At 60.6% G+C, this 57,671-nt stretch carries 45 protein-coding genes and 2 rRNA genes (2 of these 47 cut by a window edge); 20 read left to right on the top strand and 27 right to left on the bottom strand.

The window, feature by feature from the left end; all coding sequences use genetic code 11:
- Positions 1-628, top strand: partial view of an ROK family protein gene (locus HZC36_06200; GenBank protein MBI5706563.1) — the 3' portion only. The gene continues 263 nt to the left of window position 1, outside the view; 628 of the gene's 891 nt are visible here — the last part of the coding sequence; its start codon lies off the left edge, out of view; the stop codon is at positions 626-628.
- Positions 629-724: 96 nt separating this feature from the next.
- Here HZC36_06200 and HZC36_06195 read toward each other — a convergent pair whose 3' ends face one another.
- From HZC36_06195 to HZC36_06180, 4 genes are all read right to left on the bottom strand, one after another.
- Positions 725-937, bottom strand: a complete 213-nt coding sequence (locus HZC36_06195) for a hypothetical protein (protein ID MBI5706562.1) — start codon at positions 935-937, stop codon at positions 725-727.
- Positions 938-999: 62 nt separating this feature from the next.
- The gene (locus HZC36_06190) at positions 1,000-1,755 is read right to left on the bottom strand and encodes a PEP-CTERM sorting domain-containing protein (GenBank protein MBI5706561.1); all 756 of its coding nucleotides are present in this window, start codon (positions 1,753-1,755) and stop codon (positions 1,000-1,002) included.
- 254 nt (positions 1,756-2,009) lie between these two features.
- Positions 2,010-2,126, bottom strand: a 5S ribosomal RNA gene (gene rrf, locus HZC36_06185).
- Positions 2,127-2,302: 176 nt separating this feature from the next.
- Positions 2,303-5,254: ribosomal RNA gene (locus HZC36_06180) — 23S ribosomal RNA — on the bottom strand.
- A gap of 245 nt (positions 5,255-5,499) precedes the next feature.
- Here HZC36_06180 and HZC36_06175 point away from each other — a divergent pair.
- The 5 genes from HZC36_06175 to HZC36_06155 all read left to right on the top strand — a co-directional run bounded on the left by HZC36_06175 (position 5,500) and on the right by HZC36_06155 (position 10,358).
- On the top strand, positions 5,500-6,330 hold the full coding sequence (locus HZC36_06175; GenBank protein MBI5706560.1) for a hypothetical protein: 831 nt from the start codon (positions 5,500-5,502) through the stop codon (positions 6,328-6,330).
- 156 nt (positions 6,331-6,486) lie between these two features.
- Positions 6,487-6,861: an RNA-binding protein gene (locus HZC36_06170; protein MBI5706559.1), complete on the top strand. Its 375-nt coding sequence runs from the start codon at positions 6,487-6,489 to the stop codon at positions 6,859-6,861.
- Positions 6,862-7,034: 173 nt separating this feature from the next.
- Positions 7,035-8,096 (top strand): hypothetical protein, encoded by a 1,062-nt coding sequence (locus HZC36_06165; protein ID MBI5706558.1) that lies wholly within the window; start codon positions 7,035-7,037, stop codon positions 8,094-8,096.
- A gap of 201 nt (positions 8,097-8,297) precedes the next feature.
- Positions 8,298-9,299, top strand: a complete 1,002-nt coding sequence (locus tag HZC36_06160) for a hypothetical protein (protein ID MBI5706557.1) — start codon at positions 8,298-8,300, stop codon at positions 9,297-9,299.
- Positions 9,300-9,398: 99 nt separating this feature from the next.
- Positions 9,399-10,358, top strand: coding sequence for a hypothetical protein (locus tag HZC36_06155; GenBank protein ID MBI5706556.1), 960 nt, complete (start codon positions 9,399-9,401; stop codon positions 10,356-10,358).
- A 99-nt stretch (positions 10,359-10,457) separates the two neighbouring features.
- Here HZC36_06155 and fsa read toward each other — a convergent pair whose 3' ends face one another.
- Positions 10,458-11,114, bottom strand: coding sequence for a fructose-6-phosphate aldolase (fsa, locus tag HZC36_06150; GenBank protein MBI5706555.1), 657 nt, complete (start codon positions 11,112-11,114; stop codon positions 10,458-10,460).
- Between the two features lie 101 nt (positions 11,115-11,215).
- Positions 11,216-12,511: an MFS transporter gene (locus HZC36_06145; protein MBI5706554.1), complete on the bottom strand. Its 1,296-nt coding sequence runs from the start codon at positions 12,509-12,511 to the stop codon at positions 11,216-11,218.
- 147 nt (positions 12,512-12,658) lie between these two features.
- Between HZC36_06145 and murA the strand changes: the two genes are divergently transcribed.
- Complete coding sequence (gene murA / locus HZC36_06140; GenBank protein MBI5706553.1) at positions 12,659-13,930, top strand: UDP-N-acetylglucosamine 1-carboxyvinyltransferase; 1,272 nt, start codon at positions 12,659-12,661, stop codon at positions 13,928-13,930.
- Between the two features lie 3 nt (positions 13,931-13,933).
- On the opposite strand, the gene HZC36_06135 is transcribed toward murA, so the two are convergent.
- Complete coding sequence (locus HZC36_06135) at positions 13,934-14,638, bottom strand: hypothetical protein (protein MBI5706552.1); 705 nt, start codon at positions 14,636-14,638, stop codon at positions 13,934-13,936.
- A gap of 156 nt (positions 14,639-14,794) precedes the next feature.
- On the opposite strand from HZC36_06135, the gene HZC36_06130 reads away from it, so the two are divergent.
- Complete coding sequence (locus HZC36_06130; GenBank protein ID MBI5706551.1) at positions 14,795-16,981, top strand: PD40 domain-containing protein; 2,187 nt, start codon at positions 14,795-14,797, stop codon at positions 16,979-16,981.
- 232 nt (positions 16,982-17,213) lie between these two features.
- On the opposite strand, the gene HZC36_06125 is transcribed toward HZC36_06130, so the two are convergent.
- From HZC36_06125 to HZC36_06110, 4 genes are all read right to left on the bottom strand, one after another.
- Entirely contained in the window at positions 17,214-18,458 is a 1,245-nt protein-coding gene (locus HZC36_06125) for an NAD(P)/FAD-dependent oxidoreductase (protein MBI5706550.1), read from the bottom strand.
- A gap of 738 nt (positions 18,459-19,196) precedes the next feature.
- Positions 19,197-21,257 carry a DEAD/DEAH box helicase family protein gene (locus tag HZC36_06120; protein ID MBI5706549.1) on the bottom strand — a complete coding sequence of 687 codons (2,061 nt, stop codon included), beginning with the start codon at positions 21,255-21,257 and terminating at the stop codon, positions 19,197-19,199.
- Positions 21,258-23,396, bottom strand: coding sequence for a site-specific DNA-methyltransferase (locus tag HZC36_06115; protein MBI5706548.1), 2,139 nt, complete (start codon positions 23,394-23,396; stop codon positions 21,258-21,260).
- 700 nt (positions 23,397-24,096) lie between these two features.
- Positions 24,097-26,604, bottom strand: a complete 2,508-nt coding sequence (locus HZC36_06110) for an ATP-dependent Clp protease ATP-binding subunit (protein MBI5706547.1) — start codon at positions 26,602-26,604, stop codon at positions 24,097-24,099.
- A gap of 498 nt (positions 26,605-27,102) precedes the next feature.
- Between HZC36_06110 and HZC36_06105 the strand changes: the two genes are divergently transcribed.
- Complete coding sequence (locus tag HZC36_06105; GenBank protein ID MBI5706546.1) at positions 27,103-29,316, top strand: alpha-galactosidase; 2,214 nt, start codon at positions 27,103-27,105, stop codon at positions 29,314-29,316.
- A 141-nt stretch (positions 29,317-29,457) separates the two neighbouring features.
- Here the strand turns inward: HZC36_06105 and HZC36_06100 are convergent, their stop codons facing one another.
- The gene (locus HZC36_06100) at positions 29,458-31,731 is read right to left on the bottom strand and encodes a family 20 glycosylhydrolase (GenBank protein ID MBI5706545.1); all 2,274 of its coding nucleotides are present in this window, start codon (positions 31,729-31,731) and stop codon (positions 29,458-29,460) included.
- Between the two features lie 93 nt (positions 31,732-31,824).
- Between HZC36_06100 and HZC36_06095 the strand changes: the two genes are divergently transcribed.
- Both HZC36_06095 and HZC36_06090 read left to right on the top strand, forming a co-directional pair.
- Positions 31,825-32,220 (top strand): hypothetical protein, encoded by a 396-nt coding sequence (locus HZC36_06095; GenBank protein MBI5706544.1) that lies wholly within the window; start codon positions 31,825-31,827, stop codon positions 32,218-32,220.
- Between the two features lie 376 nt (positions 32,221-32,596).
- The gene (locus HZC36_06090) at positions 32,597-33,934 is read left to right on the top strand and encodes an extracellular solute-binding protein (GenBank protein MBI5706543.1); all 1,338 of its coding nucleotides are present in this window, start codon (positions 32,597-32,599) and stop codon (positions 33,932-33,934) included.
- A 210-nt stretch (positions 33,935-34,144) separates the two neighbouring features.
- Here the strand turns inward: HZC36_06090 and HZC36_06085 are convergent, their stop codons facing one another.
- Positions 34,145-34,816: a hypothetical protein gene (locus HZC36_06085; GenBank protein MBI5706542.1), complete on the bottom strand. Its 672-nt coding sequence runs from the start codon at positions 34,814-34,816 to the stop codon at positions 34,145-34,147.
- Positions 34,817-34,897: 81 nt separating this feature from the next.
- Here HZC36_06085 and HZC36_06080 point away from each other — a divergent pair, with 81 nt between their 5' ends.
- The 4 genes from HZC36_06080 (at position 34,898) to HZC36_06065 (ending at position 38,709) form a co-directional block, all read left to right on the top strand.
- Positions 34,898-37,231: an endonuclease MutS2 gene (locus HZC36_06080; protein ID MBI5706541.1), complete on the top strand. Its 2,334-nt coding sequence runs from the start codon at positions 34,898-34,900 to the stop codon at positions 37,229-37,231.
- 4 nt (positions 37,232-37,235) lie between these two features.
- Positions 37,236-37,637, top strand: coding sequence for a cytidine deaminase (cdd, locus tag HZC36_06075; GenBank protein MBI5706540.1), 402 nt, complete (start codon positions 37,236-37,238; stop codon positions 37,635-37,637).
- 104 nt (positions 37,638-37,741) lie between these two features.
- The gene (locus HZC36_06070) at positions 37,742-38,374 is read left to right on the top strand and encodes a 50S ribosomal protein L25 (GenBank protein ID MBI5706539.1); all 633 of its coding nucleotides are present in this window, start codon (positions 37,742-37,744) and stop codon (positions 38,372-38,374) included.
- An 8-nt stretch (positions 38,375-38,382) separates the two neighbouring features.
- Entirely contained in the window at positions 38,383-38,709 is a 327-nt protein-coding gene (locus HZC36_06065; GenBank protein MBI5706538.1) for a hypothetical protein, read from the top strand.
- A 346-nt stretch (positions 38,710-39,055) separates the two neighbouring features.
- Here HZC36_06065 and HZC36_06060 read toward each other — a convergent pair whose 3' ends face one another.
- The 4 genes from HZC36_06060 to HZC36_06045 are packed head-to-tail and all read right to left on the bottom strand — an operon-like array spanning position 39,056 to position 42,397.
- The gene (locus HZC36_06060) at positions 39,056-39,817 is read right to left on the bottom strand and encodes a TatD family hydrolase (GenBank protein MBI5706537.1); all 762 of its coding nucleotides are present in this window, start codon (positions 39,815-39,817) and stop codon (positions 39,056-39,058) included.
- Between the two features lie 2 nt (positions 39,818-39,819).
- Positions 39,820-40,569, bottom strand: a complete 750-nt coding sequence (locus tag HZC36_06055; protein MBI5706536.1) for a lysophospholipid acyltransferase family protein — start codon at positions 40,567-40,569, stop codon at positions 39,820-39,822.
- The gene (locus tag HZC36_06050; protein ID MBI5706535.1) at positions 40,566-41,657 is read right to left on the bottom strand and encodes a rhomboid family intramembrane serine protease; all 1,092 of its coding nucleotides are present in this window, start codon (positions 41,655-41,657) and stop codon (positions 40,566-40,568) included. Before HZC36_06050 ends, HZC36_06055 begins: the two co-directional genes overlap by 4 nt.
- Entirely contained in the window at positions 41,654-42,397 is a 744-nt protein-coding gene (locus tag HZC36_06045; protein ID MBI5706534.1) for a YebC/PmpR family DNA-binding transcriptional regulator, read from the bottom strand. The genes HZC36_06050 and HZC36_06045 overlap by 4 nt, the downstream gene beginning before the upstream one ends.
- A 42-nt stretch (positions 42,398-42,439) precedes the next feature.
- Here HZC36_06045 and HZC36_06040 point away from each other — a divergent pair, with 42 nt between their 5' ends.
- From HZC36_06040 to HZC36_06025, 4 genes are all read left to right on the top strand, one after another.
- On the top strand, positions 42,440-43,234 hold the full coding sequence (locus tag HZC36_06040; protein ID MBI5706533.1) for a sugar phosphate isomerase/epimerase: 795 nt from the start codon (positions 42,440-42,442) through the stop codon (positions 43,232-43,234).
- A 261-nt stretch (positions 43,235-43,495) separates the two neighbouring features.
- Complete coding sequence (locus HZC36_06035) at positions 43,496-44,119, top strand: hypothetical protein (GenBank protein MBI5706532.1); 624 nt, start codon at positions 43,496-43,498, stop codon at positions 44,117-44,119.
- A gap of 167 nt (positions 44,120-44,286) precedes the next feature.
- Entirely contained in the window at positions 44,287-45,030 is a 744-nt protein-coding gene (locus HZC36_06030) for a hypothetical protein (GenBank protein ID MBI5706531.1), read from the top strand.
- 58 nt (positions 45,031-45,088) lie between these two features.
- Entirely contained in the window at positions 45,089-45,643 is a 555-nt protein-coding gene (locus tag HZC36_06025) for a hypothetical protein (GenBank protein MBI5706530.1), read from the top strand.
- Between the two features lie 95 nt (positions 45,644-45,738).
- Here HZC36_06025 and HZC36_06020 read toward each other — a convergent pair whose 3' ends face one another.
- Together HZC36_06020 and HZC36_06015 are read right to left on the bottom strand one after the other, a co-directional pair.
- Positions 45,739-46,902 (bottom strand): CofH family radical SAM protein, encoded by a 1,164-nt coding sequence (locus HZC36_06020; protein ID MBI5706529.1) that lies wholly within the window; start codon positions 46,900-46,902, stop codon positions 45,739-45,741.
- Between the two features lie 166 nt (positions 46,903-47,068).
- Complete coding sequence (locus HZC36_06015; protein ID MBI5706528.1) at positions 47,069-48,358, bottom strand: adenylate/guanylate cyclase domain-containing protein; 1,290 nt, start codon at positions 48,356-48,358, stop codon at positions 47,069-47,071.
- Between the two features lie 201 nt (positions 48,359-48,559).
- Between HZC36_06015 and HZC36_06010 the strand changes: the two genes are divergently transcribed.
- The gene (locus HZC36_06010; protein ID MBI5706527.1) at positions 48,560-49,795 is read left to right on the top strand and encodes a c-type cytochrome; all 1,236 of its coding nucleotides are present in this window, start codon (positions 48,560-48,562) and stop codon (positions 49,793-49,795) included.
- Positions 49,796-50,108: 313 nt separating this feature from the next.
- Here the strand turns inward: HZC36_06010 and HZC36_06005 are convergent, their stop codons facing one another.
- The 8 genes from HZC36_06005 to HZC36_05970 form a co-directional block, all read right to left on the bottom strand.
- Entirely contained in the window at positions 50,109-50,807 is a 699-nt protein-coding gene (locus tag HZC36_06005; GenBank protein ID MBI5706526.1) for a hypothetical protein, read from the bottom strand.
- Positions 50,808-50,952: 145 nt separating this feature from the next.
- Positions 50,953-52,170, bottom strand: a complete 1,218-nt coding sequence (gene rocD, locus HZC36_06000) for an ornithine--oxo-acid transaminase (GenBank protein MBI5706525.1) — start codon at positions 52,168-52,170, stop codon at positions 50,953-50,955.
- 93 nt (positions 52,171-52,263) lie between these two features.
- The gene (locus HZC36_05995) at positions 52,264-53,349 is read right to left on the bottom strand and encodes an exo-alpha-sialidase (GenBank protein MBI5706524.1); all 1,086 of its coding nucleotides are present in this window, start codon (positions 53,347-53,349) and stop codon (positions 52,264-52,266) included.
- A 31-nt stretch (positions 53,350-53,380) separates the two neighbouring features.
- Positions 53,381-54,307: a nucleoside triphosphate pyrophosphohydrolase gene (mazG, locus tag HZC36_05990; GenBank protein MBI5706523.1), complete on the bottom strand. Its 927-nt coding sequence runs from the start codon at positions 54,305-54,307 to the stop codon at positions 53,381-53,383.
- The gene (locus HZC36_05985; GenBank protein MBI5706522.1) at positions 54,307-55,278 is read right to left on the bottom strand and encodes a peptidyl-prolyl cis-trans isomerase; all 972 of its coding nucleotides are present in this window, start codon (positions 55,276-55,278) and stop codon (positions 54,307-54,309) included. The genes mazG and HZC36_05985 overlap by 1 nt, the downstream gene beginning before the upstream one ends.
- Before the next feature lie 106 nt (positions 55,279-55,384).
- Positions 55,385-56,272 (bottom strand): electron transfer flavoprotein subunit alpha/FixB family protein, encoded by an 888-nt coding sequence (locus HZC36_05980; protein ID MBI5706521.1) that lies wholly within the window; start codon positions 56,270-56,272, stop codon positions 55,385-55,387.
- Positions 56,272-57,009, bottom strand: coding sequence for an electron transfer flavoprotein subunit beta/FixA family protein (locus HZC36_05975; protein MBI5706520.1), 738 nt, complete (start codon positions 57,007-57,009; stop codon positions 56,272-56,274). The genes HZC36_05980 and HZC36_05975 overlap by 1 nt, the downstream gene beginning before the upstream one ends.
- 134 nt (positions 57,010-57,143) lie before the next feature.
- Positions 57,144-57,671 carry the 3' portion of a glycoside hydrolase family 130 protein gene (locus HZC36_05970; protein ID MBI5706519.1) on the bottom strand. Its footprint extends 483 nt past the window's final position, so the window shows 528 of its 1,011 coding nt (coding positions 484-1,011); its start codon lies beyond the right edge, outside the window; its stop codon occupies positions 57,144-57,146.

Genomic DNA, 57,671 nt, shown 5'->3' with positions numbered 1-57,671 from the left:
CAACGGGCGCACCCTCTGGGAAGATGTACAGCGCGCACTCGGCGCTCGGGTGGTGATGGCCAACGACGCCAACTGCTTTGCGCTCGCGGAGGCAAGGCTCGGGTGTGCGCAGGGCTTCGGAAGCGTGTTCGGGGTGATCATGGGCACGGGCGTCGGGGCGGGAATCGTGATCGACGGGAAGGTGCTCATGGGACGGCACAGCATCGCCGGCGAATGGGGCCACAACGTGCTCGAAGAAGGCGGAGTCCCCTGCTATTGCGGCAGGCGGGGGTGCGTCGAGACGGTGCTGTCTGGCCCGAGTTTGGAGCGCTACTATGAGTCCATTTCCGCGCGCAATCTGCCGCTTCCCGACATCGCCGCCCTCGAGGAAGAAGGAGATTTGAGTGCGGTGCAGACCATCGACCGCTTGTGCAACCTGTTTGGCATGGCAATCGGCCCCGTGATCAACGTCTTGGACCCCGACGTGGTGGTTCTGGGAGGCGGGGTCGGCAACGTGGAGCGGCTGTGCGCCAGGGCGCGCGAGTGCGCGGCGCCGTGGGTGATCACCCCGGCACTTCATACCGAGTTCCGGCGACCAACCCTGGGGGACAGCGCAGGCGTATTTGGCGCCGCTATGCTCGTGCTATAGGGTCAGCCGCAACAGAGGCGCGGGCCGGCATCCAGCGTGGTGCGATCGTGCCGTCAGAGATGCTGTTCGCTTTGTGATCTTGTGGCTCTTGGCGGACTATCCGAGTCCGCCCGTGGCTACCTTGTAGACCACAAAGGCGATTGCCGCCAGACCCACGATGATGACGATGTACTGCCAAAGCTTGCCATCCTGCATTTCAACGAACTCCGGTTTTGAGAGTTTAAGGGCAGGCTCCCGGACTTGCGCGGCCGACTGGCTCCAAAGCGCACCCTTGAAACCTGAAAGCGTACGCCTACTATTTTGAGGCATACGCTTTCGATTCCTGCAAGCCCATGGCACTTTCTGGCCCTGGGGCGATGGCGGAGCGCCGATCAGCCGTTGCGTCGAGGCGACCTTCGCAGGCCGATGAAGCCAAGGCCGGTGGCGAGGAAGGCCAGGCTTGCCGGCTCGGGCACCGCTGTGATCGACCAATCGAAGTCGGCGTTCATGAGGCCCTGGGAGTACCCTTGGCCCGCCGCAGAAAAGATGTTGCCGTAGTTGAAAAGTCCGACAGTATATGTCGTGCCGTTCACTAGGGCGCGAGTGAATGTACCGGTTGCATCGGGGGTGTAGGGATCGCTGGCATCGAAGCCTCCGCCTGCGCCCGTCCAGCTGATTCGTAGACCCTGAAGGCCAAACACGGAACCCGAACTCCACACGCGATAGTTCAGCTTGAACTGCCCATTCGAGGTGGCCTGGAAGGTGTAGGTAAAGGTATCGAGGCCGGTGTTGAAGTTGTTCAGCTTGGCCTCGTGGTTCTTGAGGGAGTCACGGGTCCAACCCATGTCGCGCCAATGGACCAGGCCTGAAGCAGCACTGAAGAAGCTGGCCGAGGCGCTAGACTGGCTCGTCACGTAGCCTCCGCCCGCTTCCGTATTCGTCACAGACACCGAACCCGCAAGAGGATTGAGCGTTCCTCCTTGTGAGTCGCTGCTGGCTGCGTATGAATACGAACCGTTGAACTGGTCGGCGTCGGCCTCCGCGGAGACGTTGAGGGTCGATCCGAGCGCGGTCTGGGCGAGGGCGCCTGCAGGCAGGAGCAAAAGGGGCGATAAGGCGGCAAGGGGCCGCATGGCTTTACGTATCATTTCATCCATCCTCACGTTCCGCCAGCTCAGCTTTCGGCCTTGCCGGACGGCGGCGTCAGGTGCACTTATTGGGGTGCACATCTGGAGCGCACGATAGATAGAGTAATCCGGATTTTCGCTTGATACGATTCTTGACAGATTTACCAAGTTGAGAGTTGATGGTTTGCAAGCGAAGTTGCACTTCTGCTGAAAAAAAGTAGAAGGCCCAAAAGCAAAAAAGCCCCACCAAAGGTGAGGCTTTTCAAAAGTTACTATCCGGGCAGCGTCCATATCTCCCGGGCTGTCGCCAACCAAGTACTTCCGGCGCTGAGGGGCTTAACTGCCGTGTTCGGGATGGGAACGGGTGTTTCCCCCTCGCCATGGCCACCCGAATAGAAATCGGGGGTCGGATTGGTTCTCAGGTACTAGGTTCTCAGGCACCCGGTATCAACCGAACACCTGGCCACCTGAACTCCTGGCCACCATTCCGACTGCTCTCAGCATAAGAGAGCTTTGATAGTTGCATAGGAACCGCAATAGACTACATCCATCGAACATTGGAGAAAGCTTTGCTTGAAGCCCTCGGCCAATTAGTACCGCTCAGCTGAACATGTTGCCATGCTTACACCTGCGGCCTATCACCCGGTGTTCTCCCGGGGGCCTTACTCCATAGGATGGGAAATCTAATCTTGGGGTGGGCTTGGCGCTTAGATGCTTTCAGCGCTTATCCCTTCCCGACGTGGCTACCCTGCGTCTGCGCCTGGCGGCACAACAGGTACACCAGAGGTCAGTTCGCTCCGGTCCTCTCGTACTAAGAGCGACTCCCCTCAAATTTCCTACGCGCGCAGTGGATAGGGACCGAACTGGCTTACGCCGTTCTGAACCCAGCTCGCGTGCCGTTTTAATCCGTGAACTCCGGAACCCTTGGGACCTTGTACAGCCCCAGGATACGACGAGCCGACATCGAGGTGCCAAACCATGCCGTCGCTGTGAGCGCTCGGGCAAGATCAGCCTGTTATCCCCGGGGTAGCTTTTATCCGATGAACCCTGGCGTGCCCACGCACAACCAGAGGGTCACTTAGTCCGACTTTCGTCCCTGCTCGACCTGTCTGTCTCGCAGTCAACCGCACTATATACCTATACGCTCAACGCCTGATTTCCAACCAGGCTGAGTGCAGCTTTGAGCGCCTCCGTTACTCTTTCGGAGGCGACCGCCCCAGTCAAACTACCCGCCTAAGACTGTCTCCAATCCCGATCAGGGACCAGGTTAGTGAACCAGATATACAAGGGTGGTGTTCCATTGGTGCCGAAGCTCCCACCTACGCTCTACATGCATAACCAATTCACAATCTTAAGGTGTAGTAAAGCTCCACGGGGTCTTTCCGTCCTACTGCGCGGAACCCGCATCTTCACGGGTGCTACATTTTCACCGAGCTTCTCGTTGAGACAGTGCCCAAGTCGTTACGCCTTTCATGCGGGTCGGTATTTAGCCGACAAGGAATTTCGCTACCTTAGGATCGTTAGAGTTACGACCGCCATTCACCCGGGCTTCGATTCGATGCTTCAGGTTGCCCCTGACATCTCCTGTTAACCTACGGGCATTGGGCAGGCGTCAGCCCCTATACTTCGGTTTTCACCTTAGCAGAGACCTGTGTTTTTGGTAAACAGTCGCCTGGGCTGCTTCGCTGCGGCCCCTTGCGGGGCGCCCCTTATTGCTAACTTACGGGGCTCGTTTGCCTAGTTCCTTAACGAGAGTTCTCTCGAACGCCTTAGTCTCCTCGACTCACCTACCTGTGTCGGTTTGCAGTACGGTCAGATACGCGGTATAGCTGTGGAGCTTTTCTCGGCCCCCCTCAATCCCAGTTCAGTCCCTCCGAAGAGTTTCCTTTCCCGCTATTAGTCATTCCGCCAATATTTCTACTGGCCAAACCTTTAGCTAGCCCACAACAACCAACGGTGTGGGATGGGATATCGAGAAGCGTCCCTCCATTGCCCGCGCACTGGGTCTGGAATATCAACCAGATGTCCATCGGCTACGCCTTCTGGCCTCACCTTAGGAACCGCCTAACCTCCGTCTGACGAACATGGCCGGAGAAACCTTAGGTTTTCGGCGTTGAGGATTCTCACCTCAATACTCGCTACTCATGCCTGCATTCTCACTCGTACACACTCCACCGCTGCTTACGCTACGGCTTCGCTGCGTGCACGACGCTCCCCTACCGATCATCTTACGATGATCCCTAAGCTTCGGAAGTGAGTTTAAGCCCCCTTACATTATCCGCGCAAAATCACATTCGGCCAGTAAGCTGTTACGCACTTTTTAAAGGATGGCTGCTTCCAAGCCAACCTCCTGGCTGTTAACGCGATCTCACATCGTTTCACACTTAACTCACGTTTAGGGCCCTTAGCTGTAGATCTGGGCTATTGCCCTTTTGACGACGGATCTTATTACTCGCCGTCTCACTGCCAGATTGATCATATGGTATTCGGAGTTTGGTTGGTTTCGGTAAGCTGGTAGGCCCCCTAGACCATTCAGTGCTCTACCCCCATATGACACCATCTAACGCTGCACCTAAATGCATTTCGGGGAGAACCAGCTATTTCTGCGTTCGATTGGCATTTCACCGAACTAACCACAACTCATCCGGTAACTTTTCAACGTTAATCGGTTCGGCCCTCCATGGTGTGTTACCACCACTTCAGCCTGGCCATGGCTAGATCACGCAGTTTCGGGTCTGCTAATACCGACTTGACGCCCTATTCGGACTCGGTTTCCCTCCGGCTTCGCGTCTGAGACGCTTAACCTTGCCGGCATCAACAACTCGCAGGCTCATTCTGCAAAAGGTACGCCGTTACGCCTGGCCGGATCGCTCCGGTCATAGCGCTTCGACTGTTTGTGGGTGGCGCGGTTTCAGGGTCTGTTTCACTCCCCTCCCGGGGTACTTTTCACCATTCCCTCACGGTACTGGATTCACTATCGGTGACAAGTCGTATTTAGCCTTACCCGGTGGTCCGGGCGGATTCACGCCGAATTCCTCGTGTTCGGCGCTACTCGGGTACCACCTGAATTCGATCTGAGTTTTTGAAATACGGGGCTCTCACCCTCTATGGCGGAATGTTCCAATTCGCTTCTTCTAACTCAATTTCGTAAACTTTTATAAGCCTCCAAACCTATAAGTCCTATAAGACCTATAGATTTAGAGACCTATCGGTAGCCCCACGACCCCGAAAGGCAAGCCCTTCGGTTTAGGCTGTTCCGCGTTCGCTCGCCGCTACTTACGGAATCTCTTCGATTTCTCTTCCACGGGTTACTTAGATGTTTCAGTTCACCCGGTTCCCTCCTCACGCCCTATGTGTTCAGGCGTGGGTCATCAGGCATGACCCTGATGGGGTTACCCCATTCGGATATCTCCGGATCATCGCTACTGTGCAGCTCCCCGGAGCGTTTCGCCGCTTTACGCGTCCTTCTTCGGCAACTTGTCCCTAGGCATTCACCACGCACCCTCTAAGCTTCAGCAAAGCTTGAATTCTCCAAGTGCTCGATGCATGCACCCTATTACGGGTTCACTATGCAACTGTCAAAGATCTCGTCGCTGGCTGCTGGAACCGACACGCGTGAGCGCTCGGGGGTCCAGCGGCAAGAGGAGATGATACCAGCCCAGCCAGCGCATGTCAAGGGTCCGGGCCCGAATCTCGCAACTTTTGCCATCGATCCATGAAAACTACAAAAAGTTGGCGGATTCTTGAAAACTGCTATCATGGGCTATGGTCAAACAGACTCCTCTTCCCTTTGCCTATTCACAACGAGAGGAGTTCCTGTCGCTCCCCCTTGAGAAACGATCCCCACATCTCTGGGAGGCCTATGCCTTCTGCACGGGCCAAGTCGGACTCGGCCGAATACCCGATCCCGAACTCGCGCGAAACATCGGCGTGCTTCAAACGATGATGCTCGAGGTCGCACGATTCATCGCCGCAAGGCTTCGCCAAGACGGAACCTATGCCAACTGTGCGGATGAACGCTGGCCGAGAAACCACACCGGGTCCGACCTGGCCCACTACTACGACTCGGGAGCGTATCCCCCGCAACTGATGACCCTCCCCAACGACCCCACCGTCCGCAAACAGGTTCTTGGTGAGGCGCCAGAGCAGCTCTTCGACGAGATGATCGCTTGGTCAGAAACACCGGCAGGCAAAGCGGGACTAGGCGATGCAGAACTGCGGAAGCTGCTCTCCGAGCGAGACTCTCATGTCCCCGAAGACCGACGAACGGAAGACCTGCCGCCGGCAGCGGCGGAAGCCGATCGCAAAATGAAAGAGGCGAAGGATCAAGAGACAGGGGTGAACTGGCTCAAAGACATGGGGGCCAATGGCCGACTGATGGGCTGGGCGGAAAGCCTGGGCCTCGAAGCCATTGTCAGCCTCCACTCGGGAGCGCCCTTTGCGAGAATGCCGATGGACAGGCTCCTTCCGAAGCTCATGGCGATTGAGGCCAGCGGTGACTGGGATCGCTTGGAAACCTTCCTAAGGGTGGAATTGCCTGCTGACGCCGCGAATCTGGCCAAGCTGAGAGGAGCGCTTCCCAAGAGCAGAAAGTAGCACGTGAACCGGACATGTGGAGCCTGGCTCAATAACCCGGCCGAAATCGCCGAGGTATTATTGCAGTGTAACGTCTCACGTTAATGAGTTTTTGAATCAGCCCGGCCTTCTGCCTGCTCCTGAATTCAGCTTACTTAGACACTTGATTCGGGACAGATGAAAACGGGGGCAGCTCCCCCGAAAAGGAGGCCACACTTGGCCAATAAGACACTCTATGTGGGCAATCTGCCCTATTCCACCAGCGAAGGTTCTCTGACCAGCGCATTCTCAACTTTCGGCGCAACCAACGCCCGCATCATCGAGGGGCGTGGCTTCGGCTTCGTCGACGTGGATGCCGATCAGCTTGATGCTGCCATCCAGGCCATGAACGGCAAGGAAATGGACGGCCGCACCCTCACCGTGAACGAAGCCCGCCCGAAGGGTGAAGGCGGCGGCGGTGGCGGCGGCGGACGAAGCGGCGGCTACGGCGGCGGCGGCGGTGGTGGCGGCAACTATGGCGGCGGTGGCGGCGGACGTCGGCGCAGCTGGTAAGCGCACAGCCTAATACGTTGGGTCCTGAGATCTCCTGACCTCAGAACTCCACAATCGCGGGCGCAAGGACCTATCCTTGCGCCCGCTTTGTTGGTTCAGCCCCCAAGCGAGCCGTGAGAAGATTCCAATAGACTTGGGTGGGCCCCGCCGACGGCCCAGAGCCAGGTGCCGAATTGACCACCCACGAGCGCATGACGCGCATGTATTCCCACCGAGAAGCCGACCGCGTGCCCATCACCGACGGTCCCTGGGCCGCCACCATCGAGCGCTGGCACAGCGAAGGCATGCCGAAGGACGTGCCCTACGACCGCTATTTCGACCTCGACCGCTTCGTTTACGTTGGCGCCGACAACAGCCCGCGCTATGAATCCAAAGTGCTCGAGGAAACCGAAGACTATCTGATCCATACCACAAGTTGGGGCGCCACGCTCAAGGACTGGAAGCATGCTGGCGGCGTCCCGGAATTCCTGGACTTCACCGTCAAGGACAGCGAGAGCTGGGAACGCGCGAGGGCCCGGATGACGCCAGACCCCGACCGGATCAACTGGGAGCACCTCAAGAAGCACTACAAAAGCTGGCGCGAGGAAGGCGCGTGGATCAGCGCGGGCTTTTGGTTCGGGTTCGACGTGACGCACTCGTGGACCGTCGGCACCGAGCGGCTCCTGATGGCGATGATCGAAGAGCCGGAGTGGGCCGCCGACATGTTCCATCACTTCCTGGACGTGCACCTGGCGCTGTTCCAGCAGGTCTGGGACGCGGGATACACCTTCGACGAGATCACCTGGCCCGACGACATGGGCTACAAGCAGAACCAGTTCTTCTCGCTCAATACCTATCGAGAGATCCTGAAGCCGGCGCACAAGAAGGCTTGCGACTGGGCGCGCGAGAAGGGCGTCAAAGTGCGGCTGCACTCCTGCGGCGACATCCGGCCCTTCATCCCCGACCTATTGGAGATAGGAGTCGAGTTCCTCAACCCGATCGAGGTGAAGGCGGGCATGGACCCGATCTGGCTCAAAGAGACCTACGGCGAACGGCTCGGCTTTCATGGCGGGCTAAACGCTGTCCACTTCACCGAGCCCGAGACGCTCTGGGCCGAGATGCGCAGAGTCATCCCCCAGATGAAGAAGGACGGCGGGTACCTCATCTCATCCGACCATTCGGTGCCCCAGTCCGTGAGCCTCGAGGAGTTCCGTGAGTTCGTCCGGCTCGGAAAGGAGCTGGGCAGCTACGAGTAGACCACCTGTTGCCACCTCGCCCCACTGGGGAGAGGCGGCGAGCAATGCGAATCGCAGATCCCGCGCCTCACGGGACCGGGTGGGGAGGCTTCAGCTTATCTACTGAACCTGCATCCTATACATCTTTGTCAGCAACTAATGGTCCCAAGGGCCCAACTCGGAGGGCCGGAGGCGGGTAGTCCTTTCCACCAGGAGACCACCATGCCGCTTCTTCCTTTCATCAGCCTCGTGCTCGCCACCGTCGCTCCCTTCAGCACCCGCATCGGGCTGGCCCTCAGCGTTCCCGATGGCGCGGGTGAAGAGGAGTTCATGGCCGCCATCCGCCAACAGATTCGTCTCGGGCTCGATGGCGCAGCCCCTAGCCTGAAGTGGGACGAAAACGAAGAGCAGAACGGCAAACCTCTGAACGACAGCCTCGGCGTGCTGAAGCTCATGGGGCAAGAGGGGCTCCTTACAATCAACACCCTCGATACCATCAAGCGCCGTCTCCCGAAGGACCTGATGGACAAGAGCTGGGACGATCCGGTTCTCACCGAACGATGGGAGAAGTTCCTGGCCGAGATTACGCCCAAGCTGGGCAAGAGGGTCCTCTGGGTGAGCCTGGGAAACGAAGTGGACGGCTACCTGAACTCCCGGCCCGGCGAAGTGGCAGGCTACAAGAGGTTTCTCGCGCGAGGGCGCGCGATCATCAGGAAAATCCGACCCGACATCGGCGTGGGCGTGACGGTGATGTGTTTGGAATCCCAGAAGTCGCCCAACTTGGCGAGTCTGCTTCAGGAAAACACCGACGTCTGCATCTTTACCTACTACCCTTCCGGCGCGGGACCCACCGCAAACAACCCATCTATCTGGGCCTCTCAGTTCGATTTCATGCTCGGGATCGCTGGCAACCGGCCGCTGCTGCTCCAAGAGATCGGCTACCCAGCGTCCGAAAAAGCAGGCAGTTCGCCAGAAAAGCAGGCCGAGTTTATCGGCGAGGTCTTCAGGCAACTGGACAGGCACACGGCGAGGATCCCTCTGGCCGCGTTCTTTATGCAGTCGGACTTCCCCGCTTCCCTGATGCACGTCCTGGAAAGCTATTACGGCATCAGCGACCCCGGGTTCCTGGCGTTCCTGGGCTCACTTGGGCTCAAGGACGCCAAGGGCCAGCCCCGCCCGGCGTGGAAGGTGTTTGAGGAGGCCGTGCGGAAGAGGAAGGGGTGAAGGGCTGAGGGGCTGAACATGCCGTGCAAGAGCTGCGTAGGCAAATCCTTACGAAAATTCATATGATGATTCTGTTGCCCCCTTATCTATGATAGGCCTATGGCAATCGGAGCTCGTTCAGGAGGGGGCCTTGCTCCCCTAGCGGCTGGGGTCATCGCTTCCACGTTGCTGTTGGCAGGATGCTGGGGCTCGCGTCAGTCACAAGTGCCCGAACCCCTCCACTTTCTGCTTTTGACCGGGTTCCCCGGGGGCAATCGCTTCATTGATGTGGATGCTGATGGGGTTCGACGCAGGGTCCTGGATTTCTCGGAAGAGTATGTAGAGGACTACGCCATCGGCCCCGATGGCCAGACGGTGGCGATAGTAGGCTCTCCAACAACCAGCAACGGATTCATGGATCTCTTTGCATTCGACCAAAGGTCCGGAAAGCCTCCTGCCAAGGTAGCCCAGATACCCTATGGCTCGGGATCATCGATTTGCTTTTCAGCGGACGGAGCATCCGTCTATGTAGTTGGGGGATCGGCGGATGGCACTGACGTCTACGAATGTCCGTTCTTAGGTGGCGCGCCACGCCGCCTAACCAGTCTGGGTGACGTCAAGCCGACTGCTGGCATCACCTCCACAAGTAGGGGTGACATCGTCTTTGTAAGGTGGGGGACCGGACAGGATCTGCTGTATTACATTGACGGCCCTGCGGACTCCGATCCCAAGCCTCTGTTTGGACAGACGGGCAGGCAACCGGCTCGGCTCGTTCAGGGGACAGACGCGGTTGTGATTTTCGCCTCGTTCGACACTTCAGACCCGTGGTGGTGTCGGATCAAGTCGGCGAACCTGGACACCGGGGAAGTCACGACGGTCACCCACTTAACATGGGGCAAAGGAACTGAACCGTGGCTCGCAAGCCTCCTGCCAGGCTATCTATTTGGTGCGATTGACGACGTAGATAGGGCAGGAAACACGGCATCCCAGTTGTTCCGATACTACGCGGCCGGGGGACCGGGTGAGCAGCTCTTCACGCCGGAGATGGTCTTCGGGTTGGCCGCCCCAGGTTCACCATAGTTTCCCGACTCTTTCGGCCATGGCATGCGGCAGCAGTCGGCCATCGCCGAAACATAGCGGGTTCAATGAGGATCGAAGGAAGCGAAAAGGGGTGAAGGGCTAGAAGATGCTCAATCCCGCCGCGGCCCAGTCATCGTTGAACCGCTTCAAGCCAATGTCGGTCAGCGGGTGCTGAAAGAGCTGCTGCATCACCTTGAGCGGCATCGTCGAGATGTGCGCCCCCACCCGCGCCGCTTGGACCACGTGAAGCGGATGCCGAATACTCGCCACCAGCACCTCGCTCTCAAACCCATAGGTCCGCACCATATCCACGGTCTCGGCCACGGCGTCCATCCCCTCGCCGCTGATATCGTCCACCCGCCCAACGAAGTTCGAGATAAACGTCGCGCCGGCTTTCGCCGCCATCAGGGCCTGAGACACCGAAAACACCAAGGTTACGTTGGTGCGGATGCCTTTTTCGGTGAGTTTGGAAACGGTCTTGATGCCCGCTTCGGTGAGGGGGACCTTGATCACGATCTGCTCGTGCCAGCTCGCGATTTCGAGCGCCTCTTTCATCATGCCTGCGTGGTCTGGCGCCACAACTTCGGCGCTGATCGCCCCACCCGGAACCAGCTCGCAGATTTTAAGGACGGTCTCTTTGAATCCCTTGCCCGACTTGGCGATCAGTGTCGGGTTGGTGGTCACACCGTCCAAAATCCCCCAATCGGCGGCCTTGCGCACCTCTTCCACGTCGCCGGTATCCACAAAAAGCTTCATGGGGGAGAGTGTACTTAGCCCCCTCCTTGTTTTTCGCGCAGCGGAAAGTGAGGAGGCTTCTGAGTCCCGACGTGTCGGGAGGGTTGGGGGTGGAGACGTCCCTAGCTCGACCCCTTCACCCGGCTGACCAGGCTCGTTCCCACGATGAACCAGACCGCCGCAATCAGAAAGATCCCCCGATAGCCGTAACCCGGCCCCAACTCGTTGCCCACCTTGATGAGTCGCCCGGCCAGGCCAGCCGCGAATTGGGCGAGCGGCAGGCTCATCACCCAAACCCCCATGTCCTTGCCGATCGAATCGGGATCGGGCAGCACATCAGCCACTAGGGCCCAATCGGCAGAGACATAGATGCCATAGCCAAACCCGAACACAACGGCCAAACACCAGAGCGTCGTGTACTGGGAGGTGAGCGCAAACGGCACCAGGACGGCGAGCATGATCACGCCCGAGGTTCGGATGATTCGTTTCCGGCCTAGACGATCGAGATAGCGAGAGGCCGTCATGGCCCCAAGTGCGCCAAAGAGGGCGATTGTCAACCCCAATGCCGCTACCGGCGCTAACGTATTTGCGGGGTCCTTCGACAGGGTCAAGCCGAAGAGGGTGTAGGTCTTCACTACGTCGCGAAGGAAGTTGGAGAGATACGGCTCGATCAGATAGAAGCCCGTGGCAACCATGAACCGGGTCAGCCACACCCACGTGAAATCTCTGGAGCGCCATGGGGTGAGCCACCCCTTGAAATAGTCGGCAAAGCCTGGTTTGGCAACTGGTTCGGTGGGGACAGCGCTCACTCGATCCGCGCCATTCGTCCCCAAAAGGGTGATCGAAGCGCAGACCACGTTGAGAATGGCGATCACCGCATAGATGGCGAGTGCGCTCGAACCCAGGGCAAGTCCCGTAAGCCCTGCGAACAACTGGCCGGTGTTCTGGAGGATGCCCATGATCCCGCTGGCTCGGCCCCGACGGTCCTGTGGAACCAATTCAGGGATGAACGCCGCATATGGCCCCGTCCCGACGTCGTCTGAAATCTGCAGCAACAAGTAGCCTAAGGCGAGGACCCATAGGCGGTCGGCTTGCGAGAGCAGTGCCAGTGCCAACACGGTCATGCCGGCGCCGATGGCAAGGAACTTGCGCCTCGAACCCGATCCACACCCCATCCGGTCGGTCAGATAGCCGAAAATCGATGGCCCGAACATCGCCCATATCGCACCAATGGCGAACACCGTTCCCCATTGGGCGTTGTAGTCGGCCTTGGCCGCGGCATTGGGGCCGCTCTCAACGATCGAGCGCACCTGTGCCGGCAAAATGGCAAGCAGCAGAATGAACCACTTGAAGCTCGTAGCAAACCAATAGGCCGAGAGCCCGAGGTACCAGGAAGTTCGATCTCGATAGGGTGCCATATGAGAACCAGTTCTGTAACGCCTCTGTCAATCCTGCGTCTGCATCATCAAAGGAGTGTCGAAGGGCCTATTTGACGTGGGTACAATTCAATCCCGTGGGTTCCCACAGTGTCAAACCGCTGACCCAGCCAAGGATGGAGGGAAGAAGTGAGTGAATTTCGCATTGAAGGGGGAAGGCCGCTCCAGGGCACGATTGAGGTGCCGGGAAGCAAGAACGCCTGCCTTGCCCTGTTATCGTCGGTCGTCCTCGCCAAAGGAGTGACCGTTCTTCACAATGTGCCCAAGGTCTCAGATGTGCGCATCAAGGCGCACATCCTCGAGTCCTTCGGGGCGAAGGTCGAGTGGCGCGAAGGGTCCCTTTTCATCGACTGTACGGACCTCTTTCAAGGCGATCCCGACCCCGAAGCGATGCGCGCGATCCGCACCAGCTTCTACTTGCTCGGCCCCTTGCTCGGCAGGCTTGGGCAGGTGCGCATCCCCATGCCCGGCGGCTGCAAGATCGGCGCGAGACCTGTGGACTTCCACCTGAAAGGGCTGCAACTGCTCGGCGCGGACATTCAGACCGAGGACGGCGCGTATTCCGGCAAGGTGAACCGCCTCAAGGGCGCAGAAATCTACCTCGACTTTCCCAGCGCCGGCGCGACCCAGCACCTGATGGCGACGGCCACGCTCGCCAAGGGCATCACCACCATCCAGAATGCCGCCGTGGAGCCCGAAGTGGTCGAGCTCGCGGGCTTCATGAACCGCATGGGTGCGCGAATCGAGGGCGCGGGCAGCAGCACGATCACGATCATGGGCGTGGAGGAAATGTGCGGCTGCGAGTTCCGTGTCCCCAGCGACCGCCTCCAGGCCGGAACCTACCTGCTGGCCGGCGCGATCACAAAGGGTGATGTCACGGTCAACGAAATCAACCCCGAAACGCAGACCGCCCTAGTGAACAAGCTTCGAGAGGCAGGCGCCGAAGCCGACGAGGAAGTGAATTCTGTTCGCGTGGCCTCGATGGGCCGAATGAGCGGCATCAAGATCAAGACCATGCCCTATCCGGGCTTCCCAACCGACATGCAGCAGCCGATGGCCGCCGCGCTGACCCTTGCCGAAGGTACCAGCGTGGTCGAGGAGACCATCTACGAGAGCCGCATCGGCCACATCCCCGAACTCAACCGCATGGGCGCGAAGATCCGGCTTGAGGGCCGCTCAGCAATCATCAGCGGCGTGAACAAGCTCAAGGGGACGACGGTGGAGGCCAGCGACCTCCGCGCCGGGGCGTCACTGGTCCTTGCCGGGCTTGCGGCTGAAGGCGAGACCCGTGTGCGCAACATCCACTTCATCGATCGAGGCTACGAGAACTTGGAGGAAAACCTTAGAGCCCTCGGCGCCAACATCGTGCGAGTTCCCGGCGAACACGCCGAAGTGGCGTAGGGGCTAGGCCTTCTTCCTCTCGACCACAACCTGCACCGAATCCACAGGAAACGGCCCCGACGTTAGCCCCGATAGCGTGCCCTCGGTCTTGTTCAATCGCCCTGTGGCCACGTCATAGAAGCTCGTAAAGGTCACCTTCGCGGGCTTGTCCTTTCCTTCTGTCGTGACCTCCATGCTTGCGGTGAACTTGGCCACACCTCCTTCAGAGCTCACCAGCGTCCCCGTCCCCTTTCCCGTGACCTCGGGCGGTCCCTTCTCCCTGAACTGGATCGGAAGGGCCTCACCCACCTTCCAGACTCTACCGTCCGCCAAGTTCAGAAACTTCAGGAAGTCAAGCGGATTACCTCCCTGTGCACCAGCTTTCTCACCGACCTTCTTACCAAAGCGGTCGACCTTCTGCGTGCTCTTTTGTTCCCCCTGCTGGCCTGCCTCGACCTGGACGCCATTCACCAGCACCTTGACGTTGCTCACGACGCTCTCGACGTCCGCGTCGCCGTTCTCATAGACCTTCAGCGCCGTCTCAGTGCGATCCAAGGAAATATCGATCGAACCAAGTTGGGGCGCTTCCATCGAGAGCTTCAAGACAAAAGTGGCCTTCTCTCCCACCGTCCATCGCGGTGAGAACTGGAAGGTGTCCTGATTCTCGGCGAGCGTCGCTCCAGTCAAGGTCAAAACAAGCGAGAGGGCAGGTCCAAACTTGCGCATCATCGCCCAATGTACGCCTTTGGTAACTCCGATAGCAACCAATAATCTACAATCGTAGAGTTGAAACCACCCGGCGAACTTGCCGGGGCTTCCTTGGCGTTCTAGCTAAAAATCAGCCGAACCGCAAGGGCACGCATCGGAGTCCAACCTAACAGAAACATGGCCACTATTCGCAATCGACACCACGGGCTGCTCGCCCTACTCCTTTTGGCGCTGCTCGGCTTTGCTCTTCCTGGCTGTGGAGGCGGAGGCGGGGGCGGAGGCGGAGGAGCACAAACCGGCACCGTTGAGATACAGGTCGATTGGCCCTCCCGCGCCCAGAACGTGCCCAAATATGCCAACAGCGTCAAGGCGACGATCACCGATGGCTCGAACCAGGTTTCGGTGGTGTTGAACCGTTCCGGCGACACCGGATATACGGGCACCGTGTCGTTCCCCCAGGCCATCACCGTCGGCACCCACAACATGGCGATCGCCGCTTACACCAACACCAACGGAAACGGCGATATCGTGGCCACCGGCAATCGAGCCGTAACCGTGACAGCAGGCCAAAAGACCACGGCGCTGCTCTCCGCAGACTTCAACTCGACCGTTCACCACGTGGTCATCGACGGCGAACCGATCTTGGTCACCACCGGCAACTCTGCCCAACTCCTCGGGCACGCCGAAAACGCCTCCAACGCCACCCTTCTGCTGCCCAGTTCGGCGTTCACCTGGACGGTGACGGCCGGTGGCAGCTTTGGCTCGGTGACTTCTTCCGGGCTCTTTACGGGCATTGCCGATGGGACCGTCACCGTCCAAATGACGGAGGCATATTCCGGGATGTCGGACACGGCCGCGGTCACCGTCACACCAGCGAGCGGGCAGGGCAATGTCAACGTGAAGGTGGATTGGCCCTCGCGGGGACGCTACGTGCCGCCTTACGCCGAGAGTGTGAAGGCGACGATCACCTTCAACAGCACCCCCTATACGGTAACCATCAATCGCTCGGGAGACACGGGCTCTCAGGGGTCGGCCCAGTTCGCCCAGCAGTTCGACATCGGTACCTATCCGATGGTTGTCGACGCCTACACGCAAACGAATGGTGGAGGCACCAGGGTCGCGACGGCGACCGTCAATGTGAGCGTGTTCGCCGGGCAGACCGCCCAGGTCAACGTCTCTGGCAATTTGCAGTCCTTGATCGACCATTTGGTTATCGAGAACCAGCCGCTTTCGCTCGCTGCGGGGCAGCAACTCCAGTTGGTGGGGCATGCCGAAAACGCCGCCAACGCCACCTTGCTTCTCCCATCTGGAGCGCTCACCTGGTCTGTGACAAGCGGCGCCAGTTCGGGTTCGGTGACTCTTGCGGGGCTGTTCACCGCGGGCAATCCTGGCACGGCGACGGTGCAGCTCGCCGAAGTCGGCGCGGGCAAGAGTCAGACGGCCAACGTAACCGTGCTTGGGGCCCTACCCCCGAACAAGATCTTCTATAGCCTGTTCAATTCGGGCAACCTGACCACGGACCTTGCCTACATGGACCCCAACGGGGCCAACCGCACCCCCATCTTCTCGCTTCCGCTCAACATCACGGTCGCGACGCTGAGCCCGGATGGGCAGCATTGGGCGTTCTTCTATTCGCCAGATCCCCTGAGCGCGAACGCAGTCTACGACGTGTACATCAACACGACGCCAAGCTTTGCCGGGGCGACCCGGATCACCAGCGCTAACTACACCTACGACGGCACGATCCAGTACACATCCGACGGCACGCAGTTGGTCTACACGGCCTCGCCCACGCTCGGCGATTCGGGTCTGTACAAAGTCAACGCCTCAGGCGGTTCGCCAACGCGCCTGGGTGGAACGGCAAACATCGAGGCAGCCCACTTGAGCTACGCGACGAACAAGATCGTCTGCACGCGGGTTGTGTCGGGTTTGGGTGAGATTGCCACCATTAACCTGGATGGAACTGGCCTCACCAACATCACCAGCAACACGTCAGACGACATCATGCCGCAGTGGAACAAGGCCGGAACCAGGGTGGCCTTCAGCACCGACCGTAACGGCGACTTCGACATCTACACGATGACCTCGACGGGCACCGGTGTGACCAGGGTCACCAACGTGAACCTGGACGAATACGGGCCGACCTATGACGATGGCGGCACGAACCTCGCCTTCGCCGTCATCGGCGGCGACCTTGCGGATTACGGCGTGTACACGTGCACCTCGACCGGTGCGAGCCGCACCCAGATCCTTTCCGACCAATCCATAGGCGCAGGACTCTACTGGTCGTCGCTGACGGGGCGCGCGTCGGGCGGAATCGAAAGCTACCTGTTCGGCCGAACCCGCCGCGGCCACCGGCGGTAGAGCATCCCGAGAAGCAAAGCCCCTCACTTGGTCTTGCGCAGCAAAACTGCTTCCGAGCCCCTCCCTCGTTCTGGTTCGTAAATGCTTCTGAGTCCAGGCTTGTCGGGAAGGGAGGGGTTGGGGTGGGAGACTCCGGGAGGGACAAGGGACATCTGAACACCTTCCGTCTCACCGGCTCTCCGTCTCACCGTTTCTCCGACTCACCCACTGACCCACTCATCGGCTCATCCACTCACCTCAACAGCCCTTCCAACCTCTCCAGAGCAAACCCCTCCCGGAACTCAGCCTCCAGCGGCCCGGCGACAGCCCGGGCCTTGATCAGCTTCTCAAACAGCTCGCAATAGGGGTCCTGAGCCTTATAGTCCTTACGGAAGTCGGCAAACCCCGCGATGCGCCCGTCGTCGAACAGGAAGATCTCGGTGATCACCGGCTCCTCTGTGCTCGAAACCACATACGTCTTGGCCGCCTTCTCGGGGTAGCCGCGCTGCTGGAACGAGAGGTCCCCGATGTCTGAAAACACGTACGGCACGGCGTCGAAGTTGCCGATCTGCCCTGCCATGCCCGCGCCGGCGCGATCGGCCGTCGCCTTGGCGTGGAGGTGGTGCTCCACCCGGTAGTTCCCGCCAAGGTGGGGATCCGGATACTCCACGACGTCGCCCGCCAGCCAGATGCAGGGATCCGTCACCGACTGTAGGTTCTCCTTCGCCAAGACGCCCTGCGCGCCCACCTGCAGTCCCGATTCCTTCGCCAGCGCCGTGCGGGGCCGTGCCCCGATCCCAAACACCACGAAGTCGCCTTCGAATGTGCCCTGATCGGTCTCGACCGACTTGCCGCCGCGCACCGCTTTCGCCGAGGCGCCCGTGACGACCCTCACGCCCTTACCTTCCAGTTCCCTTTGCGCAGCGCTCGCGGTGGTCGGGCTCCCCACGCGGCCCAGCAGCTTGGGGCCGTGCTCGATCAGCGTGACCTCGCAGCCGCGCCCCGCAAGAGAGCTGGCCAGTTCGCATCCGATGAATCCGCCCCCGACGATGACCGCCTTCGCGCCCTTGGTCGCGGCGTCGCGGATGCGGGCGCTGTCGGCGCACGAGCGCAGCACCCAAGTCGAATCTGCGCCCTCGATCGCAGGTCTCACGGGCTCGCTGCCCAGGGCGTAGAGCAGATTGCTGTAGTGGATCTCTTCCCCGCTCTCGGTGCGCACGCTTCGGCCGCGAATGTCGATGCTGGCGGCGCGGGTGCCGGGAATCAGCTCGATGTTGTTCTCGGGGTAGAAGCTCTCGTCCTTGCTGTGAAAGTCGCTGATGGACTTGGCGTCGTTCCAGAGGAAGTACTTGGTGAACGGCGGGCGGTCGTATGGGTGCTCGTTTTCCTCGCCGAGGATGGCGACAGACTGGCTCTTCTCAAACTTTCTCAGGCTGACGGCGGCATAGGCGCAGGCGGTCCCCCCGCCCAGGAGCAAATGGTCGAAGTATCGAGGCATTTGGGAATGATAGCCGGTCGGATGGATGTTGGAGGCTGAATGTGGGATGTGGCCCGGAGCGGCATTCGACATTCGTAATTCGACATCCGTCATCCGACATCCGCCTCCCGTCCCTGAAATCCTCCAAATACTCATTCACTTCCGGTTTTTCGGTACTTTGGAACTGTGTTATCGATAGTAGCGCTAGAGGCTCGAAGGAATCTGTTCTGCGAACACGTCTCCGACCGCTGCTTGGGCCCGGAAGCGCGGTGGCGAATGTGGAAAATCCAGAATGACTGGGTTGGGCGGCTGGCAATTCTCGACAATATTCGGTCGGCTTTTGTCTACCTTCTCTCGACCATTCCCGATGATTCTCCACTGGTGAGATGCGCCTAAGGAGATGCTGAATCGACTAGGGGCCTTTACTACTTCAAGAGCTCGGATCGCCGTTTCCAGCCCCGAGTAATCATCTTGTACTTCCATCCCAATCGAAGGCAATACGCTTCGGCACTCTCTCGCTTGAGCTTTGTAGTCAGCCAAAACATCAGCGGAAGGCCCTTGGTCTCGTGCAATTCCCGCGAACCATCATTGAAGGTCACTAGGAAGTCCGGGAGATAGCGCCGGGGAAGACCAAAGCATCGGTAAGGGATCGCAATGCCATGGCGCTTTGTCCATTCCTTGACAGCGGGATCTTGATCCAATTCCAGCATATAGTCCCTCTCCAAAAGCGAATCATACGATTCGGTCGAATGAGTTGACCTACGCAGGTTCGAAAGCGTGCCCCGGACGCTCTCCATTGGATTCCTCCCGCGGCGGCTTTGCCAGAATGCTCGCGACAAGGCGCGCATCGTAGAAGTTCGATTTGACTTGGTCGAAAACGTGCCACGTCTGTGCCAGCAGCTTCAGGTCCTCGACCTCCCGCAACCGCTGCCCAAACGTGAACCGTCTTGCGATGTGCTCGTGAATGACCCTAAGTAGAACCTCCTGCCTGGTGTCGGCTTGGCCGTCATAGTTTAGAAGGGCTGTTCGTGCTAGGTCGCGTACTCTCTTGATGAGGCGGCTTCGAAGCTCTGCCAGTTCAGCAGGAACCTCCGACTTGAGGAGGCTGGCGTCTATCTGAGGCATGTCGCTACGATCCAGCGTGTCCATTCCGGAATCAAGATTGCGGGAGAGAATCTGGGCAATTCTCTGATCGATCATCATGCCACGCATGTCGTACTCGAAATCGTCCAGAAACTTCCGCCAATCGGTAATCGGCTCAAAGACCTCTGGCTCGGGAATAGGCGGCAGGCTTGACCAGTCAAATTCCTCAATCTTCTTTGCTTCCTCGGCGTCTAGGTCCAATTCGGTTTGAGGTTTCGGCTTAGGCATGTTTCGTTCGTCGATGACATCCCCAGGATTCAGCGGAGCCTGGTACCGGTCAGCGGCAAGCATGTCCCAAAGCCAGTCGTGCTTGAAGATTGGGTGGTCGATGACGTGGCACTGTTCCCGAATGTCGCGCCGCTTGTTTGCTCGTCGCAGACCACGCCCGATCACCTGCGGGCCATACACCGAATACTTCTGGTTCCCGACTTCCTTATACGAGAACTTGCGGAAAAGCAAAATTGCCGAGATGTTCTTCACGTCCCAGCCTTCGCGCAACATCATGACCGACACGATGGCGTCGTACTTGCAGTTGCGCATGTCCTTGTTGATGGACATAGCCTCTTCCTTGGCTTCATCCTCGGACTCGCTGTGAATCAGTAGCACCTTGATCGGATCACCATTCAGGCTCTGCTCTTCCAGGGCCTTTGTGACGTTTTTGGCGTCTTCGATGTTTAGAGCCACAACAAACAGCAGGGGCTTCCACAGTGGCTTCCCATCTTCACCGTGAGGAACGGTTCGCCGCTGGTGCTTCAGGCATTCCAATGCGATCCCGATTTGTTGACCCATCGGCCCTGGATTCATCGTGTATCGGACAGCAGGAATCTTCCGGGCTTCGATCTCGGCCCAGGGCACTTCGTCGGCGGTGATCTCCTTTTGGGTCTCCCAGTCGTAATAGGTGAAGGTGACCTTCTCGATCTCGGGCTCAAAGACGACGATGCGCTTGATGATGTTGTCGTGCATCGCTTGACGGATGCCGTACTCACAGATCATTTCGCTGTCGGGATGAAGGCCGTCCAGGCGGTCCGGCGTTGCCGTCGTATCAAGTCGGAAAAAGCGCTTCGGCTTGAGCTTGTTGATGAGGTCGTTGTACTGGTCTGCGCGCGTATTATGCGCTTCGTCGTTGTAGATGCAGAGCTGGTCGCAGTTTTCGGCCACCACCCGCCAGTTGTCCTTTCCTTCGTAAAGCTGGTGGATGTTGCCTACAATGATGTTCGCGCTTCGGATGCCAGCTGAATACTCACCGACCTTCATGACGTGAACGGCCAACCTCTTGGGATCGTCCTCGTGCGCCCCGAAGAAGAAGGGAAACCCACGATAAACGAAGTCGCTCGAAGTCGGCTGAAATGCGTCCAAGATACGTTCTCGAACAATCGTGTTGGGCACCAGGATCAGGTGTTGGCGAATGCCGTGGACCTGGGTCATGTAGGCGACAACTCCGCCGATAATCGTGGTCTTTCCGCCACCGGTCACGATGTTGGTCAGCAAATCCTTCCAACCAAGAACCTCGCAAGCATAGATGCATCGCTGGATCGCTTCTTTCTGATGCGGCCAGAGCGGAATGGGGAAGTCATGGTCCAGGTGGCGCATGAAGTCCTCGCCCGCCCCGATGCCCGGATATCCTGATTGGCGCCAATCCGTGAAGTTGCGTTCGTGGGGCGCGAAGGCGTGGTTCAATTAGGCAACCTCGACCTCAAGCGTTCGTATAGCCTCAGCTCCAAAGTTGTCCTGGACCCGGCATGCGACGACCACGGGACCCGGGTTTGCGAACTGGTGCTCGGCAACTAGGATCGCCTCAAACTTCCGCCCTGCGAGTTTGGCTTCCTTTCCTTTGAGTTCGCCGCGGCTCAAAACGTAATCCCGATGCGCGGCAAAGTGGCCGCGCTGGTAGTCGAAGTCCCATTGGCAGTTCACAAGGTAGCCGCCTACGTTAGCGCTATCGGCATCGAGAGCTTCGAACTTGTATTTGCGAGGCCCGAAGACGTGTTCGCAAGCGATCTCCCCGATGATCGGTTCCTTGGTGAATCGAAGCAGAAACTCCGAGTCGTCGGCGTCAGGGTACTTCTGGCGGACCCGCTCACGAAACGACTCGCTGTCGATCAGTAGGAAGTCCAGATCCATGTCGGCCCCACGCGTCTGGACGTTACGCTTCACGTATTCCGAGAGTCGCTTTCGATAGGCCACGAGCTCCGGAGAGGTTCGCCAGCATACATATCTTGGTGCAAGCTTCACATTCTCTTTAAGGTGCTTCAGGCAGGCTTCGAAGAATGCCTGCAGATCACGCGGATCGGGAGCAACATCAGGGTCTGCAGGGCCGATCTTCAGCGGCTCGCGCCCGCTACGCCAGCCTGTGATCGGATTGTCGCTGTTGTCGATCTGCGCGCCTAAGCATTTGAGAACGAATTCGTCGAAAGTCGGTTGGTCTACGGCTTTGAACCGGTCCATTGGGTAGACGCCAACGTAATGCACGCGGATGTCGGGGACCTGTCTGTCCGATGGAAGATCCAAACTAGCTTGAGCCTGACCGGGCGGCCCGAAATTTGAGCAGACTCCCGTCATTTCCTCGCCCACCTTTACCAGACGATTCAGAGTTACAGAAACAGCAATTCGTGAAGAATCGCATACAAGCCACCGTCGACCCAGTCTTTCTGCAACTGCTGCTGTCGAACCTCCGCCAATGAAGAAATCTGCAACTAAGTCGCCTTCGTTCGTACTTGCAGAGATAATTCTATCCATGAGACTTTCTGGCTTTTGGGTAGGGTATCCAATGCGCTCAAGGCTCTGGGCCGCAACTGGGCTGATATCAGTCCAAATGGACTGCAAAGGAACTCCCTCCATTTCGTCAAGGTATCTCTTGTACCCTGGAATTCCCCCATCCTTTTGAGGCCAAAATATTCGGCCAATTGCGTCCAATCGGTCCAGCTCGGCGGGCTCGTTGGACCAATGCCTTCCATTTCTGTTTGGGTCAATTCCTCTCCAAGGCTTTCCCGTTTCACCCCGGCGGGTGCCTGCTGCTGTAATGTCCGAGACCCGAAAGCGTCGGCCCGTGATTGGTTCAACATGACGATAGAAGTCAGAGATGTACTTTTCGTCGTATGCCGTATGAACAATGTTATAGTGTGGCGCACCGGACTTGGAGAAACAAAGGATGACGTCGTGGATGTGATTGATGCCATGCGAGTCACTTCTTGCAGACGTGCGTTGCCAAATAATCTCGTTTTGAAAGTTCTCGTAGCCAAATATCTTGTCCATCTCGGCCTTTATGTAATGACTTGCATGCCAGTCGCAATGGACATAAATCGACCCCGTTGCTTTTAGGATTCGCCTCATCTCCCAAAGCCGAGCGTTTAGCCACACAAGGTAGGTCGGCATGCCACCTTCCCATATATCGCTAAACGTGCGGACCTCATTCGTATCGCCCCAAATGACGTTGTAATCGGCACCCGAAAAGAAAGGCGGGTCAATGTAGATCAGGTCAATCGAGTTCGAGGGCAAGGTCCTTAGGACCTGGAGGTTGTCGCCATAGTACAGCCGGTTCGGCTCAAGCTCCGGGCTCCCAAACTGCACCCAATCCCCATTCAGATTCGGCGCAAGGTGAGGCAATCGGATGAACGGAAACACTTCGTCGAACCCCTTTCCAGGCGTGAACCCAAGTGGCGGGTTCGTCGGGTCGGGAAGGTTGTGAAGCTTGGAGCTGATCCGCTTGGCAACCCGAAACACGCGCTCCTGCTCGGGCAGCGCCTGCCGCTCCGACTCAGCCTGAATTCGCTCGAGGTCTGCAACGTCCGCCAATGTAGTAGGGGTCTCTTCGGGCATGGTCCTTGTAATATGGACATTCTACGCGGACGGAGAGACTCCTTTGTACCGGTAGAACTTTTTTGCGATTCTCGCTAGTTCACCCGCACAAATGGTGAGCTGAAACGTCAAACAGATTGAGGCTTCTGCCAAAGGTCGATTGGCAAGACGTAAGTCGGGGGAGGTCTCACAAACTTAAGAGGAGGTAGCCCACGATGGCAAGTTGTAAGAAGACTTCGAGCAAGGCGGCTTCGGAAGCAAGCAAGGTGCTCTCAACCAGCACCAGCAAAGCTGCGAAGACGGCTGCGGGCTCGGCGCTGAGCCAGCGTCAGCCAAAGCGCAAATGAGACTGACACGGCGCGGTAAGCGCGGTGTCCATATCGAGCCTCCGGACCTCCTTTGGACCGGAGGCATTGTGTTTTTTGGGGTGCGGCTTCAGCCACTCTGAACGCAGGCTGAAGAACTGCGGCTACGCCCGGAACGGAACCGCCACCCCCTAACCCTCCCGACACGTCGGGGCTCGGAAGCTTCCTCATTTCCGCTCGGCAGAAACAAGGAGGGGGAACTGAGTGGCACAGGCTGGAAGCCTGTGCGCCGGGGTGCAGACAGGGATGTCTGCGCTCCATTTCCAGAGTCTCCACCCCCTAACCCTCCCGTGAGGCGCGGGATCTTCTCCCTCCTCAGTTTCGACTGCGTAAAAACCACGGAGGGGGACCGGAAGTTACTTCGAGCCGACTCTTTCCTTTTTCTTGGGTGGGGGGGTGTCTTCTTTCTTGTGGAAGACCACCTGACCGCCGGGGACGTCGGAGGTCGGGTCCAGGTCGGCGATGATCACATCGCCCTCTCCGAACCGGCCGTAGAGCAACTCCTCGCTGAGCGGGTCCTCGATATACCTTTGGACCGCCCTTCGCAGCGGGCGAGCGCCCAGGTTCGGGTCGTAGCCCTTGTCCACCAGCATGTCCTTCACCTTGTCGCTGAGCTCCACCGTGATGCCGAGGCCCTTGGCGGAGTCGTTCACGCGCTTCAGATAGAGGTCCGCGATCCGCAGGATCTCTTCTCTCATCAGGTGGTGGAACACGATCACTTCGTCCACGCGGTTGAGGAACTCGGGACGGAAGAGCTTCTTCATCTCGTCCATCATCTTGTTCTTCATGTTCTCGTAGACGCGCGGGTCGTTGATGTCCTGCTTGGTGTCCCTGAAGCCGAGGCCCTTTTCCAGCTCGATCGGCTTGACGCCGACGTTGCTGGTCATGATGACCAGGGTGTTCCTGAAGTCGACCGTGCGGCCCTGGCTATCGGTGAGTTGGCCGTCCTCCATGATCTGGAGGAGGATATTGAAGACGTCCGGGTGGGCCTTCTCGATTTCGTCGAGGAGCACCACGCAATAGGGGTTTCGGCGCACCTGCTCGGTGAGCTGGCCGCCCTCGTCGTAGCCGACGTATCCCGGAGGGGCTCCAACGAGCCGGCTGACGGTGAACTTCTCCATGTACTCCGACATGTCGATGCGCACCATGTTGGTTTCTTTCTCGTACAGGTACGCAGCGAGAGCCTTGGCAAGTTCGGTCTTGCCGACGCCGGTCGGTCCAAGGAACACGAACGTGCCCATGGGACGCTTCGGGTCCTTCAAGCCGCTGCGGCTTCTGCGGATCGCCCGGCTGACGGCGGCGACGGCCTCGTGCTGTCCGATGATTCGGTTGTGCAGGTCGTCCTCCATCTTGAGCAGCTTCTGCGATTCGGCTTCGACCAGTCGGGTGACGGGGATGCCGGTCCAGCTCTGGACGATCTGGGCGATTTCGTGCTCGTTGACGATCGGCTCGGGCTTCTCTTCAGCTTCCCAGGCCTCTTCGCGCTCGGCCAGGCTGTTGCCCAGCTCGTCGATCTCGGTTTCAAATTTCGTGGCTTCCGCTGAGTCGTGCGGGCGCTTGGTCAGGTGCTCCAGTTCCTCTTTGAGCTTGTTCAGCTTGGAGCGGTCCTGGCGGATGGCCAGCGGCGGCAGGCTCTTTTGGAGCCTCACCCTCGAGGCGGCTTCGTCGATCAGGTCGATGGCCTTATCGGGCAAGGATCGATCGGTGATATAGCGGTTGGAGAGCTGGACCGAGGCGAGGATGGCGTCGTCGGTAATCTCAACGCCGTGGTGCGCTTCATAGCGCTCGCGGAGTCCCTTCAAAATGTCGACGGCCTCGTCTTCGTTGGGCTCTTTGACCTTGACGGCCTGGAACCGTCGCTCCAAAGCGGCGTCGCGCTCGATGTACTTTCGGAATTCGTCTTGCGTGGTCGCGCCGATGCACTGCAGTTCGCCGCGCGCCAGTGCGGGCTTCATGATGTTGCTGGCGTCGATGGCGCCTTCTGCGGCGCCCGCGCCGACAAGGGTGTGAAGCTCATCGACGAAGAGGATCACTTGGCCCTCGGCCTTGCGAACCTCTTCCATGACCTTCTTCATGCGCTCTTCGAATTCACCACGGTACTTGGTGCCTGCGACGAGGCCCGCCAGGTCCAGCGCAACGATTCTCTTGTCGCGAAGGAGTTCGGGGATGTCGCCGCTGACGATGCGCAGCGCGAGGCCCTCGGCGATGGCGGTCTTTCCAACGCCCGGGTCGCCGATAAGGCAGGGGTTGTTCTTTGTGCGGCGGCAGAGGATCTGCATCACGCGCTCGATCTCGCTGATTCGCCCGACCACGGGGTCGCGCTTGCCCTCGCGGGCGAGGTCGGTCAGGTCGCGGCCGAACTCGTCCAGGGTGGGGGTTTTGGTTGAAGTTGTCTGGGAGGCGCGTCCCGAGCTGATCTTGGTCTGGGTCTCCGTATCTTGGAGCGCCATGACCTCTTTCCTTGCCCGTTCAAGCTCGACGCCGAGTTTGTTGAGAACCCGTCCGGCGAGCCCATCGCCTTCCCGGATGAGGCCGAGAAGCAGATGCTCGGTTCCGATGTAGTTATTGTTCAGATTCCGAGCTTCGTCATAAGCCAGATCAATCACTCTCTTGGCACGCGGGGTCAGCGTCATGTCCTGGTTGGCCCTGGACTCTCCCCTCGGGAGCTGCTTTTCGACTTCCGCGCGGATCCGGCTCAAGCTGACGCCGAGCTTCTCCAGCACACGTGCGGCAACGCTGTCTGCCTCGCGCACGAGTCCGAGCAGCAGGTGCTCGGTCGAGACATAGCCTTCACCGAACTTCTGCGCCTCTTCTTGCGCGTAAAAAACGACCTTTCGTGCCCGTTCCGTAAACCGTTGCCACATAGCTTTCTGAAACCGTCCTTGATGAGGTTCCGACGCCTTTGTGACGTCCGAAATCCCACTTCTGTTCTACGATGACTAGGCCTTCGTCAACTCGGTCGATCGGGATTTGGGCTCATAACCCCTTCCCAGAATGCTTCCTTGTGCTCGGTCGGCCCACTCCTTGGCGTGTCCCAGTACAAAACCCAGAGTACCAGAACGACCCTTTAGGAGAATTGTCGGACGTGAGGCGGCGGGAGTTAGGGGTACGGTACCAGGAAGTCTGCCGGGTCTGGAGGCGCTTTGTCCCCTCATCTCTTCATCTCTTCATCCCTTCATCTCCTCACTTCCCCGAGTCTCCCACCCCAACCCCTCCCTTCCCGACAAGCCGGGACTCAGAAGCACTTGCGAACCAAGACGAGGGAGGGGCTCGGACGGCCTCCGTCCCTCCGTCCCTCCGTCCCTCTGACCTTCCTTACCCGAGACAGGACTCACGCCATTGCCCGTCGAAAAGAGGCACCGATGCTCGCTGCGGTGCTCCTTTCTCTCGTCATGCCAACGAACCCGATCGAACAAGCAGTTCACGCGCTCCCTATGCTGCCCGCCAGCCCCGCCAAAGGGGACTGGCTGGTCAAGACGACTGGCGCCGAAGCGGGGGTTTATCGGACCGGGAAGCCGAACGAGATCGTGCTCTCGAACGGACTGGTTGCCCGCAGATTCCGCTTGTCTCCAAATGCGGCGACGGTGGGTCTCGACAACCTGGTGACCGGCGAATCGCTTCTGCGCGCGGTTTCGCCGGAAGCCCTATTGGCGCTGAACGGCAAGGAGTTCGCTGTTGGTGGGCTCTTGGGGCAGCCCAATCTGGCGTTCCTCAAGCCCGCCTGGCTGGACACGATGAAGGCGGACCCGAACGCGTTCCGCTTCATTGGGTTCACGGTGGGCAAGACGGAGAAGCGGTTCGACTGGAAACGCGTCCGCCATGCGGCCAATCTCCCGTGGCCTGCGCCGGGAGCGTCGCTTACGCTGCATTTCGCCGCGCCGAGCACTGTTGGCGAGCGGGTCATCGCCGATGTTCGCTATGAGCTTTACGACGGCATTCCACTGCTCGCAAAGCAGGTCAGCCTGAGCAACGGCTCGGCCAAACCGATTCGCGTCGACAAGTTTTCCGCAGAGAAGCTGCGGGTGGTTGAGGCGGAATCGACAGTGGACGAGGCCTCGGGGTGGCGCCCATCGCACCTATTCGCGACCACCGACTATACCTTCGCGGGCATGGCGCTCAGCGCCTCGAATCAGGCGGCCAGGTGGGTTTCCGACCCCGAGTATCGAACCCAGGTCAACTACAACCTGAAGACGCCCTGCGTGCTCGATTGCTCCTCGCCGGTTGGCCCCGAAATCGACGTGGCCCCGGGCGACACCTTCAGCACGTTCAGGGTGTTCGAACTGGTCCACGACGACTCCGACCGCGAGCGCCAGGGGCTCGCAGTCCGAAGGATGTTCCGCACACTGGCACCCTGGTGCACCGAGAACCCGATCATGCTGCACCTGACCAGCACCGACCCCAAGGTCGTGCTCACCGCGATCGACCAGGCGGCGTCCTGCGGGTTCGAGATGGTGATCATCAGCTTCTGGTCGGGGCTGGATATGGAGGACCAGTCCGAAGCGAACTTCGCCAAGTTCAAGGGATTTCGGGACTATGCCAAGGCAAAGGGGCTTGAGCTGGGCGGCTATTCCCTGCTCGCCAGCCGAAGCGTGAGCCCGGAGGTCGATGTCATCAGCCCCAAGACCGGCAAGCCGGGAGACGCGGTGTTTGGCAGTTCGCCTTGCCTTTGCTCGGATTGGGGAGCAGAGTACTTCCGGAAGATCGCGAACTTCTTTGAGCGCACCGGCTTCGACCTGCTGGAGCACGACGGCAGCTACCCTGGCGACGTCTGCGCCAGCACCAAGCACTCTGGGCATGCGGGTCTCGGAGACTCCCAGTGGAAGCAATTCCAGAAGATCACGGACCTCTATCACGCCTTTCGCGCGAAAGGGATCTACTTGAACGTTCCCGACAACTACTTCCTGCAGGGCTCGAACAAGACCGGCATGGGCTACCGCGAGTCGAACTGGTCGCTCCCGAGGGAGCAGCAGCACATTCATGCCCGCCAGAACCTCTTCGACGGCACCTGGGAAAAGACCCCCACGATGGGCTGGATGATGACGCCGCTCGTGGAGTACCAGGGCGGCGGCAAGGAGGCGACCATTGAGCCCCTCAAGGACCACCTGATGGACTACGAGCAGCACCTGGCGAACAACTTCGGCTACGGAGCACAGAGTTGCTACCGAGGCCCACGGCTCTACGACGCGCCGCAGACGATGGCCGTGGTCCAGAAATGGGTGAACTGGTTCAAGACGTACCGAGACATTCTTGAATCGGACGTCATCCACGTCAAACGCGCCGATGGGGTGACCCTGGATGTGGCACTGCATGTGAATCCGTCGCTGCCCATCAAGGGCCTCGCAATGGTCTACAACCCTTCGGGCCAACCGCTTGAGCAGGAGATCGTGCTTCCGCTCTACTACACGGGCATCACGCGCTCGGCGAGGGTGGCGGAAGGGTCGTTTGTCAAGACACAAAAGCACGCAAACGATCCGAAAGAGGTGAGCCGAGGGAGTTTCACGGTGGATAGAGACTTCCGGATTCGATTAAAGGTCAAGGTCGAGCCCTACGGCCGGGCTTGGCTTGTGATTCGTTAGGGCACGCTCCCCCTCACCCCCGTTCAGTGCGTTCACGGCCTCTCTCCCACGAGGGGAGAGGGACCTCCATGTGTGTGGCGCCGAAGCACCCTCACCCGGTTCACTGCGTTCACCGACCTCTCCCTTAAGGGCGAGGTGTATTCATCCCCCATATGCCCGCACCTCAACCATGTGCACGCTGGTGTTCGCCGTGTTGTGGAGCATGTTGACCCGGATGTATCGGGCTCGAATGGGTGTGAACGTATGCCTGTGCCCCTTCTCGGTCTCGACTTCGTTTGCCTTGGATCGATCGGCCACCAAGGTCCACGCCGATTTGTTGGCCGAGACCTCTACCGTGTACTGATAGGCCCTTGCGCCGTCCCAAAAAGGAAAGACATCGATTCGGTTCAAATCGTGCTCGGCTTCCAGGTCGATCTGGACCCACTGCGGCGCAGGCGGGCCCCACCAAGCTTTCTCTCGTTGAACCAGGCCGTCCACGACGTACTCCGGCTTGAACTCCGCTTCCGTTCCTGAGGCAGTGACCGGTTTGCCGAAGGTGAGTGACTTATCGAAGTCCACATAAGCGAAACTCATCGCGCTTGCGTGGCCGATCTGGCGGCCCGAAGCGTCAAAGGGCGCCGCCGTGACGGTCGCGCTCGCGGAGAGCTTGAGCGACCTCATGAACCCAAGGGAGGTTGAAGTCGGCGCGGAACCGTCCAACGTGTAGCGGATGATCGCTCCTGGAATCGAGCTGGCGAGCTTAACCTCAAGTTCTCCGGCGAAAATCGGCGGCAGCTTGCCCGATTCCAGAGTCTCGGCCATCGTCGTGTGGACCTCGCTGCCCTTTGCGCCGGGCTCGCCGAGCAGCCCGCGTGCCTCGATTGTCACGGGTTTGATGATTTTGGCGAGCCTCGCTTCGAGGAAGCGCTTCCGAATGACGAACTCGGGCTCCTCGAAGCGGTTGTCCGGTCCCCACGTTCGCTCTTGTCGTTCGGGGATTCTGGGGATGTAGGTCTCGATGAGGGCGCCAGCGCTCATCTCCCACAACGGCACCATTGCGCCCAGAACTCGGTCCTGCCGCGTGAGTTTGCTGCCGTTGCACTCGTACATGCTCCACTCGGGGAACGGAACGCCAAGGTCCCAAGGGACCGTGATTGTGGTGTACCCCTGCTTCTGAAGGGATTCGGCGGTCCTGGCGCTGCCCACCCAGGTCATCACCGCCAGTTGGTCCTTCATGCCGTCGTCGAGCGCCACCCCTTCCCAGGCCAAGGGCACTTTGCCGTGCTTGCGGACGATCTCGATCATCCGGTTGACGTGCTGCTTGAAGAGTTCGTGAACGCCAGACATCCCGTGGGCCTTCATGTAGGCTTGGGTGGCGGGCTGGGCTTCGAGCACGTGCCAGATCGTCTCGTCGCAGCCAATATGGAAGTACGGCGAACTCTTGAAGACGTCGCACATCTCGCCGACCAGAGTGTCGAGCGCAGGATAGATCGCGTCGTTGGCGATGTTCAGGACGGCCAGGTGGGCTTCCTGTCTCCCTCCCCCTGCCCCTCCCTTCCCGATAGCTCGGGACTCGGAAGCATTTTCGCTTCGCGAAGACAAGGGAGGGGAGACGTCGTCAAAGACCTCCGGCATCGCCAGCCGCATCGCGCCGCTGTGGCCGGGGGTCTCGAATTCCGGAACCAAGGTCACCCCACGGGCATCGGCATAGGCCACGAGTTCCTTCAACGCCTTCAGGTCGTAGACCTTCGGCGCCAGACCACCGTGTGCGCCGGTGTTGCGCGAGCCGAGCTTCGGAAAGGCTGTGCTGGGAAAGGTCCAGCCGTGATCGTCGCTCAGGTGAAGCTGCATATAACGGGCTTTGTAGAATCTGCAGGCATCCACGCACTGCTTAAGTGTGGCGATCGGGATTTCCTGCCGGCCCACGTCCACCATGACCGTGGTGTAGTCCGCTTCGGGCCAGTCGTCGATGGCGACCTTCGGGATTTCGGGGCCCTTCTTGGTGGCTCGAAGGAGCTGAAGCACCGTCGCCGTTCCCTCGGCGACAGCGCGATAGTTAAAACCAGACACCACGACTCGATCTGTAACTGCAATGTGATGGGCGCCGTCCGTGGTCGTCGTGAAGCGCTTGTCGCGCACCGTCCTTATCGGGCGTCCCGCCTTCAGGGCTGGGTCGAGGGTGAGCACGATGTCGCCAGTTGACGGCCTTCCGGAAGACACACGGCAGCGAACGCCTTGCGTCAGATAGACCTCGTCCGCCAGGATCTTCGCGAGTGGCATCAATTTTGGGGTTGCCGCCACGATTCGCGTTGTGCTCGAGAGTTCCAGGAAGCCGCCTTTCGACCGTATTGACTTGGGTGTGGGGATGAGGGTCCAGTCTGGGGCCGCCCCGCAGGACCAAGGAGTAAGGAGCAACGCTGCCACAAAGCTGACCATCGTTTAGAGCGTACCCACCGATCCGCAAGGAGGAATCCATGACAATGTCGAACAAAGCGACCGCCTTCTGCACTCTAAGAAGAGCCGGAACCCATGGACACCGTAAACGAAATTCTGATCAAGGCCTACGCCGGACTGCTCACGGTCGCCCTGCCCCTTGCCATCGCCGCAATTTCTGGTTCGATTGTGGTGTTCGTGCTGGCCTGGCAGCTCAAACAGAGCCGCCAGAAGCTCCGCGACCTGCGGCTGGCGCTCGAACAGCGCGCAACGCCTGATGTGCTTATGCAAGGCCTCAAGATGTATCCGGATGTGCGGCAGCTCGCGGAACGGCTCCAAGGGTCCGAACTGGTGAAGCGCGCCAATGTAGATGAAGGGAACCGAGTCAGGCGGATCGAGACGCTGATGGGCTTTTGCCGCACGTTGCTCGGTATCGGGGTGCTTCTTGCGGTCGTGGTTGTCTTGGGAAGGTATTTCCCGCCTGGCAAATAGTTCGCGTCTGGCGGAGCCGAAACGGCCCGTTCATCCGCGGGACCGTGGATCAAAGGTGGCCGCCCCTTTAGGGCTTGTCCAATCTCGACGGATACTCCACCGGGGCTGCGCCCTTCGAGGAGACGCGTCGGCCCGTTGGGCCTGAGTTGAGCCCTCTCCATCGCATGTCGCACACTATGTCGCGCCGCCCGTCCCCCTCACCCTGTTGGGTTGGCTCACAGCCTGTCCCCCGTGGGGAGAGACGGAATGCCATGCCCCTCACTCTTCGCTCATCGCCCTTCGCCCATCCCCCTTTCGCTAGGCTCCCCCTCGCCTGAATTGCGGGTTCCGGGCTATCATATCGGCAAGCACCCCTCGGTGTTTCGAGAGACTCACGATGAAGCGATCTTTCCTCAGCCTTTTGGCCGCTGTGGTGGCGGTTTCGATGATCGGATGCAGTGGCGGAGCCGACTCCGGCGGGCCCGGCGGCGATGGCCAGTCCGCCAGCGGCGAGATTGAGGTCGCGGCGTTCAAGGGCGGCTACGGCATCGACTTCTATGAGGCCCGCGCCAAGGAGTACGAGAAGCTGAAGCCCGGCGTCAAAACCAACGTCTGGGGCAACCCGCGCGTCTGGGACCAGCTCCGGCCCCGCTTCATCGGCGGAAATCCGCCCGACCTGGCCTTTCCAGGTTGGGACATGGACCATTGGGCGCTCGCCGAAGAGGGCCAGCTACGGGACCTCGGACCCGCGCTCGACGGCAAGGCTTGGGAGGGTGAAGGCACTTGGCGCGACACCTTCAATCCCGCCATCCTCAAGCTCGGCCAACTGGAAGGCAAGCAGTACGTGCTGCCTTATTACGTGATGTGCTACGGCTGGTGGTACGACAAAGCCGTCTTTGACAAAAACGGCTGGACGCCCCCGAAGACTTGGGCCGAGCTGCTCGCGCTCTGCGAAAAGATCAAGGCTGCAGGGCTCGCGCCGATCACCTTCCAGGGCAAATACCCCTATTACATGGCCAACGGCATGCTGCTCCCCTGGGCGGCCAGCGTTGGAGGCATGGAGGCCGTGGACGCGGCCCAGAACCTGGAGCCCGGCGCCTGGAAATCCCCTGCGATGCTCCAGGCCGCCATGATGATCGACGAACTGAACAAGAAGGGCTACCTTCAGAAGGGCGCGGTCTCGATGAGCCACACGGAGTCTCAGCAGGAGTTTGTACAGGGCCGCGCGGCGATGGTTACCTGCGGCACGTGGCTGGAGTCTGAGATGAAGAACGTTATGCCGAAAAGCGTGCAGCTTCGGTTCTTCCTGCCGCCGTACGTCGAGGGCGGGAAGGGCGATCCGACCGCGCTCATCATCGGCATTGAACCCTGGATGGTGCCGACCGATGCCAAGAACCCTGAAGCGGCGATCGACCTCTTTAAGTACATGACCAGCCTGACCAACGCCAAAAAGTTCGTGACCGAAAAGGGCACGTTGATGGCCATCAAGGGTTCTGAAGACGCCGAAATGCCAGAGACGCTTCGCGGCGCGGCCGACGCGCTGAAAGCCAGCACCGCCGTTTGGGCCGTTCAGTACAAGGACTGGTACAAGGCGTTTCAGAAGGAAACCGAGGACGCGCTCACCGCTATGCTGACCGGCAAACTCACGCCGCAGGGCTTTTGCGACCGGGTCGAAGCCGCCGCCGAGAAAACGCGCGCCGACGATAGCATCAAGAAGCACAAGTTGGCGAAGTGAGCGGCGCTAAGGCGTTAGGCGTTAGGGGTTTAAGGCACTAGAGCGCTAGGGCCGTCTCCACCCCTCCCGACTACGTTTCCCTCACTACGCTCGGCGGGATCTGCGACAACCCCCTCCTTCCCGACAAGCCGGGACTCGGAAGCACTTACGAACCAAAACGAGGAGGGGGCTTTTTCTGCCACGCCCTTCGCCCTTCGCTTTTCGGCCGGGCTATTGCTTGTCTCCCACGATCTTCAGCACCGGGCGTGAGCCTTTTGGGCCCTCTTTCGTGTAAACCCGATAGATCGCGCCTTGTCCTACCTCAGAGGGGTCGAGCCTCGACGTCAGCGCAAAGAGAAGGTAAGGCCTATCCGCCCCCATGGCCCTCTTAAATCCCTGCTGGAAAAGCTCCTTGGCCTGCATCAAGTTGACTGAAAGCGGCACCGGCTTGTCCGCCTCCCACTTCTCCGGGAAACTCGAGCCGAGCACGGACTCCTTCTTGTTGTCCGGAAAGACCTTCGTCACCATGCTGTGGCTCCACTTCTTCTCGTCTAGGTCGCCGTCCATCAAGCGAACTTCGAGCGGCGCGGCCTTGGCCTGATCCGGCGTGAAGCCGGGGTTGTCGCGCAAGGCGATGCTCAGCGTGGCCTCGGTGACTTTTAGGCTCTTGGGAAGGCCGGAGAGGTCGAACTTCAGGTAGCCATAGGAGAAATCGTCCGCGGGCTCGCCCTTGTTCGCGGCCGCCAAACCACTGACGCCCCAGATGCGCATGAGCGGATCGGTTCCAGGCTCCCCAGCGTGAGGATAAACCCACACGTCGTCGGAGGGATCGAGCAGATAAGTATCGGCGGCAAGCGACGGTGTCGCGGTGGCGAAGGCGAGGGTAAGGGCAACGGTAATCATCTTGAGTTCCTGATCTGTTCTACGGTGGGAGGGTACCTGCGTGTGGCCCTGGGCGTCTCCTGCCACAATCTGTAAGGGACCATGCATAGCTTGGACGTGTTGGAGTTCGAAGCGATTCGGAGTCGGCTCGCTTCGCGCGCCGAGACCGCGATCGGAGGCGACATCGCGCGCCAATTGGCTCCATCGTTTGATGCCGCAGAGGTTTGGGCACGGCTCGCACTGACCGCCGAGGCTTATGCCCTTATTGGCAAGGAGTCGCCGCCCTCGTTGGGTGCGATCCGCGACGTGCGCTCAGCGCTCACCCGTGCGGAAAAGGGCTTCGCGCTGGGTGGGCAGGAGATCTACGAGATCGGCTCGGCGCTCTCGGCGATGCGCGGGATGAAGCGCTATCTCGACTCCCGCCGGGGGGACTTTCCCAAGCTCTGGCCCTTCGTTCAGAACGCGCCCGAGGCCCCGCGGCTGGAGGACAGCATTTTCAGTTCCGTAGAAGGGAGCGGAGAGATCAAGGACTCGGCGAGCCCCGAACTGAGCCGAATCCGCCAGAAAATCCGCTCGACCCAGAGCAAGATTGTGGACCGCGTACAGAGCTACGTCAGCGGCAAGGCGCGCGAGTGGCTCTCGGACCCGATCTACACCACCCGCGAGGGCCGATACGTGGTCCCGCTAAAAGCCGAGCACAAAGGCAAGATCCGCGGCATCGTTCACGACAGCAGCGCGAGCGGGCAGACGGTCTATATCGAACCCGAGGACGTGCTCCAGATGGGCAACGCCTTGCGGGAAGCCGAATCGGCCGAGCGGGAGGAGTGCGAGCGCGTGCTGACCCAGCTCTCTGGCCTGATCGGGACCGTGGCGGAACTCGCGCGAGAGGGGATCGAGAGCACCGGGGAACTCGATTTTGTCCTGGCTTGCGCGCGGCTCGCCTATGACTTCAAAGGAGCGCTCCCCAAGAAGTGGGACGGCTATGGGATCGCCCTCACTGGCGCTCGGCATCCGCTTCTCGATCCTGACCGTGTGGTACCCGTGACCATTACGGTGGGGTTTGGCGATCGAGGACTTCTCATCACCGGACCCAACACAGGTGGGAAAACGGTGGCGATCAAGTGTGTGGGCCTATGCGCCCTGATGGCCCAATCCGGGCTCTTTCCCCCGGCTGACGAGGTGAAGCTTGGGGCGTTTTCCCAGGTCTGGGCGGACATCGGCGACGAACAGAGCCTTCAGCAATCGCTTTCCACCTTCAGCGGGCACATCCGAAACATCGCCGACGCTTTGAAGCATCTGCGCCCGGGCGCGCTGGTGCTCTTCGATGAGATCGGAGCGGGCACGGACCCGGCTGAGGGCGCGGCGCTGGCGAAGGCGATCCTCAGCGAACTCACCGGCCGCGGCGCGATCGTGCTTGCGAGTACCCACTATGGTGAGTTGAAAGCGTTCGCCTACAACACCCCCGGGTTCCAGAACGCCGCGATGGAGTTCGATGTGAAATCCCTGCGCCCGACCTACCGGCTGATCATGGGCGCTCCTGGCGCGAGCCACGCGCTCAAGATCGCGGAGCGGTACGGGATTCCCGGCGACGTCGTGACAAAGGCCAAGGAGTCCTTGGGGTCCGAGGCCGAAGACGTCGGGCTGATGATGGAGAAGCTGGAGCTTGCACAGCGCCAGTCGCGCATCGCCCAGAGCGACGCCGACAAGCGGCTCCACGAGCTAAGGAAGGTCCAGGAAACCGCCGAGCGCAAGCTGAAGGAAGCCGACGAGATCCGGCGGACCGTCCACGCCCAGGCTAGCGCCCAGATCGAAGCGACCCTTCGCGAAATCCGGATAGAAGCGGAGGAGATTTTCGAGGAGCTGAAGAAGGCCAAGGTGGACGAGAAGGTGGTCCAAGCCGCCCGGGGCAACCTGAAGGCGCTTCAATCGCTGGGGCAAGAGGCGAAATCTCAGTTCGAGATGACACCCGAGGAGGCCCCAGGTGAGCTTAAGCTCGAAAAGGGCTGCAAGGTAAAGGTGGAGGGCTACCCACAAGCGGGAGTGCTTCTGGACGAGCCCACAAAGGCCCAAGTCGCCGTGCAGATCGGCCCTTTGAGGATCACGGTGGCCAGCACCAAGCTCACACCCGTGGAATTGCTCCAGCGCAGCCCGCAGAAGGCGCAGAAGAACCTCTCACTTCAAAAGGCCATGTCCGTTGGCAGAGAGCTGCACATACGCGCCAAGCGGGCCGAAGAAGCCCTCGAGGAGCTTGAGAAATTCCTGGACGACGCCTTGTTGGCTGGCTGCGACAGCGTTCGCATCGTGCATGGCAAGGGCGAGGGGATTCTGCGAGGTTTGGTTCGTGAGAGATTGCGAAAGCACCCTCATGTCGCATCGCACCGCGAGGGCGAACCGGGTGAAGGGGGGCACGGCGTGACAATCGCCGTGCTAAGGTAACGCCATGGGGAACCTCGATGCCCTGGTCGCCACCGCACGCGAGGCCCGGGAGCGCGCTTACTGCCCCTACAGCGGCTACGCGGTCGGCGCAGCGGTGCTAGGAGCGGATGGCGTCATCTATTCAGGCTGCAACGTCGAAAACGCCTCGTATGGTCTCACTGTGTGCGCCGAGCGGACGGCAATCTTCGCGATGGTGGCGGCGGGCTGCCGCTCGATCCGTGAGGTTGTCGTTGCAACCCAAGATTCCGGGACTCCCTGTGGGGCGTGTCGGCAGGTGATGTCGGAGTTCATCGAGAGTCCCGAGGATGTCCTTGTGCATTGCGTGGACGATTCTGGTGGGATCCGGTCCCTTCGCTTCAGCGAGCTATTGCCACATGCGTTTAGACTCGGAAGGGATAGGGGATAGGGGACAAGAGATCAGAGATCTTGGTTGCCCGCAGAAGCGAGGTGGATGCCCTGTGGCGCTTCAGGTACACTCTGCGTTCATCCAAACACCAGGAACCCGCCGCCATGTCTGTCCTTAACGCCGAACCCCGATCCACCGACTCTTCCATCACGCTCAAGCAGTTGCGCCGCACGGGCGTCGTCCCGATGGCCATCATCGAAAAGGGCAAGGGAACCGTGGCCGTTCAGGCTAACGAGAAGGAGATTCGCGACATCATCCGCCAGGCCCATCGCCAGTTCCAGATCAAGGTTTCGGGTGAATCCGGCGCCCGCGACGTCATGATCACCAAGATCGAGAAAGACCCGTTGGCAACCTCCATCATCCATGTCTCGGTCATGCAGGTCGCAGGAACCGACATTGTAACCTTGGATGTTCCGGTGGTCTCGGTGGGTACGCCAGACACGGTGGCCCGACACGAAGCTTCCCTGCTCCACCCCACGACACACGTCAAACTCAAGGGCCAGGTCAAGGCCATCCCTGAGCAGATCGAGGTCGAGGTCGGCGGACTGGAGCTCGGTGCCTCGATCCATGCCGGCGACCTCAAGCTTCCTGCTGGCGTGGAGTGCATCACCCCCGCCGAAGCCATCGTGGTGACCGTTAAGGTTCTAAGGGCGGCAGAAGTTGAAGAAGCGCCTGTCGAGGATGGCGGCGTGGAGCCGGAAATCGTCGGCGCCAAGTCTGAGGACGACGGAGAATAAGCCCCGCTTTGGCGAAGACGACGCCAGCCTCGAAACCTGTTGCCAAGTCCACCCAGCGCCCCGCGGGGCAAGCCAGGCGTCGCCGCCGAGGCGGTGTTGCACGCTACCTGATCAAGTGGATCCTGGTCCCAGCCTTGCTTGCCCTGGCAGGGTATTTCCTTGTTGGACCCCGGCTAATGAAGCCTGCCGACTATGAGCCGGCCGCCGACCGACACGGCGAGCCTCCGGCATCGTCGGGGGTTCAGCACGAAGAGCCCCCGGCCACGGGTTCGGGCAGTGAACCCAAGGTCGAAGTGACGGCAGAACCTGCGGGCCGCGGCCGGCGGCGAAACTGACGGGAACTGGTACGGCAGGCCGCAGTGCCGATGACTGTCCGTTAGGACTCGCAGCACCTTTGCCTAAGGAAGGCTTGGTTCCCTCACCCCTGCTGAGGCTTTCGCGGCGACAAGTCGCCTGATCGAAATCGGTAACAAGTCACCTTACTATAGATCGCTTGAGTTCAAGTTCAGGCAGCGGGCAACCCAGGCGAGACGCCTGGGCTACATCGGCCGATTGGGAGCGGCAAACCTACAGACGATCCCTTAGGTTCCCGGACGCCGGCTAAAGACCTGCGGCTACTTTTCCGCGTCCCTTCGGTCCTTTGTCCTTCTGGCACGTGTCTTCCAGGTCTATGGGACAGCTTCAAATGCCGAAGAACCTCATGGCATTCGATGTGGTGATCGCCGCCATTTTCTCGGGCGGCAGGGCACGGACATGGGCAGCGGTTTGGTTCACATATCGGAGGTAGGCGGGCCGGTTGGGCTTGCCTCGAAGCGGCTCCGGCGACAGGTAGGGGCTGTCGGTCTCGAGTACCAGGGTGGTCTCTGGGAGCCGCGCAAAGAGCTCTCGCAAACCCTCCGAATTCCTGTAAGTCAGCGGCCCATCGAACCCGAACAGCGCGTCCATGGCCAGGCACCGTTCCGCGTGCTCGTCGGTCCCCGAAAAGCAGTGAAACAAGTAGGGCTGACCCGGTCTGTCTTCCAGGACTCTGAGCAGATCGTCATAGGCGTTTCGGCAGTGGAACACCACCGGTTTGCCGGCGTCCTTCGCCATGTCGAGTTGGTCCACGAGGCAGACACTTTGCTGCTCGGGGGTGGCAAAGTCCCAGTGGTAATCAAGCCCAATCTCGCCCAAAGCCACGGTGCGAGGGTGATTCAGCAGTTCCTCAACCAGGCCCCGCGCCTCAGGACCCCAGGTTGCCGCGCTGTTTGGGTGCCATCCGACAGCGCTGTAGACACCTTCAAAGCGCTCCGCCAGTTCGACGGCCCGAACGCTGGAGGGGCCGTCGATCCCCACAACGACGAACCGCGTCACGCCCGCCTCCCGAGCCTCCTCGATAGCCGCCTTAGGGTCGGAGAAAGCCTCCGGCAAGTTCAGATGGCAGTGGGTGTCGAAGATCTCCACGGTCAGTTCCGCTGGACCTCGTGAAGGGCTCCTTCATCCTCAGTTGCAGGCGCTCGCGACAACGCCTCTGAGACCGAACTGACGCTGGACCGGACCGGCGGCGTCCTTCCGCAGGCCCGGTCCGCTTCGTCTTCTGCCCGTTCGACGGCTCGCTCCAAGGCCAGCCGGACGGCTTCCAGTTCGGCTTCCGTCGCGTTCGCGGCCACTTCAAGCGGCTCGCCAAAGCAGACGGCTCCTTTTGTAAAAAACCACGGGATCATGTAGCGGTCCCAGGTGCCGAGCCGCGTGGCGTGCCGCGCGGACGTTCCGACAGGCACCAGCACGGCGCCGGACTTCTGGGCCATCGCCAGCACCCCGGGTTGGACGCGGCACTCGGGGCCACGCGGGCCATCGGGTGTGATGGCCATCGCGTCGCCGGCGCGCAGCACCCGGATGCTCTCGATGAGGGCCCTGGCACCGCCTCGTCCCGTGCTCCCGCGGATCACCTGAAATCCGAACCGCTTGAAGATCCTGGACTGTAGCTCGCCATCGTTCGAGAGGCTAAACAGTGCCCAGACCCCCTGTTTGTAGAAGTAGTTGGCGGGCATCAGCGTCTTCCCATGCCAGCCCACAAAGATGCGCCCCCTGCCACACGGCAGAGCGTTCTCTTTGCCGATCACCTTGACGCGCATCGACAGCCAGAGCAAGCGGGCAAACCAGAAGACGAGCCCGCCAAGCAAGAACTTGCGACGCCGACGCCACCAGGCCTTCACGAGGACCACCCTCGGGTCCGCGCGACCTCGGCGGCCGGATGCATCGGGAAATCCCGGAAGATCTCGTCGACATGGCCTTGCGCGCGCGCCGGATCGATCTCCTTTTGAACTTCAGCCAAGAGAAGCAGCGCGTCGGGAAGCTCCGGCGAAGACCGCGTTTCCTCGACGACCGACTCGAGCAGCGACGAAGCGGCCTTGGGATGGGACGCTTTGAGTTGGTCGGCCATGCGCTTGCGCCTGGAAACCGTCAGCGCCGAGAGGGCCTGAAGCTCCGAGAGCCTTTCGATGGCCTGTGCGCGGTCCTCAACTTCGAACCGGTCCAGCCCTGCCAAAAGCGCTTCAGACTCTTTGTCGTGGTCACCCACGGTTCGCTGCGCGTCGGCCAATTGGCGAAGCACTTTGGGGTCTTTCGAACCCGCCTGAAGGGATTGCTCCGCGGCCTTGATCACGGCGCCCGCGCTGCGCTGTTCCATGCGCTGTAGGTTCGCCTGAGCCGCGTCGAGTTGGGCATGACGGTCCATGCGAAAGGTGACACTCAGCAGGAGTCCTGCAGCAAAGCCGCCAATGTGCGCCCAATAGGCCATGCCTCCTTCTACGCTGCCAATGTGGACGAAAGCCCCCAGGACCTGGATCACGAGCCAGATGGACGCGACCGCCAGGATTGGCGCGCTGACTCTGGGCGCCAAGGGCACCCTTGAGGCGTGGTAGCGCACGGAGAAAAGCCCAACGCAGGCGGCGATGGCTCCGCTTGCACCTACCAGAGGCTCGTCGTAGAGCGCACGGTTGGCGAGCGCCCAATGGAGCGCGACACCGCCCAATCCGCCCACCAGATAGGTCGTGATAAGCCTCCAGGGCCCGATCGTGGTCTCCACCGCCGGTCCCACGGCCGCCAGAAACACCATGTTTCCAAGCAGGTGCAGGGTGTTCGCGTGAAGGAAGAGGCTGCTTAGGGCGGTCTGGAAGGACGGATGCGCGATCTGAAACCCAAAGGTTTCCACCAGTTCGGGCTGCCATAGCTGCGCAAAAGCAGTCGCGATGCTGCCTGCGATCAGGACAAGCGAAACCCAAGGCAGGCGAAAGGTGCTCACGCCGAATCGAAGACGTCTTCCGGCAGGTCGACGTTCACGTACGTCTCCTTTACGTCGTCGAGTTCTTCCAGCATGTCCAGTAGGCGGGCGATTTTCGGAAGGTCGTCGGCCGCAGGCGCGGCCATGTCGCTCGGAACGTAGGTGATGTTAGCTTCTTCCACCTTGTAGCCCGCGCCTTCGAGTGCTTCGCACGCTTTGTGCATGCCTTCGACGGCGGTGTGCACGGTGAAGGACTCTTCGTCGGTCGAGACTTCCTCTGCGCCGGCGTCGATGGCTTGAAGGGTGAATTCGTCCTCGTCGTGGCTGGCTTTCGGCACGATGATCTCCGCGAGGCGCTTGAACCTCCAGCTCACAGAGCCGTTCTCCGCCAGGTTCCCTCCGCACTTGGAGAAGGCGTGGCGCAGGTCGGCGACGGTTCGGTTTCGGTTTTCCGTCGTCACCTCGACGATCACCGCAGCGCCTCCGGGGCCGTAGCCCTCATAAGTCAGCTCTTCCATCGCCTCGCCGGCAAGCTCGCCGGTGCCGCGCTTGATAGCCTTTTCAATCGTGTCCGCGGGCATCGAGACTTCGCGCGCTTTGGAGATCGCGATCCTCAAGCGAACGTTGTCACCGACGTTGCCGCCGCCCATGCGCGCCGCAACGATGATCTCGCGGCTGAGTCTGGTGAATGCTTTGCCGCGGATCGCGTCCTGCTTTCCTTTGCGGAGCCTGATGTTCTTCCATTTGCTGTGGCCAGCCATATCCGCCTATTTTGGCAGATGGCGGCGGGGTAGCCTCCAGCCATGCGGCTCGGCCTTCAACTCTTCACCGTTCGGGACCACGTCAAGTCCGGGCAGGGCTTGCATCAGTCGCTTCGAAGAGCCAAGGAACTCGGCTATGAAGGCGTTCAAATCTCGGCCGTGGAATGCATGAACGGGGACCGGCCCGAAGTGGACGCCAAGGCGGGCCGGACCATGCTTGACGAGTTTGGCCTGGAGTGCTGCGCCACGCATCGCCCGATTGAGCGCTTCGAGTCGAGCCTTGAGTTGGAGATCTTGTTTCACTCGGTGCTTCGGTGCCCCTTCCCCGCGATTGCCGTGCCGCCGCAATGGGCTCGCGACGGCGGGCTGGACGGCTATCGCAGGCTCGCCGACAACCTCAACCAGCTAGACGAGAAGATGAGGCCCACGGGGCTCTCGATGGGCTATCACAACCACGCTGTCGAGTTTGAGCGGATGGGCAAGGGCGGCGAAAGGCCCTTCGACATTCTGGTCGAGCGAACTGAGAAGTCGGTTCACTTCATCCTGGACACCTATTGGGTCTGGCATGCCGGCGTCGACCTTCTGGAGCAAATCGAGCGCCTTAAGGGGCGGATCCCGGTGGTCCACCTCAAGGATAAGGCGGTCTTTGGTTGGGAGGTGGACTATGCGCCGGTGGGTGAGGGCAACCTGAACTGGGCGCGCATCCTTCCGGCTTTCGCGAATGCGGGAACTCAATGGGTGGTCGTCGAGCAGGACTCTTCACGGCGCGACATCTGGGATTGCGTAGCGTCAAGCGCGCGGTTCTGCCGAGCAGCGCTTGGCGCCCTGCCGGTCTAGGTCCTGGCGCCTGAACGGGGACCTTTGAACCTAAACGCCTGGTCTATCGGCCCCATTTCTTGACATTTCAGGATCATTAAGAATATAGTTCGCATTGTCCTGTATGCCGGGTCCTGAAGGATGAGGCATACACACGGAGGAAGACAAATGACGAAACGATGGAACGTTCTTTTGGCTGGCCTCGCCTTGTCGTCTGTTGGCTTTGCCAACGGTGACGCCTTTGCGCGATCGCACTTGATGCCAATCTCCTTTACTCGGTCTATGGATGCCTTTCTGGGCGGCAAGACCTCGATGTGGTTTGCCCAGGGCCTCTATGGCTGGGCCGACGGCTGGACCGAGTCCGGTCTCCAACTCGCCTATGGCACCCGGCCGGACGGAAACGACTATAAGGGAGCGACCCTGTTTGCCGTGAAGTTCAACCGATGGGATCCCGACGCGGGCTCGTCGTCGAACGACACGTTCATCCAGGTCTGCCACGACTATACGGGCAAGGATGACCCCTATTACATGGGCGTTGCCGCTTACTACGACAACGAAGAGGACTGGGGCAAGGGCATGGGCGCAGCCGTGACGATCGGCACGCAGCTCTTTGGCAACGACAAGGACCCCGGGTTCATGGTCGCCGCCTCGGCGAACTATGCCCAGTGGGATCCCGATGCCGGCACCACCACCCGTGGCGCGGGTCTCTCGGTGAACATCGCTCGCCCGTTCGGCGACAACATGGTGTTCGAATACGACCACACCTTTGCCAGCAAGTTTGGCGGAGCGGCCGATTGGTTCGCCCGCATCGCCTGGGACGCGCGACCCGGAACACAGGTCCGCTTCACCGTTGGCAAGGGTGAAATGTACCGATTTGAGGTCGGCTGGGTCGTCAACACGAAGTAACCGTAGTCCCGGTGAGCCGGGACGACAATCGGCCGCCCGCCTCAAGCAGGGTGCGGGCGGTCTTGACTTTCACAGCCGACGCGCACAGGGTTGCAGCCTTAGGATGGCCCCTGCGCTCCTCGGCTGAATTCGAACTCGATTTGAGATCATTTGGGAGAACGGCACACATGAAAAAACTGATTGCTCTGGCGTTTCTTGGCGCGATCGTAGGTTCGGCGCTCGCCGATGAAGGGTCCTTTCTTCGACCTTTGATCAGTCCGGTTCAGCATGGCCCGGCGTTCGGGGGCATGAAGATCATGGGGTCGGGCCCTCAGACCCAGTTGCTGGTTCAGCCAGGCTACGGTTGGGGTGACGGGTTTACAGCCTATGGGGCGACCTTTGCCTTCATCCGCAAGCCCGGCGGCGATGACGACAAGGGCATGACCACCTATGGGTTCGGCCACCTGCGAACCTCTCCGGACGACGACTCCGAAGTGGCCAGTTCTCTGGTCTTTCTTTCCCACCGCTACAATTCCAGCGATGAGCAGTATTGGCTGGATGTGACCGGTTTCTATTCGACCGTCAATCGCTATGGCGATATTTTGGGCGGAAACGTGACCGCATCGACCAAAGTCTCAATCTTCGGCGATAGCGGGTACTTCGTCGTTGGCGGCTCGATCAACTACGCGCAGCTCACGCCGCGCGATGGCGACAACACGCGTGGCGCGGGTATGTCGGTCAACATTTCGAGGAGCGTCGGCGACGCCATCACCCTCGAATACGACCACACCTTTGCGAGCAAGTTCGCGGGCGATCGAGACTACTTCTTCCGAACGACCTACGCCATGAACCCGACGTCCCAGGTTCGCTTCACGGTGGGCAAGGGCGAGGTCTTTGTGCTCGAATATGGCTTCTACTTCGGATCGAAGTAGATCGCCGTTTCAACCTATGAGAAGGGACTTCGCACCATCGGTGCGAAGTCCCATTTTGATGCTCGAACCTACAAGCCATGCTCCGCCTCCGGCGGGCTTTTTGCTCGAGTTTGAGTCGGGAAGCCCGGTGATCCGTTACCGTCCGAAGGGGATGGGGTGCGCGATCGCCTTCTTTATCGTGTGGATTCTCGGCTGGACCGGCGGCTGCATCGCGTTGCTAGCCTCCGCCTTGGCGCGCACCGCGAGCGGACCCACCGTTGGCTTTGTCATGCTCTTCTGGGCCACAGACGTTCTGGTGATCCTGATCTTTCTCTGGCTGTTTCGATCGCAGACGGTGTTCCGATTCAGTGAAAGCGAGCTGATCTGGACAAAAAGCCTGGGCAAACTCAAAAGACGGAAGTGCTTTCCCAAGTCCGGAATCCTCGCCGTGCGGCAGGTCAAAGACGGCGGTGACGGAGAAGACAGCTTCCCTTCTTGGGGTTTGATGCTTGTGGGGCCCGACTTCAAAGTGCTCTCGCGGCAAGACATCGGGAAGTCGGACTGGCTTGGCCCGCTTCTCGCGCAATGGGCCGGAAAGCCCTATGAAGCTTGTCGAGACCGTGGCGGTCGATAGGTTTTTGGGATGGGAACAGGCCGCGGACTGAACGCGATTCCGTGCCGAGAATGAGGCAACGCGGGCGGGCCCCCCGCGCACCATCCGGCTCCACACTAGCTTCCTGCCACAGGGATGGCCGTGAGCCGCCGCTGGGCGTTGGGCTCAGGAGTTTCCGTGCGCACGATCTCGTTGTAGAGGGAGTCCCGCTCGACCGGAACCCTCCCGACCTCAGAGATCATCCTCTTCATGCCGTCCACCGTGAGCACCTGCTTCTTGTTGCCGATGTCCGAGTCCGAGTAAGTGATCTCATACTCATGGACGGTTCCATCCGCATCATCGGCCCCGTACCACAGCGCCATCTGAGTCACCGGAACGGTGTTCATGATCCAGAAGCTCTTGATATGATCGAAGTTGTCGAGCATCAGGCGCGAGAGCGCGACCATGCGCAGGTCCAAGTCCGCGGTGGCGTGCTCCAGGTTTTCCAGTTCCGTGCCCTCGGGGTGGAAGGAGAGCGGCGTGAACGTGAGAAAGTGTCCGGTCTCATCCTGAAGCTCGCGGAGCTGGATCAAGTGGTCCACGCGCTCCTCGTTCGTCTCGATGTGGCCGTAGAGCATCGTGGCGTACTGCTTCAAACCGAGCTTTGCGGCGATGCGCGCTACGGCGAGCCACTCTTCACCACGAAGCTTCTTTCCAAACAGCTCCTGGTGAACCCGGTCGGAGAGCACCTCGATTCCGCCGCCTGGCAAAGAGTCGAGACCGGCCTCGATCAGGTCCCTGAGCGCGCCCTCGATCGTCGTCTTGCCGACCCTCGCGATTTCGGCGATCTCCACCGCCGTGAACGCCTTCACGTGGACCCCCGGGATCGCCTCTTTGACGGTGCGCACGAGCCCGAGGTAGTACTCATAGGGGAGGCGCGGATTGACGCCGCCGACCATGTGGATTTCGGTGCAGGCCACGTCTCGATGCCATTCGAGCCTTCGGCGCACCTCGTCGAGGGTCATCTCGTAGGGTTCCGGCCCCCCCTTCTTGGCGTAAAACGAGCAGAATTTACAGAATTTGTTGCAGATATTGGTGTAGTTGATGTGCTGGTTCCGTACCCAGTAGGTGTTCGCGCCGTGCCTTCGCTCTCGGACGATGTTTGCGAGGAATCCCAAGCCCGTCAGGTTCGGGGTGGAGGCGAGCACCATCCCGTCCTCGAAGGTCAGTCGCTCTTCGCGCTGCACCTTGTCGTAGATGGGAAGCAGTTCGTTTCCGAGGATGCGAATGGCCGCTGACATCGTTTCTTCTTAGCTCCGGAGCGAATAGGGTACCCGCGCGGGGACCCTGCACCTATCTACACCCGTTCGTAGAGAATCGTTCGATCTCGAAGCGGCCTCTTGCGGCCATCGCCCATCGCGTATCGCGTATCGCACATCGCGTATCGCCTATCGCGCATCGCGTCCGTTACGCGCCTTCCAGGCTCGTGCCCTGGGTGTCGAGATCGAAAGGTGGAGGCGCCGCTTGAGGCGGTATCGGCGGAGGCTGGGCGCCGTCGGCCGCGACGACTCTGGGGCTCCAAACGCGGCCGGCAACACCGGAAGCCTCGACCTGGTCAGACCCTACGGCCGTTACGCCTCCAGGCAGCATTTTCGCTGCGTCCTCGCTGATGGCAACGCCTCCGGGAGGGGCCGTCTTCTGCAGGTGGGCGGCAATATCGATCACGTGTGAAAAGTTGATCTTGGAGATGTCTTGGCCCGGCGGAGCGACGACCGTCCCGGTGTGAATCCCGGCGCGGAGCACGATCGGCACGCCGATCTTGTTGCGGAACGCGTTGAGTTCGACCAGGCCCGCCTGGATGAACCTTGCGGACTGGAAAGCCTGCTGGGGATGCTGGAACGCGCAGGTGACGCCGTCGCCCGCTGTGGAGTGCACCCTTCCGCCGAACCGCCTCGCCGCCATGTCGCAGAACTTGTGGTACTCCGTGAAGGTGAATTCGACGCTGAGCGGGTCAGCGTATTCCTTCATCTTCGTCGAGCCTACGATGTCGAGGCTCAGAAACGTCATGCTCTGCTCGCCCTCGCGGAGCTTGTCCTGTAGCTCCACCAATTGCCTTAGGAGCTGCTGGCGCTCCTCTTGGGGGTCTTGAAGGCCCAGCTTCTGGCGGTTCGCGTTCGCAAAGCGATGGACGATGATGCCGGCGAGCATGCCACCGAGACCGAACGGGATGAACAGAGGCGTGGCGAACTGGACGTTGGTTAGTCGCAGAGCCATCGCGAACACCGACCGCATGATGAAAAAGGACAGCCCCAACAGACCGCCCGCGAACGCCGCCGTCCGGGAATTGGGGCTAACGGCGCTGTTCCAGAGCCCGACGCCAAGGAGAATCAGCGACAGGGTGTCAAAGAGCCCCCATTGGTCCTGGAGCTTCAGACCCGCGATGTTTAGGGCGGCAATGAGCGCTCCCAGGGTGCCTGCAATCACATACCTTCGATCATCGGTCTCCAGGGCAAGGAAACCCTTTCTCAACCTCTGGAAGAGGCTTCCCTTCTTCTTGTCGGGCAGGCGGTTGATGATGAGCCGAACGTATGCTGGAGGCAGGTTGCAGGCTTCGGAGACCGCGAGGATGACCGAATCGTCCAGGTCGCCGCCGTGCTCCGCGCGCAGACGTTCGGCGAGCAGGAGCATCTGCTCGACGTTCTGCTCGCCGAATTGTTGCGAGCCCTCGTTCGCGCCGCCTTCTAGTTCTGACCTCACTCGAATACCCCAGCCGCCCACACGGTCGGTAGGTTTTACTGATTGTACTACTGATGGGGGTAGGGGGCGGGTTTGCCACTATGGCCCAAAAGTGACGTATTGGTGGGGCTTCGTACCCATCCTGCCCTCTTGCTCGGCGAGAATATCGGCTTTGAGTGACCCTACGGGCGCTCAGACCGTCTCTTTCCTGGAGATCGCCACGTGCCCGACGAACCCAAAACTAACGCCTTCGCCAAGGGCCTATCTCAAAGCCTGATCGTCCTTGTCCTGCTTCAAGTGGGGCTTGGCGTGCTGCTTCACTCCAGGTACACGCCCAACGTGGCGGGGGCGCACGAGAGCGTCTCCCAAATGCGGAACGAGGCGCTCACGCGTTGGCTTGTCGGCGTCCACTTTTGGGGCTCGGCACTTCTGCTGGCACTTTCGGCGCTGACCGTTCTCGCGCTCGCGTGGTCCGGGAGGTTCAAGGAGAGCGCTCGGGTCTGGTATGCGAGCTTGATGGTGGCGATGGGGGCGTTTTTGCTGCAAGTCACCGGCAACCTGCTCCCGATGGACCGTCACGACGTTCAGACCGCCATCGCCGAGGCGGGAGTCGCCTACCGCCTGCCGATCATGGGGCCCACGGCCTCTGAGTTTCTTCTCCAAGGCTCGGCCCTTGGCGAACCGACGCTTGCGGGCTGGTATTTCGCGCACCGATGGGTGCTGCCGTGCCTCGTTGGGCTGGGCGCCCTGCTGCTGCTTCCGGGAAGCTGGAAGTTGAAGGGAACCGCCTGGATCGCGTTCTTTCCGGCGGCGATGGCGGCGGCGCTGGGAATTCTCTTGGGCGCGCCAACCGGCTTTGCCGCCACCCCGGATGATTTCGCGATGCAGACCGCGACCGTGAGCTGGTACGCCTGGCCGATGCACGGCGCGCTGAAGGCCACCGACGCATGGCTGCACCAAGGATGGATCGGGGCGGCGCTCGTGCCCGGGTTGCTTGGCTGCTTTCTGGTGCTTCTGCCCTGGATCGGCAAGAAGTGGCCGATAGGCGCTTGCCGGGTGACGCTGTTTGCGTTTGTGGCCTTCTTTGGCGTCTCGGCGGCCCTCTTCGGCGGGAGGACCGCGCCCCTGACCGGCAACCAGGACGTCGAAATCAGCCTTTCGACGGGCGTGCCGCGCAGTGGCGACACCGAGAAACCGGATGCCGAGATGGCCGCGAAGGGCTTCGAAGTGTTCTCCAAGGCGGGGTGCACAGGGTGCCACGGAAAGAACGGCGAGGGCGCTGGGCCCTATCCGAACCTGCGCAAGCTCGCTGCGCGAAACCCGGACCCGGTCTGGCTGGAGAGGTTCATCACAAAGCCTGACAGCGTTCGCCCTTCCAGCAAGATGCCTGGCTTTAAGGGTCTGGGCGCCGAGAGGATCAAGCAGATCGTCGCTTGGATCCGAATGCCGAAGGAGTGAAGGGATTGACGATTGACGATTGACGAAAGACGATTCGGAAACTACGAATTACGATTTTCGAATGACGAATGTCGAGTGGCGATTGTCGGATGACGAATCGGAGTTTACGATTTACGACTTTCGGATGACGAGGGCCGAAAGACGCATGAGGCGCTGTACCCCCTCGCCCATCGTGGGAGAGGGTCCGTGAACGAAGTGAACGGGGGTGAGGGGCTCCCGGCTTCGCGTTCCTTTGCGCCTTGGCCTCTTTGCGAGAGGTCCAAAAGCAGGCTGCCACAGCCTCCAAGTATCCCGTGCCACCAATCAGCGCTCCCTAGCACCCGTCCGGCGGGGGTGGAGGGGCTTCATACGTTCGAGACAGGACGATCGGTGTGGCCAGATTGGTCGTCGTGCCTGCGGTCAGCGTGGGAATCGGCGCTCGGCAGGCCAACTCCAGGGGAGTGTAGTGCTTGACGTTGTACTTGTATGCCTTGTAGTAGCCGCTTGAGATGCTCGCTGGGCGGAGTTGGAAGGTCACCGCGGACGGATCGATCGCCAGCGTGAAATTGCCCGAGGCGTTGGTCGTGGCCGTGCCGATGACCGTTCCGCCGATGTTGTAGAAGTCGATCACCACGCCCGAGATGCCGCCGGCGGTGTCGTTCTGCTGAACGCGCCCCTTGAGGGTTGCCTGGTTTGCCACGACGGTCACGCTGGCGGTCTTGAACTTGGTGGGGTCCGCAATGCTGGCGGCTGTCACCGTGGTGCTGAGTGTGCTCGCCGTGTAGGTCGCCTTGCCCACGCCCGTCGCGTTGAAGCTGCCCGTGGGCGCCGACCAGGAAACCTCTTGATTCGCGGATCCCGTCACGGTCGCGACAAAGTCCACTTGGCCGTTGGGACCCACGGTCGCGGAGGTTGGAGTTAGGGAGATCGATACGCCACCGCCAGGGCTGGGGCTTCCGCCGCCGCCACATCCGAGAAGCAGCAGAGCCAGGAGGCACAACAACGGAAACAGAACGGGCCAGGAATGACGCATTTCGAACTCGGACCGGATTATGGCGCAGATTGTTCTCCGCCCACGCCCGGCCTCCTAGCGGTTTGACTCCTGAAGAGGCCCGTTGGGTTCGGCGAATGTGATCGGCAACCTTGCCCTAACGTCGAAAACGAGGCAGTTGCCAAGGCTAGTCCAGGACCTTGGCGAGCTGATCAAGGGCCCACTCCAGGTCGGACTTCTCGATCATCAGCGGCGGTGTCAGGCGCATGGTGGAACTCCGGGTGTCCTTGGTTAGGACTCCCAGCGAGGCCAGTTCTTCACAAATCGGATACGCCTTCCCGAACTCTTGCCTGATCTCCACGCCGATCATGAGGCCCCGGCCCCGAACCTCCTTGACCTTGCGGAAGCTTTGGGTGCGCAGTTCGGCCATGAGCCAATCGCCGAGCTCCGTGGCGCGGCGCTCGGGGTGCTCCTCCTCGATGTATCGGAGCACGTCGATCGCAACGGCGCAGGCAAGGGGGTTGCCTCCATAGGTGCTCCCGTGAGAACCTGGCCGGAAGACCTCCATCACGTCCCAGTTGGCAGCGACCGCAGAGATCGGCGTGATCCCGGCGCCGAGCGCCTTACCCATCAAGATGAGATCCGGTTCGATACCCTCGTGCTCACAGGCGAAGACTTTGCCGGTCCTGCAGAATCCGGTCTGAATCTCGTCGGCGATCAGTAGGACATTTTCGCGAGTGCAAGCCTCGCGAAGCGCCTTCATGTATCCGGGTGGCGGGATGTTGACACCGCCCTCGCCCTGGATCGGCTCGATCAGCACGGCCACGGTGTTCGGCGTAATGGCGCCCAACACCGCCTCCAAATCTCCATATGGAACCCTAGCGAAACCGTCGGTGTAGGGTCCGAAGTTCTGTTTGGCCTCACCCGGGTCCGCGAAGCTCACGATCGTGGTCGTGCGGCCGGCGAAGTTTCGCTCGAAGGTAATGATCTCTGCTTTCCCTTCCGGCACGCCTTTCTTCTCGTAGCCCCAACGTCTGCTCAACTTTATCGCCGTTTCGACGGCCTCGGCGCCGGTCGTCATCGGGAGGACCGCCTCTTTGCCACAAAACTTGGCAAGGTGCTCACAGAACACGCCAAGCTGATCGTTCATGAAGGCGCGGCTCGTTAAAGTTAGTTTGTCTAGCTGTTCGTGCGCCGTCTTGAGGAAACGCTCCGGCGAGTAGCCCCAATTGAGCGCGCTGTATCCCGATAGGCAATCTAGGTATCTCTTGCCGTCGGCATCGGTGACCCACGCACCCTTCCCTTCGACGATCACCACGGGCAACGGGTGATAGTTGTGCGCTGCCCAGCGCTCTGTGAGCTCGATGTGGTGCTGTGATAGGGATTCGGTGTGGGTGGTTTGCATGGCGGCTCCGTCGACGTTCTGCACGGACTATTTTGACATGGCCGGGTCCCATCGGGCAGGGCCTGCCAGGACCGCGAACGACGCCCTCCTAAGTTATCGGTCCTTGGTGACAAGGTCCTTCAGCCGAAAGCGCACGCTCACGATGTACGGCTCCTCTCCCTTGTCCCAATGCCCATAGGTCGTGGCCACGAAGGCCCCGTCGAAGACCCGCTCCAACCCTGGATAGCCGCAGTCCCAACTGTCCTTGTTGTCGAGCAGTCGTACTCGGAAATCCCCTGGCTTGGCGGCGGAAAGATCTTCGTAGCGTCCCACCCAGGCCACAAAGTCGCCCTTCCAGGCATCGTCCGCCATGCTGCGGAACACGGCGACCAGTCGGCCGTCGGCAGCGTAGCGCAGGGTGTGGCGATCGCCGGTCAAGTCCCAGGCCAGAGCCTTGGGCTCTGACCAAGACTTGGCCTCGTCGTTCGAGGTCATCAGATAGCTGCGCCCAGTGCGGCGGTTCTCTCTGAGCAGCATCGCGATCTGCTCTCCCTTTGGAGAGCGGATGACGCCTGGTTCACATAGGTGCAACTCCGAGCCAGACCAGATGGCCTTGGGAAAGGCCCAAGTGAGGCCGCCATCGTGCGACAGCGTCTGGTAGAGCGAGAAGGTCTTCGTGGCTTTGCCCGAGTTGGAAAAGAACCGTCCGTCGTCGTGGAACCAGGCAGCGTAATCACCGTTCTTTAGGCGCTCGACCGAACCCATGACCACGATGCCTCCCCAATCTCCTGCGGGCCTTAGCGGACTCCAAGAGCGGCCATCGTCCTCGCTTGCGGCGAGCCGCGCAGGATAGAGACCAGACCAGACGATGAGGCGCTTCTTTCCCGATTTGGGATCGATGACCCGGTGGATCGTGGGTGTTTCAAGGCTGGTCGCCCAGTTCTCAGGCAACGGTAGGCGAGAGCTCCATGTCTTTCCGCCGTCTGGGCTCCTCTTGAAGACGATTGCTCCCCGGCCATGTCCCCTTGGATACACGGCGAGAATTGTCCTCTGGTCCTCAAGCAGAAGGGTACTGACGTGCCCCAGATATTGGCCCTGCTGGCGGTCCACGACGATCTGGCGCGACGTCTCGCCGGCTAGATCGACCAGGATCGGTTGGTCCTTGGCCGTCACAAGCAGACCGGCTAGTGCAGCGAGCATGAATGGATGTTACTTGATGCCCATTTGGCCGTCACTCGAAAGAGGCCTCAGCCGACTTGGCCCGCTCCCAGAGGCCGTCCCATTCCTTCGGCGACAGTTCACGAAGCGGCTTCGTCGTCGCCACCTCCATCGCTCTGAACCTGGACTCGAACCTGAGCACCATCTGCCTCAGCGCCTCCTCAGGCTCCACGCCTGTCCAGCGAGCGATGTTGACAGCGGTGAAGAGCAGGTCGCCGATTTCCGCAGCGATGGCATCTGAGGAGCCCCTTCCTTGTTTCGGCTCGCCGAAATGAGGGTAGGGTTTGGGTGGGGGACCTTCCCCCTCACCCGGTTCGCTTCGCTCACCGACCTCTCCCTCAAGGGGAGAGGCAGATTGGCGGATCGCCTCCTTCAGCTCCGCGACCTCTTCGTCCAGCTTGGCGAATACGGCGTCCAGATCGGGCCACTCGAACCCCACCCTTGCTGCGCGCTTGCTGACCTCAAAGGCCCTGTGCAACGCCGGAAGGCTCTTTGGAACGCCCTCCAAGATCGACGCAGGTTCGCCCGACTTTTCTTCTTGTTTGATCCTGTCCCAGTTCCTCAGGACCTCGTCGGCGTCCTCGACTCTTAGGGGCCCGAACACGTGCGGGTGCCTCCGGATCAGCTTCTCACAGATCGACGCGGCAACATCCCGAGACGAGAACCGCCCGTCCCTCGCTTCCATCTGCGCGTGCATGATCGGCTGCAGCAGGAGGTCGCCGAGTTCCTCTCGCAGCTTGTCTGGATCGCCGGAGTCGATGGCGTCAAAGACCTCATAGCACTCCTCCAGCAGGTGGCGCTTCAACGTCTCGTGGGTCTGTTCCTGGTCCCACGGGCAGCCGCCCGGGCCGAGCAGGCGGTCCACGATGGCGACGAGCCGCGCCAGTTCCTGGCCTGTCTGAGAATCAAGGGCGAGATCGGAGCCGGGTTCTGGCGCCATCAACCCCCGGAGCCCGTCTTGGCAGTGCTTTGGACCTCCATCAGCTTGGCGTAGATCGAGGCAAAGTCCTTCTGTTTGATGTCGACTTTGGACTTCAGCCGGAACTCGCCGAGGAGTTTTCCAAGGTCGATTTTCACGCGCCCGCTGGTCAGCATGAGGTTCTTGCGTATTGTCCGCTTGAGCCTGGCATCCAGCGTCGCGACCTTCTCGGGGGTCACGTCATCGAGGTAGAAACGTACCGAGTTCTTCTGGAACTCGACCCACCCGGTCGATTCGCCGATGCGTGTGGCCTGGATGGCCTTGGCGATCGGCTCGGGCAGCGTCGTCAGGGCGACTGAGCCATATTCGCCGCCGCTCACTCGAGAGATGTCGTCGCTGTATTGGCGCGCCACCTCGGCGAAGGCCTTTCCTGCCTTGAGCTCGGCGTCCACCTTGTCCCGTGTGCCGGCGTCCGTCGCCACGATGACCCTCAGCTTATAGAGCTTGGGTGTGGTGAATGAGGCCAGATTGTCCTTGTAGTGCTTCTCCACCTCGAGGTCGGTGACGGTGATCCCCTGGGTTTGAAGCTTGAACGAAAGCAGGTCGAACCGCACCCGGTCTTTGAGCTCTGCGTCGGTGCGGCCCTTGTCCTTCCAGTCCTTGACGGTTTCCGGGAAGTCGGCAAGGTAGTTCTGAAGTTCGGCGTTGACTTCGGGCTCGGAAGGCACCGCGTTGCGTGCCTTTGCAAGCTGCGTCATCATGCGCTGGGTCATGAGTTGGTCGAGCGCCAGGAAGCCCGCCGGAAAGTTGAAGATCATGTTTCGGAACCTGGAGTAGGGCTCCTTGAGGTCCATGTACTCCATGTAGCGGTAGTACTCGGCGGCCTTGATTTCCTCACCATTGACAACGGCGATGACCCGCGCCGGGTCGATCTGGCCGAGGCCAAGGGACGAAACGGCGACGGCGACGACGAGAAAGACGGACTTTAGCAACCAGGCCTCCACAGGACCCCGCGCGAAGGCGAGTACTCCATGTTATCAAACGAACGGGACCGCGTGAAGTGATCCCAAACGCCGACGATTGAGGATACTCGAACCGCTATCCCAGCTTACTCCTGAGCTCAGGAATCGCCTGGTAGAGGTCCATCACGAGCCCGAGATCCGCAATTTCGAATATAGGAGCTTGGGCGTCGGTGTTAATCGCGACGATCGTCTTGCTGTCCTTGATGCCCGCCATGTGCTGGGTGGACCCCGAGATTCCTGCCGCAATGTAAAGCTCCGGCGCAACGATCTTGCCTGTCTGGCCCACCTGAAGCTCGTTCGGCGCGATTCCGCTGTCCACTGCGGCGCGCGTCGCGCCGACGGCGCCTCCGAGCGCGTCAGCAAGGCCCCCGATCACCTGCTCGAACGTGGCGGCGTCTTTGAGCGGCCTGCCACCGCTTACGACGACGCGGGCCTGCGAGAGATCGGGTCTGCCGCCATGCTTTCCGGACGACGCGATCCGCTTGGTGGCGCCGGCCAAAGAAAGGCTGACTGACTCCGGGGTAGGTTCGGCGCCAGGCGAAAAAGCATAGCCCGCCGAGCGGAACGTGAGCACGACAGGAATTTGCAGGACCTCGACGGTCTCGACGAGTGAACCGGCAACCACCGGGCGCTTGAAGACGGTTGCGGATACGGTCTCGGCCACGTCGGTGATCATGGGCGCTCCCATAAGCGCCGCCATCCGCGGCAAAACGTCCTTGGCTTGCATGGAGGTCAGCGCAGCAACGTGGCTATATCCCTTGGCGATCTCGGCGAGGGCCGGCGCTAGGGCATCAGCAAGTGGGGCCTCCGAGAGCCCTGCAGCCATGAGCCGCGAGGCGCCGGTTCCCAGCTCCGGTTTGCCGTTGAGCACGAGGATGTCGTAGGGCTGCCCCAGAGACTGCCCGAAGGCGGCGGCGCGTTGGGAGTCCGAACCCTGAAAAGCGATCAAGAGCGTCTTGGACATCAGAGGCACCCCCTATCCTTGAGCGCGGCGACGAGTTCATCGACCGACCCGACCTTTCGGCCCGCCGCCCGTGGGGGCGGCGCTTCGAAACGTAAGCTCCTCGTCATTGGGGTCGGATTTGTCGTGGAGGGGCGCCTTTCGAGAGGCTTGCTGCGCGCCTTGATGATGCCGGGCAGGGCCACATACCGCGGCTCGTTGAGTCGAAGATCTGCGGTGATGACGCATGGGAGTGGAAGCTCCAGGGTCTCCGAACCGTCATCGGTTTCGCGCGTCACCGTCGCCTTGCCCCCGCCAATCTCGATTTTCGAGGCGAACGTGGCCTGGGGCCAGCCGAGCTTGGCGGCGAGCATCGGGCCCGCCTGCGCGTTGTCGTCGTCGGTGCCCTGCTTGCCCATGAGGATCAGGTCAGGCTTCAACTCGCTTGCCAAGGCTGCGAGTTCGCCCGCCACGCCGGCAGAATCAAACTTGCTTGGAGATTCGATCAGAATGGCCGAGTCGGCCCCGATGGCGAGTGCCTTGCGGAGCTGCTCTTCGCTCTCCCCACCACCGATCGAAACGGCGACCACCTCAGCGCTTGGGTCGCGCTCTTTGATGCGAACGGCCTCTTCGAGGGCGATTTCGTCGAAGGGATTGATCTCGCACTTGATCGAGGAGAGGTCGAGCCCGCTGCCATCGGGAAGCGCGCGCACCTTGGCATAGGGGTCAGGTACGCGTTTGACGGGGACAAGGATTTTCATGGGAATATGCCGCGCTACGGCGGCCGCGCCCCGTCGCTCGGAGGGTTCATTTTACCGGAGGCGGGTTCGCTCGGTCGCATCTCCCTCCCCAACCCCTCCCTCATTTACGAACCAAAACGAGGGCGGGGCTTTCCTCAAACCTCACTATTCGCCTTGATGTACTCCACGATTTCCTGCACGTAGCCGAACGCCAGGCAGGTCACCGTGTCCGCGCCGCCATAGTAGACTGCCACCTTGCCGCTCGGCGCGTCGCAGAGCGCCGCGCACGGGAAGGTCACGTTCGGCACATCGCCGACACATTCGTAGGGCATCTGAGGCGAGATCAGGTACGGCGCACAGCGGGCGACCACCTTCCAGGGCTTGTCCAGATCGAGCAGCACGGCGCCCCAGCTATAGACATAGCCGTTGCAGCTTGTGAGCACGCCGTGGTGGAACATCAGCCAGCCCTCACTGGTCTCGATCGGCACGGGACCGGCGCCAATCTTCGTGCTCTCCCAAGGCTGCTTCTGGCGCATCACCCACCGGTGGCGGCCCCAGTGGATCATGTCTTCGCTCTGAGAAAGGAAAATCTCGCCGAACGGCGTGTGCCCGTTGTCGCTGGGGCGGCTGAGCATCATGTACCGCCCGCCGATCTTCCTCGGAAACAGCACGCCGTTTCGGTT

The sequence above is a fragment of the Armatimonadota bacterium genome, from assembly GCA_016223145.1.
GTDB lineage: Bacteria > Armatimonadota > Fimbriimonadia > Fimbriimonadales > Fimbriimonadaceae > Nitrosymbiomonas.
This window is presented reverse-complemented; position numbering and strand designations above follow the sequence as displayed.

Bases quoted from the DNA above. Each gene is read 5' to 3' on its own strand.
- HZC36_05980 (MBI5706521.1), bottom strand. From the start codon at position 56,272: ATGTCCAAGACGCTCTTGATCGCTTTTCAGGGTTCGGACTCCCAACGC.
- rocD (MBI5706525.1), bottom strand. From the start codon at position 52,170: ATGCAAACCACCCACACCGAATCCCTATCACAGCACCACATCGAGCTC.
- HZC36_06005 (MBI5706526.1), bottom strand. From the start codon at position 50,807: ATGCGTCATTCCTGGCCCGTTCTGTTTCCGTTGTTGTGCCTCCTGGCT.
- HZC36_06115 (MBI5706548.1), bottom strand. From the start codon at position 23,396: ATGCCCGAAGAGACCCCTACTACATTGGCGGACGTTGCAGACCTCGAG.
- HZC36_06040 (MBI5706533.1), top strand. From the start codon at position 42,440: ATGCGGCTCGGCCTTCAACTCTTCACCGTTCGGGACCACGTCAAGTCC.
- HZC36_06070 (MBI5706539.1), top strand. From the start codon at position 37,742: ATGTCTGTCCTTAACGCCGAACCCCGATCCACCGACTCTTCCATCACG.
- HZC36_06190 (MBI5706561.1), bottom strand. From the start codon at position 1,755: ATGATACGTAAAGCCATGCGGCCCCTTGCCGCCTTATCGCCCCTTTTG.
- HZC36_06160 (MBI5706557.1), top strand. From the start codon at position 8,298: ATGCCGCTTCTTCCTTTCATCAGCCTCGTGCTCGCCACCGTCGCTCCC.
- HZC36_06080 (MBI5706541.1), top strand. From the start codon at position 34,898: ATGCATAGCTTGGACGTGTTGGAGTTCGAAGCGATTCGGAGTCGGCTC.
- HZC36_06110 (MBI5706547.1), bottom strand. From the start codon at position 26,604: ATGTGGCAACGGTTTACGGAACGGGCACGAAAGGTCGTTTTTTACGCG.
- HZC36_06175 (MBI5706560.1), top strand. From the start codon at position 5,500: ATGGTCAAACAGACTCCTCTTCCCTTTGCCTATTCACAACGAGAGGAG.
- HZC36_06030 (MBI5706531.1), top strand. From the start codon at position 44,287: ATGAAAAAACTGATTGCTCTGGCGTTTCTTGGCGCGATCGTAGGTTCG.
- mazG (MBI5706523.1), bottom strand. From the start codon at position 54,307: ATGGCGCCAGAACCCGGCTCCGATCTCGCCCTTGATTCTCAGACAGGC.
- HZC36_06025 (MBI5706530.1), top strand. From the start codon at position 45,089: ATGCTCGAACCTACAAGCCATGCTCCGCCTCCGGCGGGCTTTTTGCTC.
- HZC36_06090 (MBI5706543.1), top strand. From the start codon at position 32,597: ATGAAGCGATCTTTCCTCAGCCTTTTGGCCGCTGTGGTGGCGGTTTCG.
- fsa (MBI5706555.1), bottom strand. From the start codon at position 11,114: ATGAAGCTTTTTGTGGATACCGGCGACGTGGAAGAGGTGCGCAAGGCC.
- HZC36_06085 (MBI5706542.1), bottom strand. From the start codon at position 34,816: ATGATTACCGTTGCCCTTACCCTCGCCTTCGCCACCGCGACACCGTCG.
- HZC36_06195 (MBI5706562.1), bottom strand. From the start codon at position 937: ATGCCTCAAAATAGTAGGCGTACGCTTTCAGGTTTCAAGGGTGCGCTT.
- HZC36_06170 (MBI5706559.1), top strand. From the start codon at position 6,487: ATGAAAACGGGGGCAGCTCCCCCGAAAAGGAGGCCACACTTGGCCAAT.
- HZC36_05995 (MBI5706524.1), bottom strand. From the start codon at position 53,349: ATGCTCGCTGCACTAGCCGGTCTGCTTGTGACGGCCAAGGACCAACCG.
- HZC36_06095 (MBI5706544.1), top strand. From the start codon at position 31,825: ATGGACACCGTAAACGAAATTCTGATCAAGGCCTACGCCGGACTGCTC.
- HZC36_06035 (MBI5706532.1), top strand. From the start codon at position 43,496: ATGGATGCCTTTCTGGGCGGCAAGACCTCGATGTGGTTTGCCCAGGGC.
- HZC36_05975 (MBI5706520.1), bottom strand. From the start codon at position 57,009: ATGAAAATCCTTGTCCCCGTCAAACGCGTACCTGACCCCTATGCCAAG.
- HZC36_06155 (MBI5706556.1), top strand. From the start codon at position 9,399: ATGGCAATCGGAGCTCGTTCAGGAGGGGGCCTTGCTCCCCTAGCGGCT.
- HZC36_06125 (MBI5706550.1), bottom strand. From the start codon at position 18,458: ATGCCTCGATACTTCGACCATTTGCTCCTGGGCGGGGGGACCGCCTGC.
- HZC36_06145 (MBI5706554.1), bottom strand. From the start codon at position 12,511: ATGGCACCCTATCGAGATCGAACTTCCTGGTACCTCGGGCTCTCGGCC.
- HZC36_06020 (MBI5706529.1), bottom strand. From the start codon at position 46,902: ATGTCAGCGGCCATTCGCATCCTCGGAAACGAACTGCTTCCCATCTAC.
- HZC36_06100 (MBI5706545.1), bottom strand. From the start codon at position 31,731: ATGGTCAGCTTTGTGGCAGCGTTGCTCCTTACTCCTTGGTCCTGCGGG.
- HZC36_06105 (MBI5706546.1), top strand. From the start codon at position 27,103: ATGCTCGCTGCGGTGCTCCTTTCTCTCGTCATGCCAACGAACCCGATC.
- HZC36_06130 (MBI5706551.1), top strand. From the start codon at position 14,795: ATGGCCACTATTCGCAATCGACACCACGGGCTGCTCGCCCTACTCCTT.
- HZC36_06045 (MBI5706534.1), bottom strand. From the start codon at position 42,397: ATGGCTGGCCACAGCAAATGGAAGAACATCAGGCTCCGCAAAGGAAAG.
- HZC36_06135 (MBI5706552.1), bottom strand. From the start codon at position 14,638: ATGATGCGCAAGTTTGGACCTGCCCTCTCGCTTGTTTTGACCTTGACT.
- cdd (MBI5706540.1), top strand. From the start codon at position 37,236: ATGGGGAACCTCGATGCCCTGGTCGCCACCGCACGCGAGGCCCGGGAG.